The sequence below is a fragment of the Staphylococcus nepalensis genome (assembly GCF_014635045.1).
GTDB lineage: Bacteria > Bacillota > Bacilli > Staphylococcales > Staphylococcaceae > Staphylococcus > Staphylococcus nepalensis.
On record NZ_BMCF01000002.1, the window covers coordinates 230,687 to 288,357 of the forward strand.

59 protein-coding genes (2 of these 59 running past the window's edge) are annotated in these 57,671 nt (G+C 32.8%); 57 read left to right on the forward strand and 2 right to left on the reverse strand.

Features of this window, described 5'->3' with window-relative positions; translation table 11 throughout:
• From mnmA to holA, 31 genes are all read left to right on the forward strand, one after another.
• Nucleotides 1-816 carry the 3' portion of a tRNA 2-thiouridine(34) synthase MnmA gene (mnmA, locus tag IEU88_RS04170; RefSeq protein WP_103372671.1) on the forward strand. The gene continues 297 nt to the left of window position 1, outside the view, so only the last 816 of its 1,113 coding nucleotides appear in the window; the start codon falls outside the window, past its left edge; the stop codon is at nucleotides 814-816.
• A 191-nt stretch (nucleotides 817-1,007) separates the two neighbouring features.
• Nucleotides 1,008-1,673: a tetratricopeptide repeat protein gene (locus IEU88_RS04175; protein WP_103372672.1), complete on the forward strand. Its 666-nt coding sequence runs from the start codon at nucleotides 1,008-1,010 to the stop codon at nucleotides 1,671-1,673.
• A gap of 4 nt (nucleotides 1,674-1,677) precedes the next feature.
• Nucleotides 1,678-4,065, forward strand: coding sequence for an SF1B family DNA helicase RecD2 (gene recD2 / locus IEU88_RS04180; protein ID WP_096809350.1), 2,388 nt, complete (start codon nucleotides 1,678-1,680; stop codon nucleotides 4,063-4,065).
• A gap of 342 nt (nucleotides 4,066-4,407) precedes the next feature.
• Entirely contained in the window at nucleotides 4,408-7,038 is a 2,631-nt protein-coding gene (alaS, locus tag IEU88_RS04185; RefSeq protein ID WP_103372673.1) for an alanine--tRNA ligase, read from the forward strand.
• A 68-nt stretch (nucleotides 7,039-7,106) separates the two neighbouring features.
• On the forward strand, nucleotides 7,107-7,367 hold the full coding sequence (locus tag IEU88_RS04190; RefSeq protein ID WP_096809354.1) for an IreB family regulatory phosphoprotein: 261 nt from the start codon (nucleotides 7,107-7,109) through the stop codon (nucleotides 7,365-7,367).
• A 3-nt stretch (nucleotides 7,368-7,370) separates the two neighbouring features.
• Nucleotides 7,371-7,799: a Holliday junction resolvase RuvX gene (ruvX, locus tag IEU88_RS04195; RefSeq protein ID WP_096809356.1), complete on the forward strand. Its 429-nt coding sequence runs from the start codon at nucleotides 7,371-7,373 to the stop codon at nucleotides 7,797-7,799.
• Nucleotides 7,800-7,815: 16 nt separating this feature from the next.
• A complete protein-coding gene (locus IEU88_RS04200) occupies nucleotides 7,816-8,142 on the forward strand; it encodes a DUF1292 domain-containing protein (protein WP_096809359.1) in 327 nt (108 codons plus the stop codon).
• A 598-nt stretch (nucleotides 8,143-8,740) separates the two neighbouring features.
• Nucleotides 8,741-9,382 (forward strand): O-methyltransferase, encoded by a 642-nt coding sequence (locus IEU88_RS04205; RefSeq protein WP_103373627.1) that lies wholly within the window; start codon nucleotides 8,741-8,743, stop codon nucleotides 9,380-9,382.
• Complete coding sequence (locus tag IEU88_RS04210) at nucleotides 9,379-10,302, forward strand: peptidase U32 family protein (RefSeq protein ID WP_096809364.1); 924 nt, start codon at nucleotides 9,379-9,381, stop codon at nucleotides 10,300-10,302. Before IEU88_RS04205 ends, IEU88_RS04210 begins: the two co-directional genes overlap by 4 nt.
• Before the next feature lie 15 nt (nucleotides 10,303-10,317).
• Entirely contained in the window at nucleotides 10,318-11,586 is a 1,269-nt protein-coding gene (locus IEU88_RS04215) for a peptidase U32 family protein (RefSeq protein WP_096809366.1), read from the forward strand.
• Complete coding sequence (udk, locus tag IEU88_RS04220; RefSeq protein WP_096809368.1) at nucleotides 11,586-12,209, forward strand: uridine kinase; 624 nt, start codon at nucleotides 11,586-11,588, stop codon at nucleotides 12,207-12,209. The genes IEU88_RS04215 and udk overlap by 1 nt, the downstream gene beginning before the upstream one ends.
• 26 nt (nucleotides 12,210-12,235) lie before the next feature.
• Nucleotides 12,236-12,712: a transcription elongation factor GreA gene (greA, locus tag IEU88_RS04225; protein WP_096809370.1), complete on the forward strand. Its 477-nt coding sequence runs from the start codon at nucleotides 12,236-12,238 to the stop codon at nucleotides 12,710-12,712.
• Between the two features lie 302 nt (nucleotides 12,713-13,014).
• Complete coding sequence (pxpB, locus tag IEU88_RS04230; RefSeq protein WP_096809371.1) at nucleotides 13,015-13,746, forward strand: 5-oxoprolinase subunit PxpB; 732 nt, start codon at nucleotides 13,015-13,017, stop codon at nucleotides 13,744-13,746.
• Nucleotides 13,736-14,743: a 5-oxoprolinase subunit C family protein gene (locus IEU88_RS04235; protein WP_096809372.1), complete on the forward strand. Its 1,008-nt coding sequence runs from the start codon at nucleotides 13,736-13,738 to the stop codon at nucleotides 14,741-14,743. Before pxpB ends, IEU88_RS04235 begins: the two co-directional genes overlap by 11 nt.
• Nucleotides 14,743-15,180, forward strand: coding sequence for an acetyl-CoA carboxylase biotin carboxyl carrier protein (locus IEU88_RS04240; RefSeq protein ID WP_103372730.1), 438 nt, complete (start codon nucleotides 14,743-14,745; stop codon nucleotides 15,178-15,180). Before IEU88_RS04235 ends, IEU88_RS04240 begins: the two co-directional genes overlap by 1 nt.
• 22 nt (nucleotides 15,181-15,202) lie before the next feature.
• Complete coding sequence (locus IEU88_RS04245; protein ID WP_103372729.1) at nucleotides 15,203-16,561, forward strand: acetyl-CoA carboxylase biotin carboxylase subunit; 1,359 nt, start codon at nucleotides 15,203-15,205, stop codon at nucleotides 16,559-16,561.
• Nucleotides 16,561-17,319, forward strand: coding sequence for a 5-oxoprolinase subunit PxpA (gene pxpA, locus IEU88_RS04250; RefSeq protein ID WP_103372728.1), 759 nt, complete (start codon nucleotides 16,561-16,563; stop codon nucleotides 17,317-17,319). Before IEU88_RS04245 ends, pxpA begins: the two co-directional genes overlap by 1 nt.
• Before the next feature lie 3 nt (nucleotides 17,320-17,322).
• Nucleotides 17,323-18,555 carry an NRAMP family divalent metal transporter gene (locus tag IEU88_RS04255; protein WP_103372727.1) on the forward strand — a complete coding sequence of 411 codons (1,233 nt, stop codon included), beginning with the start codon at nucleotides 17,323-17,325 and terminating at the stop codon, nucleotides 18,553-18,555.
• Nucleotides 18,556-18,850: 295 nt separating this feature from the next.
• A complete protein-coding gene (gene mtnN, locus IEU88_RS04260) occupies nucleotides 18,851-19,537 on the forward strand; it encodes a 5'-methylthioadenosine/S-adenosylhomocysteine nucleosidase (RefSeq protein WP_103372726.1) in 687 nt (228 codons plus the stop codon).
• 15 nt (nucleotides 19,538-19,552) lie between these two features.
• The gene (locus IEU88_RS04265) at nucleotides 19,553-20,080 is read left to right on the forward strand and encodes a YqeG family HAD IIIA-type phosphatase (protein ID WP_096809382.1); all 528 of its coding nucleotides are present in this window, start codon (nucleotides 19,553-19,555) and stop codon (nucleotides 20,078-20,080) included.
• The gene (gene yqeH / locus IEU88_RS04270; RefSeq protein ID WP_096809383.1) at nucleotides 20,081-21,187 is read left to right on the forward strand and encodes a ribosome biogenesis GTPase YqeH; all 1,107 of its coding nucleotides are present in this window, start codon (nucleotides 20,081-20,083) and stop codon (nucleotides 21,185-21,187) included. It abuts the gene before it with no gap.
• Nucleotides 21,188-21,199: 12 nt separating this feature from the next.
• Nucleotides 21,200-21,997 carry a shikimate dehydrogenase gene (gene aroE / locus IEU88_RS04275; RefSeq protein WP_096809385.1) on the forward strand — a complete coding sequence of 266 codons (798 nt, stop codon included), beginning with the start codon at nucleotides 21,200-21,202 and terminating at the stop codon, nucleotides 21,995-21,997.
• A gap of 11 nt (nucleotides 21,998-22,008) precedes the next feature.
• The gene (gene yhbY, locus IEU88_RS04280; protein ID WP_096809386.1) at nucleotides 22,009-22,299 is read left to right on the forward strand and encodes a ribosome assembly RNA-binding protein YhbY; all 291 of its coding nucleotides are present in this window, start codon (nucleotides 22,009-22,011) and stop codon (nucleotides 22,297-22,299) included.
• The gene (nadD, locus tag IEU88_RS04285; RefSeq protein ID WP_096809388.1) at nucleotides 22,299-22,874 is read left to right on the forward strand and encodes a nicotinate (nicotinamide) nucleotide adenylyltransferase; all 576 of its coding nucleotides are present in this window, start codon (nucleotides 22,299-22,301) and stop codon (nucleotides 22,872-22,874) included. Before yhbY ends, nadD begins: the two co-directional genes overlap by 1 nt.
• Nucleotides 22,861-23,445 (forward strand): bis(5'-nucleosyl)-tetraphosphatase (symmetrical) YqeK, encoded by a 585-nt coding sequence (yqeK, locus tag IEU88_RS04290; protein ID WP_096809390.1) that lies wholly within the window; start codon nucleotides 22,861-22,863, stop codon nucleotides 23,443-23,445. The genes nadD and yqeK overlap by 14 nt, the downstream gene beginning before the upstream one ends.
• Complete coding sequence (rsfS, locus tag IEU88_RS04295; protein ID WP_096809391.1) at nucleotides 23,446-23,799, forward strand: ribosome silencing factor; 354 nt, start codon at nucleotides 23,446-23,448, stop codon at nucleotides 23,797-23,799.
• Between the two features lie 2 nt (nucleotides 23,800-23,801).
• On the forward strand, nucleotides 23,802-24,521 hold the full coding sequence (locus IEU88_RS04300; protein ID WP_103372725.1) for a class I SAM-dependent DNA methyltransferase: 720 nt from the start codon (nucleotides 23,802-23,804) through the stop codon (nucleotides 24,519-24,521).
• Nucleotides 24,522-24,569: 48 nt separating this feature from the next.
• Nucleotides 24,570-25,292, forward strand: coding sequence for a helix-hairpin-helix domain-containing protein (locus tag IEU88_RS04305; protein WP_103372724.1), 723 nt, complete (start codon nucleotides 24,570-24,572; stop codon nucleotides 25,290-25,292).
• A gap of 82 nt (nucleotides 25,293-25,374) precedes the next feature.
• Nucleotides 25,375-25,836: a ComE operon protein 2 gene (locus IEU88_RS04310; RefSeq protein ID WP_096809397.1), complete on the forward strand. Its 462-nt coding sequence runs from the start codon at nucleotides 25,375-25,377 to the stop codon at nucleotides 25,834-25,836.
• Nucleotides 25,837-25,838: 2 nt separating this feature from the next.
• Nucleotides 25,839-28,046 (forward strand): DNA internalization-related competence protein ComEC/Rec2, encoded by a 2,208-nt coding sequence (locus IEU88_RS04315; RefSeq protein WP_229719006.1) that lies wholly within the window; start codon nucleotides 25,839-25,841, stop codon nucleotides 28,044-28,046.
• Nucleotides 28,047-28,113: 67 nt separating this feature from the next.
• A complete protein-coding gene (holA, locus tag IEU88_RS04320; protein WP_096809399.1) occupies nucleotides 28,114-29,088 on the forward strand; it encodes a DNA polymerase III subunit delta in 975 nt (324 codons plus the stop codon).
• Between the two features lie 130 nt (nucleotides 29,089-29,218).
• Here the strand turns inward: holA and rpsT are convergent, their stop codons facing one another.
• Entirely contained in the window at nucleotides 29,219-29,470 is a 252-nt protein-coding gene (rpsT, locus tag IEU88_RS04325) for a 30S ribosomal protein S20 (protein WP_096809402.1), read from the reverse strand.
• A gap of 318 nt (nucleotides 29,471-29,788) precedes the next feature.
• Between rpsT and lepA the strand changes: the two genes are divergently transcribed.
• From lepA to recO, 19 genes are all read left to right on the forward strand, one after another.
• Nucleotides 29,789-31,612 carry a translation elongation factor 4 gene (gene lepA, locus IEU88_RS04330; protein WP_096809406.1) on the forward strand — a complete coding sequence of 608 codons (1,824 nt, stop codon included), beginning with the start codon at nucleotides 29,789-29,791 and terminating at the stop codon, nucleotides 31,610-31,612.
• A gap of 97 nt (nucleotides 31,613-31,709) precedes the next feature.
• Nucleotides 31,710-32,834 carry a radical SAM family heme chaperone HemW gene (gene hemW / locus IEU88_RS04335; protein ID WP_103372992.1) on the forward strand — a complete coding sequence of 375 codons (1,125 nt, stop codon included), beginning with the start codon at nucleotides 31,710-31,712 and terminating at the stop codon, nucleotides 32,832-32,834.
• Between the two features lie 100 nt (nucleotides 32,835-32,934).
• The gene (hrcA, locus tag IEU88_RS04340) at nucleotides 32,935-33,915 is read left to right on the forward strand and encodes a heat-inducible transcriptional repressor HrcA (RefSeq protein ID WP_096809412.1); all 981 of its coding nucleotides are present in this window, start codon (nucleotides 32,935-32,937) and stop codon (nucleotides 33,913-33,915) included.
• A 26-nt stretch (nucleotides 33,916-33,941) separates the two neighbouring features.
• Nucleotides 33,942-34,568, forward strand: coding sequence for a nucleotide exchange factor GrpE (grpE, locus tag IEU88_RS04345; RefSeq protein ID WP_103372993.1), 627 nt, complete (start codon nucleotides 33,942-33,944; stop codon nucleotides 34,566-34,568).
• Nucleotides 34,569-34,619: 51 nt separating this feature from the next.
• The gene (dnaK, locus tag IEU88_RS04350) at nucleotides 34,620-36,464 is read left to right on the forward strand and encodes a molecular chaperone DnaK (RefSeq protein ID WP_096809418.1); all 1,845 of its coding nucleotides are present in this window, start codon (nucleotides 34,620-34,622) and stop codon (nucleotides 36,462-36,464) included.
• A gap of 145 nt (nucleotides 36,465-36,609) precedes the next feature.
• A complete protein-coding gene (dnaJ, locus tag IEU88_RS04355) occupies nucleotides 36,610-37,740 on the forward strand; it encodes a molecular chaperone DnaJ (RefSeq protein WP_096809421.1) in 1,131 nt (376 codons plus the stop codon).
• A gap of 3 nt (nucleotides 37,741-37,743) precedes the next feature.
• Nucleotides 37,744-38,682, forward strand: a complete 939-nt coding sequence (gene prmA, locus IEU88_RS04360; RefSeq protein WP_115359564.1) for a 50S ribosomal protein L11 methyltransferase — start codon at nucleotides 37,744-37,746, stop codon at nucleotides 38,680-38,682.
• Nucleotides 38,683-38,685: 3 nt separating this feature from the next.
• Nucleotides 38,686-39,438, forward strand: coding sequence for a 16S rRNA (uracil(1498)-N(3))-methyltransferase (locus tag IEU88_RS04365; RefSeq protein WP_096809426.1), 753 nt, complete (start codon nucleotides 38,686-38,688; stop codon nucleotides 39,436-39,438).
• A gap of 5 nt (nucleotides 39,439-39,443) precedes the next feature.
• On the forward strand, nucleotides 39,444-40,793 hold the full coding sequence (gene mtaB, locus IEU88_RS04370; RefSeq protein ID WP_096809428.1) for a tRNA (N(6)-L-threonylcarbamoyladenosine(37)-C(2))-methylthiotransferase MtaB: 1,350 nt from the start codon (nucleotides 39,444-39,446) through the stop codon (nucleotides 40,791-40,793).
• Nucleotides 40,794-41,242: 449 nt separating this feature from the next.
• Nucleotides 41,243-41,419 carry a 30S ribosomal protein S21 gene (rpsU, locus tag IEU88_RS04375; RefSeq protein ID WP_002483157.1) on the forward strand — a complete coding sequence of 59 codons (177 nt, stop codon included), beginning with the start codon at nucleotides 41,243-41,245 and terminating at the stop codon, nucleotides 41,417-41,419.
• Between the two features lie 253 nt (nucleotides 41,420-41,672).
• Nucleotides 41,673-42,374 carry an NfeD family protein gene (locus IEU88_RS04380; protein WP_096809432.1) on the forward strand — a complete coding sequence of 234 codons (702 nt, stop codon included), beginning with the start codon at nucleotides 41,673-41,675 and terminating at the stop codon, nucleotides 42,372-42,374.
• Nucleotides 42,375-42,386: 12 nt separating this feature from the next.
• Nucleotides 42,387-43,370 carry a flotillin-like protein FloA gene (gene floA / locus IEU88_RS04385; RefSeq protein WP_170006877.1) on the forward strand — a complete coding sequence of 328 codons (984 nt, stop codon included), beginning with the start codon at nucleotides 42,387-42,389 and terminating at the stop codon, nucleotides 43,368-43,370.
• A 14-nt stretch (nucleotides 43,371-43,384) separates the two neighbouring features.
• Nucleotides 43,385-44,041 carry a hypothetical protein gene (locus IEU88_RS04390; RefSeq protein WP_103372994.1) on the forward strand — a complete coding sequence of 219 codons (657 nt, stop codon included), beginning with the start codon at nucleotides 43,385-43,387 and terminating at the stop codon, nucleotides 44,039-44,041.
• 470 nt (nucleotides 44,042-44,511) lie between these two features.
• Nucleotides 44,512-45,459: a PhoH family protein gene (locus IEU88_RS04395; protein WP_096809439.1), complete on the forward strand. Its 948-nt coding sequence runs from the start codon at nucleotides 44,512-44,514 to the stop codon at nucleotides 45,457-45,459.
• Nucleotides 45,460-45,921 (forward strand): rRNA maturation RNase YbeY, encoded by a 462-nt coding sequence (ybeY, locus tag IEU88_RS04400; RefSeq protein ID WP_096809440.1) that lies wholly within the window; start codon nucleotides 45,460-45,462, stop codon nucleotides 45,919-45,921.
• An 8-nt stretch (nucleotides 45,922-45,929) separates the two neighbouring features.
• On the forward strand, nucleotides 45,930-46,268 hold the full coding sequence (locus IEU88_RS04405) for a diacylglycerol kinase family protein (RefSeq protein ID WP_096809443.1): 339 nt from the start codon (nucleotides 45,930-45,932) through the stop codon (nucleotides 46,266-46,268).
• 101 nt (nucleotides 46,269-46,369) lie between these two features.
• Nucleotides 46,370-46,774 (forward strand): cytidine deaminase, encoded by a 405-nt coding sequence (gene cdd / locus IEU88_RS04410; RefSeq protein ID WP_103372995.1) that lies wholly within the window; start codon nucleotides 46,370-46,372, stop codon nucleotides 46,772-46,774.
• The gene (gene era / locus IEU88_RS04415; protein WP_096809448.1) at nucleotides 46,774-47,673 is read left to right on the forward strand and encodes a GTPase Era; all 900 of its coding nucleotides are present in this window, start codon (nucleotides 46,774-46,776) and stop codon (nucleotides 47,671-47,673) included. Before cdd ends, era begins: the two co-directional genes overlap by 1 nt.
• Nucleotides 47,674-47,694: 21 nt before the next feature.
• Nucleotides 47,695-48,453 carry a DNA repair protein RecO gene (gene recO, locus IEU88_RS04420; RefSeq protein ID WP_096809450.1) on the forward strand — a complete coding sequence of 253 codons (759 nt, stop codon included), beginning with the start codon at nucleotides 47,695-47,697 and terminating at the stop codon, nucleotides 48,451-48,453.
• A 193-nt stretch (nucleotides 48,454-48,646) separates the two neighbouring features.
• Here recO and IEU88_RS04425 read toward each other — a convergent pair whose 3' ends face one another.
• Nucleotides 48,647-50,038, reverse strand: a complete 1,392-nt coding sequence (locus IEU88_RS04425) for a glycine--tRNA ligase (RefSeq protein WP_096809453.1) — start codon at nucleotides 50,036-50,038, stop codon at nucleotides 48,647-48,649.
• A 346-nt stretch (nucleotides 50,039-50,384) separates the two neighbouring features.
• Between IEU88_RS04425 and ccpN the strand changes: the two genes are divergently transcribed.
• The 7 genes from ccpN to IEU88_RS04460 form a co-directional block, all read left to right on the forward strand.
• Complete coding sequence (gene ccpN, locus IEU88_RS04430) at nucleotides 50,385-51,008, forward strand: transcriptional regulator CcpN (RefSeq protein WP_096809455.1); 624 nt, start codon at nucleotides 50,385-50,387, stop codon at nucleotides 51,006-51,008.
• A gap of 14 nt (nucleotides 51,009-51,022) precedes the next feature.
• Nucleotides 51,023-51,844, forward strand: coding sequence for a pyruvate, water dikinase regulatory protein (locus IEU88_RS04435; protein WP_103372996.1), 822 nt, complete (start codon nucleotides 51,023-51,025; stop codon nucleotides 51,842-51,844).
• A gap of 46 nt (nucleotides 51,845-51,890) precedes the next feature.
• A complete protein-coding gene (dnaG, locus tag IEU88_RS04440) occupies nucleotides 51,891-53,675 on the forward strand; it encodes a DNA primase (RefSeq protein WP_103372997.1) in 1,785 nt (594 codons plus the stop codon).
• 136 nt (nucleotides 53,676-53,811) lie between these two features.
• Entirely contained in the window at nucleotides 53,812-54,918 is a 1,107-nt protein-coding gene (gene rpoD / locus IEU88_RS04445) for an RNA polymerase sigma factor RpoD (RefSeq protein WP_096809465.1), read from the forward strand.
• Between the two features lie 66 nt (nucleotides 54,919-54,984).
• Nucleotides 54,985-55,662, forward strand: a complete 678-nt coding sequence (locus IEU88_RS04450; RefSeq protein ID WP_103373676.1) for a tRNA (adenine(22)-N(1))-methyltransferase — start codon at nucleotides 54,985-54,987, stop codon at nucleotides 55,660-55,662.
• On the forward strand, nucleotides 55,663-56,766 hold the full coding sequence (locus IEU88_RS04455; protein ID WP_096809471.1) for a Nif3-like dinuclear metal center hexameric protein: 1,104 nt from the start codon (nucleotides 55,663-55,665) through the stop codon (nucleotides 56,764-56,766). It begins immediately after the preceding gene.
• A gap of 275 nt (nucleotides 56,767-57,041) precedes the next feature.
• Nucleotides 57,042-57,671, forward strand: the 5' portion of a protein-coding gene (locus tag IEU88_RS04460; RefSeq protein WP_096809474.1) for a DEAD/DEAH box helicase. 702 nt of this gene lie beyond the right edge of the window; 630 of the gene's 1,332 nt are visible here — the first part of the coding sequence; the start codon lies at nucleotides 57,042-57,044; its stop codon lies beyond the right edge, outside the window.

Here is a 57,671-nt window from a genome sequence, read left to right on the forward strand (position 1 = left end):
GTAATGTGTAATAAAGAAATTAAATTCAAAGCATTTTTAGAACATGCGCTTAAGCTAGGTGCAGATTACGTCGCAACAGGACATTATGCACGTGTACGTCGTCGTGAAGATGGTCATGTCGAAATGCTACGTGGCGTCGATAATAATAAAGACCAAACGTATTTCCTAAACCAATTGTCGCAATCTCAATTATCACGTGTGATGTTCCCGCTTGGAGATATTGATAAAAAAGAAGTTCGTAAAATTGCTGAAGAACAAGCTTTAGCAACAGCTAAGAAAAAAGATTCAACTGGTATTTGTTTTATTGGAGAACGTAATTTCAAAACGTTTTTATCTCAGTACTTACCTGCACAATCAGGTGAAATGCGTACACTAAATGGTGAAAAAATTGGTACCCATGCAGGTCTAATGTACTATACAATAGGTCAACGCCATGGTCTAGGAATTGGCGGAGATGGCGATCCTTGGTTTGTTGTAGGTAAAAATTTAAACGATAATGTATTATATGTTGAACAAGGATTCCATCACGAAGCACTTTATAGTGATTATTTGATTGCATCAGATGTTTCATTTGTAAATCCTGTTGACTTAGAAAATGGATTTGAATGTACAGCAAAATTTAGATACCGTCAAAAAGATACAAAAGTATTTGTTCAAAGAGAAAATGAAAATGCAATTCGTGTTACCTTTGACGAACCAGTTCGTGCCATTACCCCCGGTCAATCTGTTGTATTATATGATGGGGACGTTTGTTTAGGCGGCGCAACGATAGATGATGTATATAAAATATCAGGCCAACTAAGCTACGTTGTTTGATCATACGATAGATACGTTTGTAATCACGTTAACTAATAATATAAAAACCTAAGATAAGGGTTTTGTTAAGGAGTAAGCATACAAAATCAAATTTAAATTTTTTGATTTGTATCTTGCTCCTTTTTGTTGTTTATTATTCTAAAATGATACACAAATGTTATAATAAGATGCTAAGAGAGCGAGGGAATAAAATGAACCAAGAACAGATTTATAACTTGATTAAACAGGGCAATTTTGAAAAAGCATTGTCATCTTTATTTGAAAATATTGAAGCAAATCCAAAAGAGGTTGAAAATTACATCAATGCAGGTATTTTGATAGCTGAAGCGGGTGAAATAGAAAAAGCAGAGAAATTTTTCCAAAGAGCTTTAACACTTGATCCAAATAATGGTGCAATTTATTATAATTTAGCGAATGTGTATTATAATGAAGGGCGTTATAAAGAAGCCATCAAATTATACCAACAAGCGTTAAAATATCAGGTGGATATCATCGATACGAACTACATGATTGGTATGTCATTTAATCAATTAGAAGCATTTAATGAAGCATTACCATTTTTAATGACTGCTGCGGAAAAGGACAATCGACAAGATGTAGAAGTTCAATTTCAGTATGGGCTTGTTTTGTGTCATTTAGAGATGTTTGAACAAGCTATTAAGCAATTAAAGTATGTTTTAACTATAGAAAGCGACCATACAGACGCTTTATATAATTTAGGTTTAGCAACTTATATGCAAACAGAAGATACTGAGACAGCTATTCAATATTTTGAACATGCAGTTTCTATAAATCCAGAGCATTTGATGAGTCAACACGCTATCAAAACATTTAAATCTATCGCAGAGGAGGAGTAATTCAATGGATAACCCTACACTATTTAACAACTCAATGATTAAAGGTACTGTAGATGCTATCTTATTCCAGAACAAAGACAATTTTTATACTGTTTTAAAGGTAGATACGATTGAATCTAATGAAACATTTGATTCAATGCCTACAGTTGTAGGGTTCTTTCCAGAAATTGCTGAAGGCGACGTCTACACCTTTAAAGGACAAGTTGTTTCACATCCTAAGTACGGAAAACAATTAAAGGCAGAGACCTTCGAAAAAGAATTACCGCAAACCAAAGAAGCAATCGTTAGCTATTTATCGAGTGATTTATTCAAGGGTATAGGTAAAAAAACAGCACAAAATATTGTGAATGCACTTGGAGAAAACACAATTTCAGATATTTTAAATGATCCATCTGTATTAGAAAAAGTACCAAGTTTACCTAAGAAAAAGCAAAAACAAATTGCTGAACAAATTGCCAGTAATCAAGAAACAGAACAAATTATTATTCGTTTACATGACTTAGGGTTTGGTCCTAAACTTGCTATGGCCATTTATCAAGTTTATCTTGGAGATACGTTGAATGTTGTAGAAAATAAACCATATCAATTAGTATATGATGTCAAAGGTATTGGCTTTAATAAAGCTGATACGTTAGCGCGTAATGTGGGTATTCAATTTAATGATAATGAACGTTTGAAAGCTGGATTATTATATGTGTTAGAAGAAGAATGTATTAAACAAGGACATACTTATTTGCCGACTCAGAATGTATTAGAAATGACACACGATATGCTATCACAGCCACCAAGTGAAATGATTGATCGGCAACAATTAGAAGATATGGTGCAATATCTTGTTGAAGAATCGAAATTAGTTAAACAAGAAAATGAACTTGCTGTGCCAAGTTTATATTATTCAGAGTTGAAAAGTGTACAAAACTTATACCGTAATTACACATATACCAACAAATTAAAAGAAATTGAACAATCGGAATTATTGCTTGAAATTGGCGAAATTGAACAACGTAATGAGGTAACTTATGCAAATTCACAAAGAGAGGCGTTACAAACTGCAATCAATTCCAAAGTCATGCTTTTAACAGGGGGCCCTGGTACAGGGAAAACGACTGTTATTAAAGGTATTGTTGAATTATATGCAGAAATTCATGGTTTATCTCTCGATTATGATGACTATCAAAATGATGATTACCCAGTTGTATTAGCAGCACCAACTGGAAGAGCTTCAAAACGCTTGGCTGAGTCCACAGGATTAGAAGCAATGACTATACATCGTTTGATTGGATGGAACCAAGATACACAACCAGAAGATATATTAGATAATGAAATTTCGGCAAAGCTGATTATCATTGATGAAATGTCTATGGTAGATACATGGTTATTCCATCAATTTTTGAGCGCTGTCCCGATTGACGCTCAAGTTATATTAGTAGGCGATGAAGATCAATTGCCTTCAGTTGGTCCAGGGCAAGTGTTTAAAGACTTGATTGATTCTAAAGTGATACCAAGAGTCAATTTAACCGAAGTGTATAGACAACAAGATGGCTCGAGTATTATAGAACTCGCACATAGAATGAAATTAGGTGAGTCTATAGACATTACACAACGATTCCATGATCGTAACTTTATAAACTGTTCAACAGAACAAATTCCAACAGTAGTTGAAAAAGTCGTCTCAAGTGCTGTCAACAAAGGTTATGACATGAGTGATATACAAGTATTAGCTCCCATGTATAAAGGCTCTGCAGGTATTAAAAAATTAAATGCTGTATTACAAACTATTTTAAATCCTAAAGATAAAGACACACGAGAGATTGAATTTGGAGAAGTTGTTTTCAGAAAAGGAGACAAAGTATTACAACTGGTAAATAGACCGAGCGATAATATATTTAATGGTGATATAGGTGTCATTGTTGGCATATTTTGGGCAAAAGAAAACGCGTTAAATAAAGACGTTTTGGTTGTTGATTTCGATGGTAATGAGATTACATTCGTTAGAAAAGATTTATTAGAGTTGACACATGCATACTGTACATCTATTCATAAATCACAAGGTTCTGAATTTCCAATTGTAATCATGCCAATGGTTAAACAATATTATAGAATGTTACAAAAACCCATATTATATACAGGGTTAACAAGAGCAAAGCAATCGCTTGTCTTTTTGGGAGACCCAAAAGCTTTTGAAATAGGTTTGAACACACATGGCCAAGTAAGAATGACACAGTTATGTACATTTTTAAAAACGTATTTTAATAACGAAGATACTGATGAAGCGGTAGACGTTGGTGATACGTTTGATTCAACCATTGTTTTAACAGAAGAAAATATTTATAATATTAACCCGATGATTAATATGGGAGATATTTCTCCCTATGATTTTGTTGAACATTGACAACAGAGGTGAAAGTAAATACAATATAGTTGATTGTGCATAAAGATGAGTAAACTATTCTAGACATATAGAGATACACTGGTTGGTGAAAAGTGTAGATAGTATAGTTGAATGCTACTTTATGTTAATAGAAAATATACTGATTGAGTGATAAGTGATGTGAGTAATGATTTTAAAAATAGTATGCTTTTTGAGTGCAAATGTACTATAGAATCATTATGAATGCTTATAACTAGGGTGGTACCGCGAAACGTTCGTCCCTTTTGATAGGATGGGCGTTTTTTATTTTCATTTTTATCAAATAACTGATATAACTTGAGTTGAGATGGAGGAATTTTAAGTATGAAAAACTTACAAGCAAGCGAAATTAGACAAAACTTTATAGATTATTTTGTAGAGAAAGGACATATGGTTGAACCGTCTGCGCCATTAGTCCCAATTGATGATGATTCTTTATTATGGATTAACTCCGGTGTTGCGACATTAAAAAAATATTTTGACGGTAGAGAAACGCCTAAAAAGCCACGTATTGTTAATTCTCAAAAAGCGATTAGAACAAATGATATTGAGAATGTAGGTTTTACAGCAAGACATCATACATTTTTTGAAATGTTAGGAAATTTCTCAATTGGTGATTACTTTAAAAAAGAAGCGATTGAATTTGCTTGGGAATTTTTAACAAGTGAAAAATGGATGGCGATGGACCCTAAATTATTATATGTAACGATTCATCCTGAAGATACAGAAGCATATAAAATATGGAATGAAATGATAGGTTTAGAAGAAAGTAGAATTATCCGTATCGAAGGGAATTTCTGGGACATTGGAGAAGGCCCTTCAGGCCCTAATACGGAGATTTTTTATGATCGCGGGAATCAATTTGGACAAAATGACCCAGTTGAAGAAATGTATCCAGGTGGAGAAAATGAACGTTTCTTAGAAGTTTGGAATTTAGTTTTTAGTGAGTTTAACCATAATAAAGATCATACTTATACACCATTACCAAATAAAAATATTGATACAGGTATGGGTCTTGAAAGAATGGCTTCCATTGCCCAAAATGTACGTACTAATTATGAAACAGATTTGTTTATGCCTATTATACGTGAAGTTGAGGCAGTTTCGGGTAAAAAATATCTAAAGCATGATGCACATGATGTTGCATTTAAAGTGATTGCTGATCATATACGTACCATTTCATTTGCAATTGCTGATGGTGCGTTGCCTGCAAATGAAGGCAGAGGCTATGTACTACGAAGACTTTTACGTCGCGCAGTAAGATTTAGTCAATCATTAGATATTAACGAACCATTTATGTATAAATTAGTTGATATCGTCGCAGATATTATGAAGCCGTATTACCCGAATGTCCAAGAAAAAGCTGATTTTATAAAACGTGTAATTAAATCAGAAGAAGAACGTTTCCACGAAACATTAGAAGAAGGACTCGCTATATTAAATAATTTAATTGCTAAAGCACAAAATGCAACGAATGAAATAAGTGGTAAAGATGCATTTAAGTTATACGACACATATGGTTTCCCAGTTGAATTAACTGTAGAAATTGCTAATCAAGAAAATTTAACAGTTGATATGGTAACGTTCGGGGAAGAAATGCAAAAACAAAGAGATAGAGCTAGACAAGCACGTCAAAACGCACAATCAATGCAAATACAAAGCGGCGTTTTGAAGAAAATTACGACTGAAAGCAAATTTGTCGGTTATGATGTTATGGATCAAGAAACAAAAATAACTGATATTATTTTTGATGGTGAATTAGTAAATGAGGCTGAAGCTGGTGACACAATCTATTTCATTTTAGAAAAAACACCGTTCTACGCTGTTAGCGGTGGCCAAGTTGCTGATGAAGGTACGATAAGTAATGAACAATTTGAAATATATGTGGAGGAAGTTACAAAAGCGCCTAACGGTCAAAATTTACACAAAGGTGAAATACAATTTGGAACTGTCAAAGTAAATTCTGAAGTTTTGGCCAGTGTAAATCATAAAGAGCGTAGAGACATCAAAAAAAATCACAGCGCAACGCATTTATTACATGCCGCTTTAAAAGAAGTGCTTGGAGATCATGTAAACCAAGCTGGTTCACTTGTTGAGGCTGATCGTTTAAGGTTTGATTTCTCTCATTTTGGTCCTTTAACAGAGGCCGAAATAGAGCAAGTAGAGCGCAGAGTCAATGAAGAAATATGGAATAGCATAGACGTAAACATTCAAGAAATGCCAATAGAAGATGCTAAAAAGTTAGGCGCTATGGCATTATTTGGTGAAAAATATGGAGATGTCGTTCGCGTTGTAAATATGGCGCCTTTCTCTATTGAACTTTGTGGCGGTATCCATGTAAATAACACATCTGAAATAGGGTTGTTTAAAATAGTAACCGAGTCTGGAACGGGCGCAGGAGTTCGACGTATAGAAGCGTTAACTGGTAAATCAGCATTTTTATATTTAGAGACAATACAAGAACAATTTAATGCTGTCAAAGCTCAAGTCAAAGTGAAATCTGATGAACAAGTATTAGAAAAAGTTATGCAAATGCAAACAGACGAAAAAGAGTTGTCTAAACAACTTGAACAAAAAAACAAAGAGATTACTTCATTAAAAATGGGTGATGTAACGAATCAAGTTGAAGAAGTTAATGGATTTAAAGTACTTGCTACCGAAGTAGAAGTAGCAAATGCGAAAGCAATTCGAGAAACAATGGATGATTTTAAATCTAAACTTCAAGACACGATTATTATTCTAATCAGTAATATAGATGGAAAAGTATCGCTAGTTGCAACCGTACCTAAAGATTTAACAGATCGTGTTAAAGCTGGTGACATTATTAAAAATATGGCGCCAATCGTAGGTGGTAAAGGTGGTGGCCGTCCTGATATGGCTCAGGGTGGAGGAACACAACCTGAAAACATAACAGAATCATTACGTTTCATTAAAGATTACATTAAATCTCTATAAGTTCAATGCATTGTAATGTAGAATATACAATAAGAACTTTTTTACTCGAACAAAGGAGTGTTAAAAAAATGGAAAACTTTGATAAAACAATGAAATTTAATTATGATGAAATTCCAAAAGAAGATGTCAAAACAGTACTTCAAAATGTCTATAATACGCTTAATGAACGTGGTTATAATCCGGTTAACCAAATAGTCGGCTATTTACTATCAGGCGACCCAGCTTATATCCCGCGTAATAATGAAGCTAGAAACCAAATACGTCGAATTGATCGTGATGATATTATGGAAGAATTAGTTTCGAATTATTTACAAGAGAATTCCAATTAATATATGTTAAAACATAAAATATTAGGCTTAGATGTAGGAAGTAAAACTGTTGGCATTGCTGTTAGTGATCTCATGGGTTGGACAGCCCAAGGATTAGATACACTCCATATAAACGAAGATAAGAATGAATTAGGTATAGATAGATTAGTAAATATAATAGAGAAAGAGAAAGTTGGGACCGTTGTTATAGGTTTACCAAAAAATATGAACAATTCTATTGGATTTCGAGGCGAGGCTTCGTTACAATACAAGGAGCAACTTCAAGAAGCATTGCCATCTGTAGAGATTATCATGTGGGATGAGCGTTTAAGTACCATGGCCGCAGAACGTTCTTTACTTGAAGCTGATGTTTCTAGACAAAAACGAAAAAAAGTAATAGATAAAATGGCTGCCGTATTTATATTACAAGGCTATTTAGATTCTATACAATAAAAAGGAGCGTTTTATAATGACTGAACACAACCATGAATCTGAATTAGAAATCAATAACCAAGAGGAATTATTAACTTTATATGACGAAGATGGAAATGAAGTACTATATCGCAAAGTTTTAGAATTTTTCCATCCAGAATTCAAAAAAGAGTATGTTATTCTTGCTGAAGAAGGCGCAGAATCAGATGATGATGATCTCATTGAATTAGTACCAATGATTAATGATCCAGATGAAGATGGAGAAGGTGGAAAATTCTTACCTGTGGAAACAGATGAAGAATGGGATATGATTGAAGAAGTAGTTAATACCGAAATGGACGATCACGATCATAATCACGAATAATTTTTATATAGATTAAAATATTTGTATATAACTTTAAAAATACAATGTTTGGGTGTGATACCCACACTTAACATCAATGCACTTTCATTTTTGAATGAAGGTGCATTTTTTATATTCAAAGTTTCACGATTAGAAACATACTACGTGTTTGTTTCAATTATAGTTCGACTTTGTAGTAATTATAAATGTACACGCCAACTTTTATATTTTTCTAGTTATCAACAAACCTTGAGAGTAAAATTTTTCAACTTGCTCTAATTTACTGGTGTAGGTTATCAATAGAAGAATAAGTGTAAATATAATTTTTCTATCTTTTGTATTAATACCCAACTTGTTAGAAATTATAAGTGTAGGACTGTGTTAGTAAACACAATTTACACTTATAATCTATGTAGCTTTGTGGTAAAATATATAAAGCTAAAATTAAATCATAAGAAATGATTTCAAAGCATTTTATAATAAATCTATTTAGTATTTCATAATATAAAAACATAGTATGCGTTTATGAATTAAATATAATCAGTCACAGTAACCTTGACTGATTATATTTAATTTGTAAAAAACGCTTGAATCATTTTACGTTGAAGGAAGTTTTAAAATGAATAATAACCAGTCATATTTATTAGAATTGCATAAACAAAATGCTGAACCGATTGAAATGCTTAGGCAATACGCCGAAGCAAATCAAGTTCCTATTGTTGATAGGCTTACATTAGAAATGATAAAACAGCTTATTCGATTACATAAACCACAGCGCATTTTAGAAATTGGTACTGCTATTGCATATAGCAGTATGCAGTTCGCTTCTGTTTCTAATAAAATTAAAGTTACTACAATTGAGCGTAATAGTGAAATGCAATTAAAAGCTAAAGAAAACATTATAAAATTTGGATATGGAGAACAAATTGAATTGGTGGAAGAAGATGCACTAGAAGCATTTGACAACATTAAACACTTTTCATTTGATATGATTTTTATTGATGCTGCGAAAGCACAATCCAAAAAATTCTTTACGCTTTACGCCCCTTTATTGAAAGAGGGCGGCGTTATTGTCACTGATAATGTGCTGTATCATGGTTTTGTTTCAGACATTTCAGTAGTACGAAGTAGAAATGTAAAGCAGATGGTAAAAAAAGTGCAACAGTATAACGAATGGCTTATGGCTCAACCTGACTTTACTACTAATTTCTTAAATATGGATGATGGGTTAGCTATTTCAATTAAAGGAGAATCAAAATGACAGAACTATTAGTGACACCTAAATCTGTTAAACACATTGAAGTATTAATTGAAAAAGGCGCAGATGCTTTCGTCATTGGGGAACAAAAATTTGGCCTAAGGTTAGCTGGAGAATTTAAAAAAGAAGCTATGAAAGAAGCAGTAGAATTAATACATAGTCACGGAAAAAAGGTCTACGCAGCAGTTAATGGTATCTTTCACAATTACCATTTAAACGCAGTAGAAGCATATATCAACTTTTTGCATGAAATTAGAGTCGATCGTATTATTTTTGGAGATCCTGCAGTGGTTATGTATGTCAAAGAACAAGAAAACCCAATACCACTAAATTGGGATGCAGAAGCATTAGTGACGAATTATTTTCAATGTAATTATTGGGGAAGAAAAGGTGCAAAACGTGCGCAACTAGCCAGAGAACTTAGTTTAGATGAAATTTTAAATATTAAAAAACATGCCGATGTTGAAATTGAAGTTCAAGTACACGGCATGACTTGCATGTTCCAATCTAAACGCATGCTTTTAGGTAATTACTTTACTTTCCAAGAACGTCAAATGAAAATTCAAAGAAACAAAGAAGCGAATGAATTATTATTATATGATGCAGAACGTGATAATAAATATCCAGTTTTTGAAGATTATAATGGGACACATATTATGTCTCCGAATGATATATGTTTGATTGAAGAATTAGAACCCCTTTTAGCAAATGGTATAGATGCATTAAAAATCGATGGTGTATTACAAACGGAAACATATATCAATGTTTGTACAGAGCAATATAGAGAAGCTATTGATTTATACAATGAAGATCCAGAAGCTTATGAGGATGAAAAATTTATGCTTGTCGATCCTATTGAAGCGATACAACCAGAACACCGTCCATTTGATGAAGGTTTCTTATATAAACAAACTGTATATTAAGGGAGGTATATGAGGATGAAAATCTTAGAAGAAGTTGTAGAAAAAAGCAAAAATAAAATGAAAAAACCTGAGCTTCTTGCCCCCGCTGGTAATTTAGAAAAACTAAAAATAGCTGTTCATTATGGTGCTGATGCTGTATTTTTAGGTGGGCAAGCGTACGGTTTGAGATCTAACGCTGACAATTTTACCATGGAAGAAATAGTTGAAGGCGTATCATTCGCAAACCAATATGGAGCCAAAATATATGTAACTACGAATATTATTGCTCATGATGAAAATATAGAGGGATTAGATCAATATTTACAAGATTTAGAGTCAACTGGTGCTACCGGCATCATTGTAGCGGATCCGCTGATCATTGAAACATGTAAACGTGTCGCGCCTAAATTAGAAATACATCTATCTACACAACAATCACTTTCGAATTATAAAGCTGTTGAATTTTGGAAACAGGAAGGCTTGGATCGTGTTGTCTTAGCTCGTGAAACAGGTGCTATGGAAATGAGAGAAATGAAAGAGAAAGTTGATATTGAAATTGAATCTTTTATACATGGTGCAATGTGTATTGCTTATTCTGGAAGATGTACTTTAAGTAATCATATGACAGCACGTGATTCTAACAGAGGCGGGTGTTGTCAAAGTTGTCGCTGGGATTATGATTTATTAGAAGTAGATGAAGATGGCGAGTTAGATTTGTATTACGATGAGAATGAAGCCACACCATTTGCAATGAGTCCAAAAGATTTGAAATTGATTGAGTCCATCCCTAAAATGATGGATATTGGTGTAGATTCGCTTAAAATTGAAGGACGAATGAAGTCAATACATTATATCGCTACAGTAGTCTCAGTATATAGAAAAGTGATAGATGCATACGCTGAAGATCCAGATAACTTTAAAATTCAGCCTGAATGGTTAATTGAGTTAGACAAATGCGCTAATAGAGACACCGCGCCTGCATTTATAGAGGGGACGCCAGGTTATGAAGAGCAAATGTATGGTCAACAAAATAAAAAAAACGCTGCATACGATTTCTGTGGATTAGTTTTGGATTATGACAAGATTTCGAAAATAGCTACTATACAGCAACGAAATAAATTTGAACCTGGGCAAGAAATAGAGTTTTTTGGTCCTGAAATTAATACATTTAGACAAGTTGTTGAGACTATTTATGATGAAGAAGGTAATGAACTTGATGCTGCACGGCACCCATTACAAATCGTGCAAATTAAAGTTGACCATCCAATTTATACCAACAACATGATGAGAAAGGAAATTGGATAATGAAAGGTACGACAATAATTGGAATTGCTGGTGGTTCAGGTTCAGGTAAAACCTCAGTAACTAACGAAATAATGAAAAATTTAGAAGGTCATAGTGTTGCATTATTAGCGCAAGACTATTATTATAAGGACCAATCCCATTTAAGTTTTGAAGAACGTTTAGAAACGAATTATGACCATCCATTTGCTTTTGATAATGATTTATTAATTGAAAATTTAAACGATTTGAGAAACGGTAAGCAGATTGAAGTGCCCACTTATGATTATACAAATCATACTCGAAGCGATGAAACGATTGCATTTAAACCAAAAGATGTTATTATCGTAGAAGGTATATTTGCGCTTGAAAATAAAATGTTAAGAGATTTAATGGATGTTAAGATTTATGTTGATACGGACGCAGATTTACGAATCTTGCGACGCTTGCTTCGTGATACTGAAGAAAGAGGACGTACAATGGATTCGGTAATCAATCAATATCTAAATGTAGTTCGACCAATGCACAACCAATTTATCGAACCTACTAAAAGATATGCGGATATTATTATCCCAGAAGGTGGAAGTAATAAAGTGGCTATCGATATAATGACAACAAAAATCCAAACATTAGTTAGTACACAATAGTATTTTAGTAAAGGAAGATGACAAATATGGAAAACCAAAAACAATACCCAATGACTCAAGAGGGTTTTGAAAAATTAGAAAACGAATTAGAAGAATTAAAAACTGTAAAAAGACCAGAAGTCGTTGAAAAAATAAAAGTAGCACGCTCATTTGGTGATTTATCTGAGAACTCCGAGTATGATGCTGCTAAAGATGAACAAGGATTTATTGAACAAGATATACAGAGAATTGAACACATGTTACGTAATGCGCTAATCATCGAAGACACAGGAGACAATAATCAAGTACAAATTGGTAAAACCGTAACATTTGTTGAATTACCTGGTGACGACGAGGAAGAATATCAAATCGTTGGGTCAGCAGAATCTGATGCATTTAATGGTAAGATTTCAAATGAATCACCTATGGCACAAAGTTTAATTGGTAAAAAATTAAATGAAGAAGTACGTGTGCCACTACCAAATGGTGCTGAAATTAACGTAAAAATTGTAAACATTAAATAATTGTAACTAATCCCCTTAACTTATTGAGTTAGGGGGATTTTACACTTTCAATATAAAAATATATACTTATTGGCGACTATTTGATAAATTAATATCATTCAAAAAAATATCGGAAAATTAAGACTACTTTGTAAGATGACATGTGAATTAATAAGTCATTTATGATTGTAGTTTATTATCAACAATTATAACTATTTTTTATTAAACATAAATTAAGTATAAATGATATAATACTAATATTGCGTGTTTAATAATCTTTGTTTTAAGGTTTAATTGTGCGTAATATAAAAGGGGGCGCAATAGTGGAATATAAATTGATTAATGAAGAAACAATTATGATTTATTTTGAACAACAGATTGATCCTGCAACATTTAAAAAAGTTCAAAAAGTTGAAAAATATATAAAAGAACAACAGCATAAAGCAATTATTGAAATTATCCCTTCTTATTGTTCTATAATGTTACATATTGATATTACAAAGCAAAAATTAATAGATATAGTTAATCAGTTGAATTTAGAACAATTAAATCAAATTGATTTGGATGACCAACCAAAAAACATAAAAACAATCAGTTTGCCAGTTTTATACGATGGTGAATATGGGCCAGATATTCAAGAGGTAGCAACACATAATCAATTATCTGTAGAAGAAGTCATCCATTTACATACAAAAGATGCTTATTTAATTTATATGTTAGGGTTTATGCCAGGTTTCCCTTTTTTGGGTGGGCTAAATTCCCAACTACACACACCTAGACGACAAGAACCTAGAACGCATATTCCTGCTGGTTCTGTTGGTATTGCAAATAATCAAACTGGATTATACCCTAAACAATCGCCAGGAGGATGGCAAATTATAGGCCGCACACCTATTACTGTATTTGATATTTTTAGAACGCCTATGTGTTTATATAAATCTGGAGATTATATAAAGTTTTATTCTATAGATGAAACAACATTTGAACAGATTATTGCTGAACAACAAGGTGAATTTGATATTGAAAAGTGGGTGAAAGTTCAATATGAGCATTAAAATTTTAACTCCAGGTTTATTTAGTACCATTCAAGATTTAGGGAGAATTGGTTATCAAGATCAAGGTTTTTCTTCTGCAGGCGTGTTAGATAACTATGCTTATAGAATGGGTCAAATATTAATTGGGAATAGGGGACCAGCCATTGAATGTACTATTATTGGCCCAACAGTTGAATTTTTGGAAGACAATACATTTGTACTTACAGGCGCTAAATTTAAGGCGACATTAAATGATACATTCATTGATGGATCGACAGTTATAGCGGTGAAAAAAGGCGATGTTTTAAAAGTTGGACAAGTAAACGAAGGTGCACGAGGGTATTTATTATTTGGTAAACCATTAGATATATCTAAAGTTGCAGATAGTTTTTCAACACATACGCGTAGTCAAATTGGTGGCTTTAAAGGACGTGCTTTAAAATCTGGTGATTTAATTGGATGTCTTTATAATACATCATATAAGGAAAGACTAGGTATTAGTTTACCTTTTAATTTAGCAAAAAATAATAATAAACCTATTCAAATTATCGAGGGGCCACAAATTGATCATTTTAGTAAAGAGGCGCAACAAAAATTAGTATCTAAAAATTTCGAAATATCAGAAAAATCAGATCGCATGGGATATCGTTTACAAGGAGAAAACATACCACCTATAGGATCGGCTGATATTATATCGGAACCAGTTGCATTAGGAAGTATCCAAGTCCCAAACGATGGCAATCCAATTATTTTATTAAATGATAAACAAACAGTTGGTGGTTATACAAAAATCGCAACAGTTTGTGCATCAGATTTGCATAGATTAGCTCAAATGCAACCTAATGAGATAATTCGTTTTGAATGGACTACAGTCGAAACAGCAGTAACCAAATTAGAACAACAAGAAAAAGATTTTAACGACAAAATAGAAAATTTACTTAATCAACCCATATTCGATGTTGCTCAAATGAGAAACACATCAGCACGTATTAATAAATTATTGAAAGGGGAATTATGATGAACTTTGATAAACTAGAGCAATTAATTCAATTAGTAAAAGATAATGGAGTAAAGAAATTTAATTATAAAGATTATGAAAACGAAATTACTATAGATTTCACAGATAATACTTTTAATGGCGGGCAAACGCAACAAAATGCAGTCGCAAATCATACTTCAAATTCTGATCAACAAAGTGTTTCAAATGAAGTAAAATCAAATCAAGTTGTTAAATCACCTATGGTTGGTACATTTTATTTACAGGATGAAAAAGAATTATCAGAGCCGTTAATTAAAGAAGGCGACGAAATTAAAGAAGGCGACGTCATTGGCTATATAGAAGCAATGAAAGTGATGAACGAGGTCAAAAGTGATGTGAGTGGTGTAGTAGAATCCATACTTATTAGCCACGGTTCAAGCGTGGAATACGACCAAACAATTATAACAGTAAAATAAGATTGAATAGGGGGTATTTGTATTGTACCGTTGTTTAATTGCAAATAGAGGAGAAATTGCGGTAAGAATCATTCGGGCCTGCAGAGAAATGGATATTGAAACGGTTGCAATTTACGATTTAGGTGATGAATCAAGTCTTCATGTAAGTTTAGCTGATCAAGCGGTTTGCATTGGTGATGCAAATCCATTAGATAGTTACTTAAATCAAGAGAGGATTATTAGCGCAGCCAAAATAACTGGCGCGAATGCGATTCATCCAGGGTACGGGTTTTTATCAGAAAGTGCATCCTTTGCTAAAAACGTAGAACAAAACAATATTCATTTTATAGGGCCAACTGATACGACCATGGAATTAATGGGAGATAAAATTACAGCTCGGCAAACAGTAGACCGGGCTGGCGTGCCAATCATACCAGGTTCAACAGCTGCTGTAGAATCGGTGGAAGCAGTTAAAGAAATCGCAAATGATATTGGTTATCCACTTGTGTTAAAAGCTGCTAGCGGTGGTGGAGGAAAAGGTATAAGAATTGTTAAAACTGAAGAAAATTTGGAAAAAGCTTTTAAAGAAGCAAAGAATGAAGGTAAAAAATATTTTGATGATGATCGTGTGTATGTAGAAACATTTATACCTGTAGCTAAACACGTAGAAGTTCAAGTACTTGGAGATGGCTACGATAATTACATACATTTAGGAGAGCGTGATTGTTCAGTACAACGCAAAAATCAAAAATTAATTGAGGAATCACCTTGTGCTGCATTATCTGAATCAATGAGGGCTTCTATGTGTAATGATGCTGTAAAAGTAGCTAGAGCATCCAATTATAGAAGTGCGGGTACAATCGAATATTTAGTGACAGATGACGCTTATTATTTCATTGAAATGAACGCACGCATCCAAGTAGAACATACTGTTACGGAAATGAGATCAAATCGTGATTTATTACAAGCACAACTTTATTTAATGAAGCATGGTGCATTGCCATTTACGCAAGAAGATATTTTATTTGATGGTCACGTGATTGAAGCGAGAATCAATGCTGAAAACCCTCAGAAACAATTTCAACCTTCTCCAGGAAAAGTAAAAGCACTACATTTGCCACAGGGATTTAATGTTCGTATTGATAGTTTGCTTTATCAAGGTTATACTGTTTCTCCAAACTACGATTCACTAGTGGCAAAAGTGATTGTGAAAGCATCAAATCGAGCATTAGCTATTAAAAAATTGAAAGTTACATTAGATGAAATGGTTATAGATGGATTTACAACCACAGCTGACTTTTTATATGCTGTTTTATCGTATCCACTATACGCAGATGGTGATGCTAATGAAGTCGATATTAAATTCTTAGATAGACATAAGATTATCAAGGAGGAATCATAATGAAAGTCGATTTAAACTGTGATTTAGGTGAAGCTTTTGGAAATTATTCTTTTGGCGGGGATGAGCAAATCATTCCGCTAATTACCTCAGCTAATATTGCTTGTGGGTTTCATGCAGGTGATCAACATGTCATGCATCAAACTGTAAAATTAGCTAAATCAAATGAGATTGGTATAGGAGCACATCCAGGTCTGCCAGATTTACAAGGATTTGGACGCAGAAACATGGATTTATCGCCTGATGAGATTTATGATATTGTAATTTATCAGCTTGGTGCTTTAAGTGGTTTTTGTAACATTCATGAGATTAAGATAAATCACGTAAAACCACATGGAGCACTTTACCAAATGGGGGCACGTAATAAATCAATTGCTCATGCTATTGCGCAAGCGGTATACGATTTTGATCAATCGTTAATTTATGTAGGATTATCCAATACGTTACTTATTTCAGAAGCCCAGGCCATAGGATTAACGACCGCTTCAGAAGTATTTGCTGACAGACGTTATGAAGATGATGGTCAATTAGTGAGCAGAAAGGAAAATGATGCCCTCATTACGGATACAGAAGAAGCGATTGAACAAGTTATTAAAATGGTGAAATCACAAAGCGTCATGACTAAAAATAACAAAGAAATAGATATTCAAGCAGATACGATTTGTGTTCATGGAGATGGTGAACATGCATTAGAATTTGTTACAAAAATAAGAGAGAGACTATCGAAAGAAGGCGTTTCTATAACAAAGCTGGGAGGCTAATACATGGGAGATAAATTAAAAACAGAACCAAAGGATTTTGAGTTTACAAAAAATCATAAAAGATTGTTATTAGGTTCTGTATTTTTAATGGCAACATCAGCAATAGGACCTGCGTTTTTAACGCAAACAGCAGTATTTACTGCTCAGTTTACTTCAAGTTTTGCTTTTGCAATTTTACTATCAATATTAATTGATATAGGGGCGCAAATTAATATTTGGAGAGTATTGGTAGTTACAGGTAAACGTGGTCAAGAAGTAGCGAATGAAATATTTAACGGGCTTGGCACATTTATTTCATTGCTGATTGCCATTGGTGGACTTGCATTTAATATTGGTAATATTGCTGGTGCAGGATTAGGGTTAAATGCCATTTTTGGTTTAGACGTTAAAATAGGAGCAGCTATCACAGCTGTATTAGCCATACTTATTTTTGTAAGTAAAAGTGGTCAAAAAATCATGGATGTTGTCACTATGTTTTTAGGTATACTTATGATTGTAGTAGTTGCATTTGTTATGTTTAAAGCAAATCCACCTTATGCTGAAGCGGCTAAACATCTGGTGATGCCAGAGCAACCATTAGCGCTTGTTTTACCAATTATTACATTGGTTGGTGGAACTGTAGGTGGTTATATTACATTTGCTGGTGCACATAGAATTTTAGATTCAGGCATAAAAGGTAAACATTACTTACCGTTTGTAAACAAAGCAGCTATTTCGGGGATATTAACAACTGGCGTGCTAAGAGCATTATTATTTCTAGCTGTACTTGGAGTAGTTGTAACAGGGGTAACTTTAAATTCTACAAACCCACCAGCATCTGTATTTGAACATGTGCTCGGGCCGATAGGTAAAAACATATTCGGCATTGTATTATTTGCAGCAGCGATGTCTTCTGTGATTGGATCCGCTTATACAAGCGCAACATTTTTAAAGACGATGCATAAATCTATTTACAATAAAACAAATATAATAGTAATTACATTTATCGTTGTATCCACATTGGTGTTCTTATTCTTAGGTAAACCAGTTACACTATTGATTGTTGCTGGTGCTTTAAATGGTTTAATATTACCAATAATATTAACTACCATACTAATTGCTAGTAAACGAAAATCAATCGTTGGAGATTACCATCACCCCGCCTGGATGCTCTGGTTTGGTATTTTAGCTGTTATAGTCACTGTTGTTACAGGCGTTTATTCGTTACAAGGTTTAACACAATTAATGGGCAGTTAAAAATTATAATAGTTACTGTATAAACATTCTCTAGTTCTTAATCTAAACATTAATGGACTTGAGAATGTTTATTTGTTTAATACAAAAATTTACTTTACTAGCTTCACTTAAATAAGTGTCGAGGAAAAAGCATTAAACATACGAAGCGTAATGAGGAGTTAAAATATTAAAATGCCTCTGTATAAATCTGAAAATTGGTTTAATATTTTAGTATAATTATTATTCAATCGTCGAGGTATCGCTTTAAATGTGGTAGAATAACTAAGGTTAGGATTTTAAAATGAGGTGAATTATAATGATAGGTATTATAGGTGCTATGGAAGAGGAAGTAGCAATCCTTAAAGATAAACTCGTAAATTTAGAAGAAATTAATATTGCACATGTTTATTTTTATAAAGGCTATTTAAATGATAAAGAAGTTGTTTTAACTCAAAGTGGAATCGGTAAAGTTAATGTAGCCATTTCAACAACATTATTAATTGAAAAATTCAGACCGCGATTGATTATAAATACGGGGTCAGCAGGTGCTTTAGATAAGTCATTAAATGTAGGTGATGTCATTGTAAGTGATATGGTTGCTTATCATGACGCTGATGCTAGAGCATTTGGATATCAGTTAGGGCAAATTCCTCAAATGCCAGCACAATTTATAGCGGATAAATCATTAGTTCATAAAGCAACACAAGTGATAACTGATCAACAATTGATAGCTAAAACAGGTCTTATCGTAAGTGGTGATAGCTTTATTGGAACGAGTCGTCAACGAATGGAAATTAAGACAAACTTCCCTCAAGCAATGGCTGCCGAGATGGAAGCAACGGCAATCGCACAAACATGCTATCAATTCAATTTACCATTTATTATCACACGTGCCATATCAGATTTAGCAGATGGAGATGCTGGTATTACATTTGATGAATTTTTAGACAAAGCTGCGAAATCATCTAGTAAAACCGTAGAAGCGTTAATTAAAATGATATAAAAAGGTGAATAGATAATGGGTATGATAAAGAAATATTTTATGCCAAATGAATACGTGCAATCTATTTTTCAAATAGACATAGATAAACTTGCAGAATCTGGTGTAAAAGGTATAGTAACTGATTTAGATAATACACTTGTTGGGTGGGACGTTGCTGACCCGACAGAAGCAGTTAAAAACTGGTTTGAAGAAGCGAAACAAAGAGGTATTACCATTACAATTGTTTCTAATAACAGTGAAAAAAGAGTTGGCAGTTTTTCAAAATCTTTAAAAGTCGATTATATATTTAAAGCAAAAAAACCAAGAGGCCGTGCATTTAATCGTGCGATGACCTCTATGGATTTAAAACCATCTGAAGTTGTAGTCATAGGAGACCAAATGTTAACGGATGTGTTTGGTGGCAATCGACGTGGTCTGTTTACAATTATGGTGGTGCCTGTTAAGCAAACAGATGGTTTTATAACTAAATTTAATCGACTAATAGAGCGACGTTTATTACAGCACTTTAGAAAAAAAGGCTATATCAAGTGGGAGGAAAACTGATTGAGTGAGACGGAATTATTAAAATGTATTGGTTGCGGTGCGCCATTACAATCTGAAGATTCAGACGCGCCAGGTTATGTGCCGGAACACAATTTGTTTCGTGAAGATGTAATATGTAAACGGTGTTTTAGGTTGAAAAATTATAACGAAGTTCAAGATGTCGGATTAGATAGTGAAGATTTTTTAAATCTACTGAATGGATTAAGTGAGAAAAAAGGCATAATCGTAAATGTCGTAGATGTTTTTGACTTTGAGGGCTCTTTTATTAATGCTATAAAACGAATCGTTGGAAATAAAAAAATTATTTTAGTAGCTAACAAAATAGATTTATTACCAAAACAAATCAATAAACGTCGTGTAAAAGAATGGTTAAAAAGAACGGCGAAAAAATATGGACTTGAAGCCGAAGACGTAGTGCTCATATCTGCAGAAAAAAATGAAGGCATTGAAAATTTATTAGAGTCTATTGATCGCATTCGAAACCATGAAGATGTATATATTGTAGGCACGACAAATGTAGGGAAATCGACTTTAATTAATAAATTAATAGAACGTAGTGTAGGAGAAAAGGATGTTGTTACGACATCAAGGTTTCCTGGTACAACGTTAGATATGATTGACATACCATTAGATGAAACAACTTTCATGTATGATACACCAGGTGTAATCCAAGATCACCAAATGACGCATTTAGTTTCAGAAGATGAACTTAAAGTTGTCATACCTAAAAAAGAGATTAAGCAACGAATTTACCAACTTAACGAAGGGCAAACTTTATTTTTTGGTGGTCTTGCACGTATTGATTATATAAGTGGAGGGAAACGTCCATTAATTTGTTATTTTTCAAATGAATTAAACATTCACAGAACTAAAACAGAAAACGCTAATGAACTATGGCGCAATCAATTAGGCTCGCTCTTAGCGCCACCTCATAATCCTGAGAACTTTGACTTAAAAGATGTTAAAGCCGTAAGATTAGAAACAGGTAAAGAAAAAAGAGATGTCATGATTTCTGGTTTAGGTTTCATCACAATAGATGCAGGTGCAAAAGTGATTGTTCGAGTGCCTAAAAATGTTGATGTTATTTTAAGAAATTCAATTATGTAAGGTGTGTTAAATATGAAATTTGCAGTAATTGGCAACCCTATTGATCATTCGTTATCGCCTGCAATGCATAACGCTAATTTTAAAGCATTAGATTACCATGCAACGTACGAAGCTATTAATATCTCTGAAAAAGATTTCCATCTTATAAAGGAAATTACTTCAGAAAAAGATTTATCTGGTTTTAATGTTACCATTCCTCATAAAGAGCGTATTATACCTTTCCTAGATGAAATTGACGAACAGTCTGAAACTGTTGGCGCCGTTAATACAGTTAAAATTAGAAATGGTAAATGGATTGGCTATAATACAGATGGCATTGGCTATGTCAAAGGGTTACAGCAAGTTTATCCAGATTTAAACAATGCATATATACTAATCTTGGGAGCAGGCGGAGCAAGTAAAGGTATTGCTAATGAATTAACTAAGTATGTAAAGCCTAAACTTACTATAGCGAATAGATCGATGAATAGATTTGAACAGTGGAATTTAAATGTTAATAAAGTTCATTTATCAGAAGCTGAAGTGGCATTATCAGAATTTGATATTATTATTAATACGACGCCTGCTGGTATGAATACAAATCAAGAAATTCCAATTAGTTTAAAAAATTTAGAACCTGATACATTAATAAGTGACATTGTGTATGTCCCATTTAAGACACCCATTTTACAACAAGCTGAAGCGCAAGGTAATCCGGTCTATAATGGCTTAGACATGTTTATTTATCAAGGAGCCGAAAGCTTTAAAATATGGACGGCCACTGAACCAAATATACAAATTATGAAACAAACAGTTTTAGAATATTTATAAAGGAGTATTTTATGTTAACAGGTAAACAAAAAAGGTTTTTAAGAAGCAAAGCACATAATATAGATCCAACTTTCCAAATCGGAAAAGCTGGTCTTGGAGATAACATGATAGATCAATTAAAAGATATTTTAGAAAATAGAGAATTAATAAAGATACATGTTTTGCAAAATAATTTTGAAGACAAAAATGACTTAGCACAGTCATTAAGCGATGCAACGCATAGTGAAATTGTTCAAGTAATCGGGTCTATGATTGTGTTGTATAAAGAATCACAAGATAACAAACAGATTCAATTACCTTAATGGCTCAATCTATTGTTTTATATGGTGGGCAGTTTAACCCGATTCATACAGCTCACATGGTTGTTGCTAGTGAAGTGAATCATGTTATTCAACCAGATATATTTTATTTTATACCAAGTTATATGTCGCCACTAAAAGCGCATACAGATTATTTAGACGCGAGATATAGGATAGATATGATTCAATGTGCGATTAATGAATTGGGGTTTGGATCAATTTGTTTAGATGAAATAGAACGCAAAGGTCAAAGTTATACGTATCATACGATAAAACATATCCTAGATAAGCATCCGAATGCTAAATTGTATTTTGTCATAGGCACTGATCAGTATAATCAATTAGAAAAGTGGTATAAAATTGAAGCATTGAAATCAATCGTCACGTTTGTAATTGTTAACAGAGAAAAATCAAATCAAGAAGTAACATCGAACATGTTAGCAATCAATATACCACGTGTAGATATTAGTTCCACGCTTATAAGGAATAGAGTGAAACAAAATAATAATATTCAAATGCTTGTTTCTCAAAGTGTAGAAAAATATATCAGAGAGGAAGGATTATATGAAAACGGATGAAGCCGTCTCCTTAGTGAAAGCAAAATTACCTGAGAAAAGATTTAATCACTCACTTAGAGTAGCAGAAACAGCTGTGAAATTAGCTGAAATATATGATGGTGATAAAGATAAAGCAGAACTTGCTGGCATTTTACATGATTACAGTAAGTATGATGATTTAGGCTCAATGTATCAAATGGTTAGACAATATGATTTAGATAGTGATTTACTCAGTTATGGTTCGGAAATTTTACATGGTCCTGTTTGTGCAGTTATAATGGAAAATCAATTTGGCGTGACTGATGAAGAAGTCTTATTGGCTATCAAAAATCATACAACTGGACGTGCTCAAATGTCCAAAACTGAAAAATTAGTTTTTATTGCAGATTATATAGAACCTGGTCGTCAGACCCCAGGCGTTGAAGAAATTAGAGATTTAGCATACAATCAAGGTAGCTTAGATAATACAATTTATGAAATTTCTAAGCGAACTGTTTTATATTTAATCACAAAAGATATTACCGTTTATAATGCCACGATTGCTTGCTTGAATTATTACAATTATAGTGACGAAAGAGTAAAGGATGATTAAATGAATTCAGATCAATTATTAAACATAGCTGTCAAAGCAACTGAAGATAAAAAGGCAGAAGATATTATTTCTTTAAATATGCAAGGTATCAGTGATATGACAGATTATTTTATAGTTTGTCATGGTAACAATGAAAGACAAGTTCAATCCATTGCACGTGCAGTTAAAGACGCTGCAAATGAAGCTGAAATTGAAGTTAAACGAATGGAAGGTTTTAACGAGGCAAGATGGATTTTAATTGACTTAGCTAATGTTGTTGTTCACGTCTTCCATAAAGATGAACGTGATTATTACAATCTTGAAAAATTATATCGAGATGCGCCTTTAGCATCTTATGGACAGGCAGTTTATTAATAATGGTTCAATATGAAGAAATGAGCTTTTACTACGATCAATTGACTTTAGACCAGCCTTACGAATCTTGGCTTAATCTTGTAGATTATTTTGCCAATAACAAAACATCTATCTTAGATATTGGTTGTGGGACAGGCAGTTTCACTTCAAAATTAGACGGATTTGATCATATAACTGGGATGGATTTAAGCGTTGATATGCTTTCTATAGCAATGCAAAAATCCAATAAAGTGAACTGGATAGAAGGAGATATGACTGAATTCGAACTTAATCGACAATTCGATGTGATTACCATTTTTTGCGATTCTTTAAATTATTTACCCGAAAAAGAAGATGTAACGGCGACGTTCCATCAAGTGTATAATCATTTAGAAACGGATAGTGGCGTGTTTATGTTTGATGTTCACACAGAACACAAAATGACAACGCTATTCAATAATGAAAGTTATATTGATGAAACTGAAAATGTATTTTTAGGTTGGGAAGCTGTTCGAGGCGAAGCCCCTTTAAGCGTATGGCATGACATGACTTTTTTTATAAAAAAGGGTGAAAATCAATATATCAGATTTGATGAATCACATTATCAAAGAACGTATACAGAAGAAATTTACACAAGCATGCTTGAAGCTTGTGGTTTTAAAAATATAACAACTTTTGTTGATTTTGAAATAGATAATCATGATAAAGATGGGGAACGTTTGTTTTTCATCGTAAAAAAATAAAGAGTAAAATCACTCCCTTATGCGTGTATAGTATAAAGGAGTGATTTTTTGTTACATCAATGGGAATTAATCAAAGACATTTGCCACAAATATCGAGCTTTAATCATAATGAGTGCGATTTCAGTTTTGCTAATTGTTTCAATATTGTTTCTTATATTTAACGCGCATAGTAACGAAAATGAGTTTAAACAAACTGATGAAAACAAATTAATTGGAACAAACACACATATGCCATCTTTATTAAAGGAGGATAATGGAACTTCATTAAATAATAAGACAAACCAAAGACAAAATAATACAAAGCATGCCACCATTTACGTAGATATTAAAGGTGCAGTGAAACATCCTAATATTTACAAAATGGCAAGCGATGATCGTATGAAACAGTTATTGGATAAAGCAGTTGTCTCAGTTAATGCAGATCTATCAAATATTAATTTATCAGAAAAATTAGTAGATCAAAAAATGGTATACATTCCTGAAAAAGGGGAGGATTTAAATACACAGAATGACAAAAAAAACAGTCATAACGTGAATTATGCAACGCATTTAGTAGAAGCAAGTAAAAATAGCAATGATGCAGCAATCAACATCAATACTGCAACAGAAAGTCAACTTATTTCTATTCCTGGAATAGGGCAAACGAAAGCTAAATCTATTATTGAATATAGGGAGCAAAACGGCGATTTCAAATCTTTAGACCAATTGAAAGAAATTAATGGAATTGGTGCTAAGACAGTTGAAAAATTAAGTTCTTATTTATCAATCTAAAATATTGTTGCATTACTAAGAAAAGCCAATTAATCTAGAATTATTCACAATAAAAATGACATACTATTGGAGGTTTAACATCATGGAACGAATCAAATGGGAAGAATATTTTATGGCTCAAAGTCATTTACTAGCGTTACGTTCTACTTGTGAAAGATTGTCAGTAGGCGCCACTATCGTCAAAGATAACAGAATAATTGCCGGAGGCTATAATGGTTCGGTATCAGGAGAAGTGCATTGTATCGATGAAGGATGTCTGTTAGAAGATGGACATTGTATTCGCACGATACATGCAGAGATGAATGCATTGCTACAATGCGCGAAACAAGGTGTGTCAACCGAGGGTGCTACGATTTATGTAACTCATTTTCCTTGTTTAAACTGTACAAAATCGATCATTCAAGCGGGTATTAAAAATATTTATTATGCAGAAGATTATCATAACCACCACTATGCTTTAGAATTGTTAGATCAGTCAGGTATTGTATATAAAAAAATCCCTTTTAACCCGAAACACGTAGCGCAATACTTAATCAATAAGTAAATTTGATTTACTATGCATTAGCTTTTTTAGCTGGTATCTTGGTTTTGTATACTAAAACTTTATCACTCATTATATTAATAGGATTAATCGTTATAATGATGCGTAAACGTTTTAGTTATTTTCATTATTTTATTATTATTATAATCCCTTTAATTAGCTTTATGGTGTTTCAAAAAGATTTGGATTCGACGATTAAAAATCGTTATTCAATGATAAATAAAAATTTTCAAGTAGAAGCGAAATTTATGAGTCACCCTTTTTTGGAACATCATCGTATTAAAGGAGAAATAATGATAAATAAAACGTTTTATAAATATACTTATCATCCAAAAAATGTTGAAACAAAGGCTATATCAAATTTTTTATGGCAAAAAAGTTGTAATGTGAATGGCCAATTTAAAGCTGTTAACCCTAATTTCAAAAGTAATCTTACCTTTTTTATTCAAAATATAGAGTTTTCAAGTTGTAAAAGCTACTCTAGCACATTAATCGATTTATTACATAGGCATAAAGCATTTATCTATAAAAAGTTACGGCAATGGGATATCAATTCACCTGAGAAAGCAATAGCATTTATAACAGGTAATACGGCACAAATGGAAAAAGATGAAATAGAAAAAATTAAAGATATCGGTATATATCATTTATTAGCTATCAGTGGTACACATATTGCTATCATTATAGGAATTGTATTTTATATGTGTAATTTATTCAAATGCCCGTTATTATTCATCAAAATGATATTATTGTTTTTATTACCTGTTTACTGTTTTTATACAAATATGTCACCAAGTGCTATTAGAGCTGTCTCAATGAGCTTGATTATATTAATATTTCCGAAATATATTATGAAAAATGCTGTGGATGTGCTAGGTGGTCTATTTATCGTTTTAACTTTAATAAACCCTTCGCTAATCTACCATATTGGATTTCAATTTTCTTTTTTAATTACTTTTTTTATACTTTTTTCTAGTCCTTTACTAACAAACGTGTCACCATTTAAATCACTTATTTATATCACCTTGATTGCTCAATTAGGTTCATTTATTATAAGTGCGATTCATTTTCACCAAATTCAATGGATTGGCTTAATATCAAATTTATTTTTTGTGCCTTTTTATTCATTTATATTATTTCCACTAGTCATTATTCTTACTTGTTTTATCCATTTTCCTTTTAAAATAACCATGTTATCCATACTATATAATAATGTCGTATTTATACATGATAAGTTTGTAGAAAATTTCGAAAAAATCAATAGTTTTAAATGGTATATCCCTGTATTGAACGATCTACAAATAACTGGCATATGTATTATTTTATTTGTTAATTTATTGCTATTAGTAAATAAACATTTTAAAATGTTTATCTTTGCCCTGGTTATTTTATACATTTTTTCTACTGTAATACCTCAATCTAAGGACTATCAATTAACTATGCTAAATGTAGGACAGGGTGATGCTTTTTTATTTGAAACACAAAAACACGAGGTATTATTAATTGATACTGGAGGGCAATTCAATTCAAAACAAACAACGCCCAATCATAATATTTCTAAATATCATATACTCCCAACTTTAAAACGCCATAATATCAAAAAGATTGATTACGTGGTAATTACACACCCTCACATAGACCATATGGGTGAGTTAGAATATTTAATTCAAAAACAACCTATTGAAAATATCATTATTAATCAAAAAAGCTTTAAACCAGAGGAATTAAATCATTTGAGAGAAACTTCACAAAAGTATAATGTAAAACTTTTAGATTTTAAAAATAAACCGCGATTTTTAATGGACAAAGCTCATATTAATCTTTTAGATGCTACGATTCTCAATTCAGATAATTTAAATGAGCAATCGATTATTATACTGATACAATACAGAAAATACAAAATATTATTAATGGGCGACGCAACTATGAACAATGAATCTATATTAATGCAAAAATATAATTTATATAATGTGGATGTTTTAAAGGTAGGTCATCATGGTAGTAAAACGAGTACGAGCGAGGCACTTCTTCAAGCTACTAAACCGAAAATAGCTCTGATATCAGTGGGAAACAACAATAGGTATGGCTTACCTAATAAACTGGTTATTAACAAGTTACAATCTTTAGGAGCTAAAATATTACAAACTCATACAGATGGTGAAGTCAGTATTTTGTTTAGAGATAATATTTTATTACAAACTCATACAGATTAAATTAGTTAGAAAATATTAGACATGTTATAATTATGAAATGTGCAATAGTAATGAAAGGGTGCTAAGAATGAGTAATAATATAATAACAATATACGGAGAAGTGCCTGAACTTATTGAAAAAAAAGCTTCCGAAATGATTGATAAATATTTAGATGCGCCAAAAGACGACTTTAATTTCATAAAATATAATTTATATGAAAGTGATTTAGCTCCAATAATTGAAGAATCGCTTACTATGCCTTTCTTTTCTGATAAAAAAGTGGTTCTGGTACAAAATGCGTATGTATTTACTGGCGAGAAAGCACCTAAAGAACTTAATCATAATATCGACCAACTTATGAAATTTATAGAAAAATATGATGGTGAGACCTTAATTATATTTGAAGTGAATCATGCTAAATTAGATGAAAGAAAAAAAGTAGTTAAATCTTTGAAAAAACATGCTCAAATTATAAAGATAGAGCAAATGTCTGAAGAAGAATTGAAAAATTGGATAAAAAGTCAACTACATGAAAATTATAAAGATATTAAACAAGACGCACTTGAGTTAATTCTAGAATTGACCGGTGTAAATTTTAATGTTATTAAACAGGAAATTGAAAAATTAATACTATTTTTAGGTGAGAGAACTACAATTAACAAACAAGATGTGCATCAAATCGTTAATAGAAGTTTAGAACAAAATGTTTTTTTATTAACCGAATATATTCAAAAAAATAAAAAGACCGAAGCGATTCAATTAGTTAAAGACTTAACAGCGATGAAAGAGGAACCTATCAAATTGTTAGCATTAGTGACGAGTAATTACCGTCTGTTTTATCAAAGCAAAATATTAGGACAAAAGGGGTACAGCGGCCAACAAATAGCTAAAACGATAAATGTTCATCCTTATAGAGTCAAATTAGCTTTAAATCAAGCAAGGCATTACCAATTAGAAAGTTTGTTGAACATCATTGATAATTGTGCAGAGACTGATTATAAATTAAAGTCTTCCTATATGGATAAACAATTAATCCTTGAGTTATTTATTTTATCGCTCTAACACCGATAATTGCTGTTTTTGAATCATTTTAAGCATTAACCACTAAAATAAAAGACCATAAAAGATGATTAGGATCATCTTTACGGCCTTTTATTCATAAAAAAGTTCAAGCTAATGCTTGAACTTTTAATTATTTAGCAGCTGTCATTAAAGAAGATTTAATTCTAGCAGCTTTGTTAGAATGTATTAAGTTGCGTTGAGAAGCTTTATCTACTTTTTTCAATGCAAAGCTTACTAATTGAGATTTGTCATCAGCATTTGCTTCGATTGCTGAATGAGCTCTCTTAACAGCTGTACGCATTGCATTTTTTTGTGAAATATTACGTTCCTCAGTTACACGAGTTGAATTAACACGTTTGATTGCAGATTTAATGTTTGGCATGTCTGTCACCTCCTAAAAGTGTGATCTTCGCTATCAAAAATAATTTGATTACAACAAGAAATATTTTATCAAAACAAGCAACTTTCTGCAATCATTTATTTATAATAAGGCGCGTAAACACGCGATAAATGTTACAATAATATTTATAATAGAACAAATTCAACTTTTAAATTTGTTTGGAAGTTGAATTTAAACACTTTAATTTAAATATTACACTTGGTTGTCACAAGTTTGCAATTAGTAAACAAAAACGTTATTATATCAAAGAATGTCATACATATTTACGGGCTAGAATTATGAAAGTGAGAATGATAATACATGGATAAAGAAAATCGTTTAAGTAAGCGTGAAAATATAAGAAATTTTTCTATTATCGCACATATTGACCATGGTAAATCCACGTTAGCTGATAGAATTTTAGAAAACACTAAATCCGTCGAATCACGTGAAATGCAATCACAGTTATTAGATTCCATGGATTTAGAAAGAGAACGAGGTATAACAATTAAGTTAAATGCTGTGCGTTTAAAATATGATGCAAAAGACGGGGAAACATATACATTTCATTTAATTGATACACCTGGACACGTAGATTTTACCTATGAAGTTTCTAGATCGTTAGCAGCCTGTGAAGGTGCAATTTTAATTGTAGATGCTGCTCAAGGTATAGAAGCTCAAACATTAGCTAATGTTTATTTAGCATTAGATAATGATTTGGAATTATTACCAGTTGTAAATAAAATCGATTTACCAGCAGCAGAACCTGAACGTGTGAAACAAGAGGTAGAGGATGTTATAGGTCTCGATCAAGACGATGTTGTCTTAGCAAGTGCAAAATCGAATATTGGTATTGAAGATATATTAGAAAAAATAGTAGAAGTAGTTCCTCCACCAGAAGGCGATCCGGAAGCACCGTTGAGAGCGCTAATTTTTGATTCTGAATATGATCCGTACAGAGGTGTTATATCTTCCATCAGAATTGTTGAAGGCACATTGAAAAACGGAGATCAAATAAAAATGATGGCTACAGGAAAATCTTTTGAAGTAACTGAAGTAGGTTTCAACACACCGAAACAATTACCTGTAGATGCTTTAACAGTTGGTGATGTCGGGTATGTTATCGCCAATATTAAAAATGTGGATGATTCTCGAGTTGGGGACACGATTACACATGTGCAACGTCCGGCCGCAGAACCCTTAAAAGGTTATAAAAAGATGAACCCAATGGTTTTTTGTGGTTTATTCCCAATAGATAATAAAGATTATAATGACTTGCGTGAAGCGTTAGAAAAATTACAATTAAATGATGCTTCATTGGAATTTGAGCCTGAATCATCTCAAGCGCTAGGATTTGGTTACAGAACAGGCTTCTTAGGTATGTTACATATGGAGATTATCCAAGAACGTATTGAACGTGAGTTTGGGATAGAACTTATTGCTACAGCGCCATCAGTGATTTATGAATGTATCATGAAAAATGGCGATGAAATTTCTGTTGATAATCCTGCGCATATGCCTGAAAGAGATCAAATTGATACAATATATGAACCGTTTGTAAGAGCGACTATGATGGTACCAAATGATTACGTAGGTGCTGTTATGGAACTATGTCAACGTAAACGTGGTCAATTCATTAACATGGAATATTTAGATGATATTCGAGTTAATATTATATATGAAATCCCCTTATCAGAAGTCGTATTTGATTTCTTTGACCAACTTAAATCAAATACAAAAGGATATGCTTCATTTGATTATGAATTTATAGATAATAAAGAAAGTGATTTAGTCAAAATGGACATATTGTTAAATGGCGAGAAGGTTGATGCACTTAGCTTCATAGTTCATAAAGAATTTGCTTACGAAAGAGGTAAGGCGTTAGTCGAAAAATTAAAAACCCTAATACCAAGACAGCAATTTGAAGTACCTGTTCAAGCAGCAGTTGGTCAAAAAATCATAGCGCGTACAAACATTAAGTCGATGGGTAAAAATGTATTGTCGAAATGCTATGGTGGCGACATCAGCCGTAAAAGAAAATTATTAGAAAAACAAAAAGCCGGTAAAGCAAAAATGAAAGCGGTAGGGAACGTAGAAATTCCTCAAGATGCTTTCTTAGCAGTGCTTAAAATGGACGAAGATTAATATAAATTTAACATTGGGGCCTTAAATCCATTCGATTTATGCCCCAGTTTTTTGTTATATTCATTAAATTTTATTTATGAAAGAAGGTGATCGCAAAATGGAAGTGAAAAGCGCATATATTCATATCCCTTTCTGTGTGAGAATTTGTACTTATTGCGATTTCAATAAATACTTTATACAAAACCAGCCAGTCGACCAATACTTAGATTGTTTGATTACGGAAATGAACCAAAGTGAAGTTAGAACATTAGATACAGTTTTTGTTGGCGGGGGAACGCCTACTGCATTGTCACATGAGCAGTTAGAAAAACTATTAGTCGCTATCACTGATATATTTGAGATTAAAGGTGAATTTAGTTTTGAAGCTAATCCAGACGAATTGACGCTAGATAAAGTTCAACTTCTGAAAGATTATGGTGTTAATAGACTTTCTATGGGTGTTCAAACATTTAAACCTGAATTACTAGAAATTTTAGGTAGATCACATCAAACTGAAGATATCTATAATGCGGTAACTAATGCTAGAAAAGTTGGTATTCCTTCAATAAGTTTAGATTTAATGTATCACTTACCAAAACAAACTTTAGAAGACTTTAAAGATAGTTTAGAAAAAGCGCTATCTATGGACATTGATCATATTTCTAGTTACGGGTTGATTTTAGAGCCTAAAACACAGTTTTATAATATGTATCGCAAGGGACAGTTAAAAATTCCAAATGAAGATATTGGGGAAGAAATGTATGAGTATTTATTAAATAGAATGAACCAATCTGAATTGCATCAATATGAAATTTCAAACTTTGGTAAAGCAGGACACGAATCTGAACATAATAAAGTTTATTGGAAAAACGAAGGATATTACGGATTTGGCGCAGGAGCGAGCGGTTATGTTAATGGAGAACGTTATAATAATGTAAACCCAGTAAACCATTATATTAAAAAAATACAAAATAATGAAAGACCTATCTTAGATTCAACTTACCCTACAGAAAATGAACAAATGGAAGAAGAAATGTTTCTAGGATTAAGAATGAACCAAGGTGTTAGCCGAGAACGTTTTTATCAAAAATTTAATAAAACGGTGGACGATGTATATAGTGAAGCAATACAAGATTTACTTCAACGTGAACTTATTCTCGATAATGGTGGGTATATCTCATTGACAGAAAGAGGAAAGGTAATAGGGAATCTAGTGTTTGAATCATTTTTATTAAATGTTTAATTTTTTTGAAAAACTGAGCCTTTAACGTTGACTTACTTTGACCAATTTGATAAATTATAATTAGCACTTGAAACAGAAGAGTGCTAATGAGGTGAATAACATGATTAGTGATAGGCAATTGAGCATTTTAAATGCAATTGTTGAAGATTATGTTGATTTAGGTCAACCAATTGGTTCAAAAACACTGATTGAACGACATAAATTAAATGTTAGTCCTGCTACTATTAGAAATGAGATGAAACAACTAGAAGAACTTCGTTTAATAGAGAAAACACATACTTCATCAGGACGTTCTCCATCAGAGTCAGGCATCAGATACTATGTGAATCAATTATTGCAGCAAACATCTCATCATCGACACAAAAAAATGCAACGTTTAAGAGAATTGTTGGTGGAAAACCATTATGATATTTCCTCAGCTTTGAGCGAATTTGCAAATGAACTTTCAATCGCTTCTCAATATACAACGTTGGTAATGCGTCCAAATCACAAAAAAGATATTATTAATAACATTCACTTGATTCGAGCAAATGCTTATTTGGTCATTATGGTTGTTGTTTTTACTTCAGGTCATGTGGAAAATTTGCATTTGGTATCTAAGGTGCCCTTATCGAGTGATGAATTGACGAATATAGCTAACTTTGTGACTGCGACCTATAATGAATTAAACAACCAGCGCTTTGAAAATGAACTTAATGCTTTTGTAAAATCAGACTTTGAAAAAGATTTTATAAAAGATATGCTAGATACTATAGAAGTTCATTTTGATAATCAAAGTAATGGCATTTATATGGGTGGAAAGGTTAAACTAATTGATGCGTTAAATGAATCAAACGTGGCATCTATTCAACCTATATTGCAGTATATCGAATCAAATAAGATTACTCAGTTGCTTGATGAAATGTCAAATTCATCAATAAATGTTAAGATTGGACACGAAATTGAATCAAGTTTAAGTGACATTTCTATCGTCACAACGCAATATCACATTGACGATAGACTTAAAGGTCAAATCGCTGTTATCGGACCAACAGCAATGAATTATCAGAATGTAATACGATTACTAAATACGATTTGGTAATTAAGAATTGTATTGGAGGGCAGACAATGGCAGAAAAAAATGAATCAGTATTCGAAGAAAACGAAAAAACTGAAGATATGCAACAAGAATCTAGCGAAGACCAAATTACTTCAGTTGAAGATACTGAGGAAATGACAGATGAACCACAAGAAAATCTGCAGGAGGAGAATTCTGAAGAAACTGAAACAGAAATCGATCCTAAAGATGAAGAAATTCAACAGTTAAAAAACAATGTTCAAGAACAAGAAGAAAAATATTTGAGATTGTATGCTGAATTTGAAAATTACAAGCGTAGAATCCAAAAAGAAAATCAAACGATGAAAGAATATAAAGCACAAGATGTTTTAAATGATATTTTACCTACTATAGATAATATTGAACGTGCTTTACAAATTGAAGGCGAAGATGAGCAATTTAAATCACTACAAAAAGGTGTAGATATGGTTTATGAAAGCTTATTGAGCGCCCTAAAAAACAACGGTTTAGAAAAAATTGAAGCTGAAGGTCAACAATTTGATCCGAATGTACACCAAGCTGTAGTTCAAGATGATAACCCAGATTTTGAATCAGGAGAAATCACGCAAGAATTACAAACTGGTTACAAGTTGAAGGATCGAGTATTAAGACCTTCAATGGTTAAAGTAAATCAATAATTTTTATTGATGAAAACACCAAATTTTTAAACAAACAGGAGGAAATTATTTATGAGTAAAGTAATAGGTATTGACTTAGGTACAACAAATTCATGTGTAGCAATCTTAGAAGGTGACGAACCTAAAGTAGTTCAAAACCCTGAAGGCGCAAGAACAACACCATCTGTTGTTGCATTTAAAAATGATGAAACACAAGTAGGTGAAGTTGCTAAACGTCAAGCAATCACAAACCCTAATACAATCCAATCTATTAAACGTCATATGGGTACAGATTATAAAGTTGACGTGGAAGGTAAATCATATACACCTCAAGAAATTTCAGCTATGGTTTTACAAAACTTAAAAGGTACAGCTGAAGATTATTTGGGTGAAAAAGTTGAAAAAGCAGTTATTACTGTGCCTGCATACTTTAATGACAGTGAACGTCAAGCAACAAAAGATGCTGGTAAAATTGCTGGTTTAGAAGTTGAACGTATCATTAACGAACCAACAGCAGCAGCTTTAGCTTATGGTTTAGACAAAACTGAACAAGATCAAAAAGTTTTAGTCTTTGACCTTGGTGGGGGTACTTTTGACGTATCTATCCTTGAATTAGGCGACGGTGTGTTTGAAGTACTTTCTACAGCAGGCGATAATAAACTAGGTGGGGATGACTTTGACCAAGTTATTATCGACTATTTAGTTGCAGAATTCAAAAAAGAAAATGGTGTGGATTTATCTCAAGATAAAATGGCATTACAACGTCTAAAAGACGCTGCAGAAAAAGCTAAAAAAGACTTGTCAGGTGTATCTCAAACACAAATTTCCCTACCATTTATTTCTGCTGGCGAAAGTGGCCCGTTACACTTAGAATTAAGCTTAACACGTTCTAAATTTGAAGAATTATCTGATTCATTAATTAGAAGAACAATGGATCCAACTCGTCAAGCTATGAAAGATGCTGGTTTATCAAGTTCTGATATTGACGAAGTTATTTTAGTTGGTGGTTCAACAAGAATTCCAGCAGTTCAAGAAGCTGTAAAAAAAGAAGTAGGCAAAGATCCTCATAAAGGTGTTAACCCAGACGAAGTAGTAGCAATGGGTGCTGCAATTCAAGGTGGCGTTATCACAGGCGATGTTAAAGACGTAGTGCTATTAGATGTGACACCATTATCATTAGGTATTGAAATTATGGGTGGACGTATGAATACGCTTATCGAAAGAAATACAACAATCCCAACATCTAAATCACAAGTTTATTCAACAGCAGCAGACAATCAACCAGCAGTTGATATCCATGTGTTACAAGGTGAACGTCCAATGGCTTCTGACAACAAAACTCTTGGCAGATTCCAATTAACTGATATTCCACCAGCTCCACGTGGCGTACCTCAAATTGAAGTAACTTTCGATATTGATAAAAACGGTATTGTAAATGTTACTGCAAAAGATTTAGGTACAAATAAAGAACAAAACATTACAATTCAATCAAGCTCTTCACTTTCAGATGAAGAAATTGATCGTATGGTTAAAGATGCTGAAGAAAATGAAGAAGCAGACAAAAAACGTCGTGAAGAAAGTGATTTAAGAAACGAAGCAGACAGCTTAGTATTCCAAGTTGAAAAAACAATCACTGACTTAGGTGAAAATATCAGCGAAGAAGATAAAAATAATGCAGAAGAGAAAAAAGAAGCTCTAAAATCTGCTCTTGAAGGCGAAGATATGGACGACATTAAAGCTAAAAAAGAAGAGTTAGAAAAAGTAGTTCAAGATTTATCTGCTAAAGTTTACGAACAAGCTGCTCAAGCGCAACAACAAGCACAAGGAGAACAAGCAAGTGATTCAAATGATAGCAATGTTGAAGACGCTGATTTCACAGAAGTAAACGATGATGATAACCAAGACGACAAAAAATAAGTTTAGTCATTATCTAATTAATTGTTATTGATAGTAAAATATGACACAATTGCTTAGCCAAATTAAGTCAAAGTCAATTGAACATTGGCTTTGACTTTTTCCTTTTTAATAAGTGATTTAATAAAATGTAAAAGGAGAGATAAAAGTGGCCAAAAGAGATTATTATGAAGTCTTAGGTGTTAGTAAAGACGCTTCTAAAGATGAAATAAAAAAGGCTTACCGTAAATTATCAAAAAAATATCATCCAGATATTAATAAAGAAGAAGGCGCAGATGCAAAATTCAAGGAAATATCAGAAGCTTATGAAGTTTTAAGTGATGAAAACAAACGTGCCAATTACGACCAATTTGGTCATGACGGACCACAAGGTGGTTTTGGTGGCCAAGGATTTGGCGGTCAAGATTTTGGTGGTTTCGGCGGCGGCTTCGAAGATATATTCAGCTCATTCTTTGGAGGAGGACGTCAACGTGACCCGAATGCTCCTAGAAAAGGTGATGACCTACAGTACACAATGACGGTAACGTTTGAAGAAGCTGTGTTTGGTACAGATAAAGAGATTTCCATACGTAAAGACGTAACTTGTCACACTTGTGATGGCGAAGGTGCTAAACCAGGAACTAAAAAGAAAACATGTCACTATTGTAATGGTTCGGGCCATGTAGCAGTTGAACAAAATACTATTTTAGGTCGAGTGAGAACTGAAAAAGTTTGTCCAGTATGTAGCGGTTCAGGTCAAGAATTTGAAGAACCTTGTCCAACTTGCCATGGTAAAGGAACTGAAAATAAAACAGTTAAAATTAACGTGACTGTACCTGAAGGTGTAGACAATGAGCAACAAATTAGATTAGCTGGCGAAGGTGCACCAGGAGAAAACGGTGGACCGCAAGGTGATTTATACATTGTATTTAGAGTTAAACCTTCAGAAACTTTTGAAAGAGATGGCGATGATATCTATTTCTTACAAAGTATTAGTATCGCGCAAGCAACGCTTGGTGATGAAGTGAAGGTGCCTACATTAAAAGGACATGTTATGTTAGCAATACCTGCTGGTACGCAGTCTGGAAAACAATTCCGGCTTAAAGAAAAAGGTATCAAAAATGTTCATGGTTATGGTTATGGTGACTTGTTCGTTAATGTGAAAGTAGTTACACCAACTAAAATTAATGAACGCCAAAAAGAATTATTACGAGAATTTGCTGAAATTGATGGTGAATCATTAAGTGAACAACCTTCAAATTTTAAAGATAAAGCAAAAAGATTCTTTAAAGGAGAATAAAATATGAACTGGACCGAAATTTCAATCACTGCAAATCATCAAGCAGTACCAATCATTTCCAATATTTTGGAAGAATTCGGATCAAATGGCGTTGTAATTGAAGATTCTCAAGATCTTCAAAATGGACTGACAGACAAATTTGGTGAGATTTATGAATTAAATCCTGAAGATTATCCAGCTAATGGTGTTAGAGTTAAAGCATATTTTAATGAAATTAAATATACTCAAGATTTTGAACATAAATTAATTCGTAAAATAAAAAGTATTGAAGTATTAGATGCTAAATTGTTTGAATATGAACAACAAACGATTCAAGAACATGATTGGGAAAATGAATGGAAAAATTATTTTCACCCATTTCGAGCTTCTGAAAAATTTACAATTGTCCCAAGTTGGGAAACATACCAAAAAGAAGACGCAAACGAAATGTGTATTGAATTAGACCCTGGAATGGCTTTTGGTACAGGTGATCATCCTACTACAAGTATGTGTCTAAAAGCGATTGAGAAATTTGTTAAATCAGAGGATTCAGTGATTGATGTTGGAACAGGTTCAGGTATATTAAGCATTGCATCTCATTTATTAGGCGTAAAACGTATCAAAGCTTTAGATGTTGATGAAATGGCAATTAAAGTAGCAAAAGAAAATTTTGAAAAAAATCATTGCGAAGCAGCGATTGAGGCTGTGCCGGGAAATTTACTCACAGAAGAAACAGAAAAATTTGATGTCGTTATTGCTAATATTCTAGCTCATATTATTGAAGAAATGATAGAAGATGCTTATAATACGTTAAATAAAGAGGGTTATTTTATAACCTCAGGTATTATTGTTGAGAAACATGAAGCAATTTTAAATCAAATGAAGCGCATAGGTTTTAAAATCAATTCTATTAATCATGACAACGGTTGGGTATGTATCGTTGGACAGAAAGTGAGCGAATAAGCAATGCAGAGATATTTTATTGACCAAAACGCTGATATACATCAGCGTTTTTTTATTACAGATTCAAATGATATTCACCACATCACTAATGTAATGCGATATCAAAAAAACGATAAGATTATAATTACTTTTGCAGATCAAAAAGTTTATAAATGTCAAATTGAAGTGATAGAGCCAAATCGTATTGGAATAAATTTAATTGAAGCAGTTGATATAAATACAGAACTGCCACAACATATAACACTCTGTAGTGGGTTAATTAAGGCTGATAAATATGAATGGATGATCCAAAAATCTACAGAATTAGGAGCAAGTCAATTTATTGCTGTAGGTATGCAAAGGTCAGTTGTAAAACTAAACGATAGTAAAATAACAAAGAAATTAGAACGTTGGCAAAAAATTATAAAAGAGGCTGCTGAACAAAGTTATCGATTAATCATCCCAGAAATAGAGTACAAGTCGAATTTAAAAGAAATCTATGGTATTATTGATGAATATGATTATGTATTGATTGCCTATGAAGAATCTGCTAAGTGTGGGGAATTAAGTAATTTTAAAGCAGTTGTTCAGAGATTTAAACCTGGTGATCGCGTATTAATCATTTTCGGACCAGAAGGCGGTTTTGCTGAAGAAGAAATTAAGTTATTTGAAAATTCAGCATATCAGATTGGTCTTGGTCCTAGAATATTAAGAGCTGAAACAGCACCTTTATATACTTTAAGTGCGGTAAGCTTTCAAAAAGATTTATTGGGGTGATATTTATGTCAACAGTTGCATTTCATACATTAGGTTGTAAAGTGAATCACTATGAGACCGAAGCAATTTGGCAATTATTTAAAGAAGCAGATTACGAACGTGTTGATTTTGAAACAAACGCTGATGTGTTTGTTATTAATACGTGTACTGTAACAAATACGGGTGATAAAAAAAGTAGACAAGTGATTAGACGGGCTATTAGACAAAACCCGGAAGCAGTAGTTTGCGTCACTGGTTGTTACGCACAAACATCTTCTGCAGAAATAATGGAAATTCCTGGTGTAGATGTGGTAGTTGGAACACAAGACCGAACAAAACTGATTGGGTATATTGAAGCATTTAAAAAAGAAAGACAACCGATTAACGGTGTAGGAAACATCATGAAAAATCGTACATATGAAGAGCTAGAAGTACCTTATTTTACGGATAGAACACGAGCATCATTAAAAATACAGGAAGGCTGCAATAACTTCTGTACATTTTGTATTATTCCATGGGCTCGTGGGTTAATGCGTTCAAGAGATCCGGAAAAAGTAATTGAACAAGCAATAAAGCTTGTTGATTCGGGTTACAAAGAAATTGTTTTAACTGGTATTCATACTGGTGGATACGGTCAAGATTTGAAAGATTATAATTTAGCCCAATTATTACGAGACTTAGAAACAGTAAACGGCTTAGAAAGAATTAGAATTTCATCAATTGAAGCTAGTCAGCTAACAGATGAAGTTATCAGTGTGATTGAACGATCAGAAAAGGTTGTTCGTCATCTTCATATACCATTACAATCTGGTTCAGATTCTGTTTTAAAAAGAATGAGAAGAAAGTATACGATGGCGCATTTTTCAGAACGTTTAACGCGTTTACATGAAGCGTTACCTGGATTAGCCGTTACAAGTGATGTTATTGTTGGTTTCCCAGGTGAAACTGAAGAAGAATTCCAAGAAACTTATGATTTTATCGTAGATCATCAATTTTCAGAATTACACGTCTTCCCTTATTCTTCAAGAATCGGCACGCCAGCTGCAAGAATGGATAACCAAGTAGATGAAAATATTAAAAACGAGCGTGTTCATCGTCTAATTAATTTAAGTGATCAGCTTGCTAAGGCTTATGCTTCTAAATTTAACCATGAAGTGCTCGAAGTGATACCAGAAGAAGCTGGTAGCACACCTGGGACGTTGGTAGGCTTTGCAGATAATTATATGAAAGTCGAATTTGAAGGCGACGAATCATTGATTGGCGAACTAGTAAAAGTTAAGATTATTCAACCTGATTATCCAATTAATAAAGGTGAGGTACTTAGAGTAGTGAGCCATGCAACTAATACTACTGAACATGTGGTAACAACATCATAATGGATGAGTGACAGAGAGATATTAAATATTTCTGAATTATTCCTGGATGAGAATGGACTTAAGCCAAGTGTGTGGCTTGTGTTTTGTCTAGTGTGTAAACGCTATTACTCTTTATGAGTAGGACTTTATAAGTTTGATATTAGCGCATATTTCCATGTCAATTAATCATTGCCTATGTCATATTTCTGATGGGACACGATTCTGTTTCACTCTCATTTCTACCCTTGTGGCGTATTCATGTGTCTTACATCTAACATGTAAGTTTAATAGTATTTTGAAGTATAACTACTGCAAAAGCATGGATTTGCAGTAGTAGTGTAAAATGAATCAAGAAATTGGAATTTTAGTAATTGACCACATTAATCAGATATATTATACTAATAAATACATGGTAATTACCGTGTAATGATTATAAAGTTTCGTTGATATTTGGAGGGAGGGAAATACACATGTCTAAAACAGTAGTCAAAAAGAACGAATCACTTGAAGATGCGTTACGTCGTTTCAAACGTACGGTTTCTAAAAGCGGTACAATTCAAGAAGTACGTAAACGTGAATTTTACGAAAAACCTAGCGTTAAACGTAAAAAGAAATCAGAAGCTGCACGTAAACGTAAATTCAAATAATTAATTGTTTCGTTGACTCCCTCAACACCAACATTAATTATAAACCATAATAGCCTTAGTTGTAGTTTTCAGCTAAGGCTATTATTTTTTTATATTGAAGCTATTTAAAAGCAATTTATTCTAAATTACAATAGAAATTAAACTCCAAACAATTTATTTATAATAATTTGAATTTTATTGTGTAAACGCTATAATCATATATTCATTTCATGTATAATTAAATGGAGAGCGAGGTGATAAATTGATTCCTTCGATGAGTAGCATACATACAAACGTTTCATCCAAACTTGTTGAAAATGGAACTTGGGTAGACAGTATTTCTGATTTTATTGTTAGCCCAATAGGTGCTTTGATATTAACTTGTATTATCTTTTTAGGATTCTTGTACCAATTATACTCAAATAGGATAAATATTGTTGGTATTATATCCACATTAGCGTTATTCATTTTCTTTTTAGGATTCTTTATAAAAGGGGATGTCAATTTCTATTCCGTTGTACTATTTGGTATTGGTGTTATATTTGTAATCATAGAATTATTTGTAGTTGGTGCAATTATTGGAATTATAGGAATGGCACTAATTGTTTTTAGTATTATTACTTTAGGCGACAATTTAGTTTATATGATTGCTAGCGTTGTCGTAGCTTTAATATTATCAATCATAGAATGGGTGATACTTGTGAAGTTTTTCAAACGCAAAATTCCGTTTTTAGATAAAGTTGTATTGAAGGATTCTACAAATGCAGAAGCAGGTTATACATCACACGAAGATCGCTCTCATTTAGTTGGAGAAATTGCAACAACATCAACGGATTTAAGACCAGCAGGAATAATTACTTACAACAATGAGCGTATTGATGCAGTTTCAGATGGTTCTTTTATATTGCGAAATAAAAAAGTGACTATTCTTGAAGTAGAAGGTACACGCGTGGTTGTTAGAGAAATCGAATCATAAAGGAGAATTAGTATGATCGGAGTATTAATTATAGCAGTTATCGTCGTAATTGCATTATTATTATTATTTTCATTTGTACCAGTAGGATTGTGGATTTCAGCAATCGCTGCAGGTGTTAAAGTGGGAATTGGTACATTGGTGGGTATGAGACTACGTAGAGTTTCTCCTCGTAAAGTTATCGCCCCGTTAATCAAAGCGCATAAAGCAGGGTTGAACTTAACAACAAATCAACTTGAATCACACTATTTAGCTGGTGGTAATGTTGATCGTGTAGTTGATGCGAATATCGCAGCTCAAAGGGCGGATATCAATTTACCATTCGAACGTGGCGCAGCTATTGACTTAGCGGGCCGTGATGTTTTAGAAGCAGTTCAAATGTCCGTAAATCCAAAAGTGATTGAAACACCATTTATAGCTGGTGTTGCGATGAATGGTATTGAAGTTAAAGCAAAAGCAAGAATTACTGTGCGTGCTAATATTGCTAGATTAGTTGGTGGTGCTGGTGAAGAAACAATCATCGCACGTGTGGGTGAAGGTATTGTATCGACAATCGGTTCAAGCGAACATCATACACAAGTACTTGAAAATCCAGACAACATCTCTAAAACAGTTTTAAGTAAAGGACTAGATTCTGGTACAGCATTTGAAATTTTATCAATTGACATTGCAGACGTAGATATTAGCAAGAACATTGGTGCAGATTTACAAACTGAACAAGCGCTTGCTGATAAAAATATCGCACAAGCTAAAGCAGAAGAACGTAGAGCAATGGCTGTTGCTCAAGAACAAGAAATGAAAGCGAAAGTTCAAGAAATGCGTTCTAAAGTTGTTGAAGCTGAAGCTGAAGTACCATTAGCTATGGCAGAAGCATTACGTTCAGGAAATCTTGGTGTCAAAGATTATTATAACCTTAAAAATGTAGAAGCAGACACTGGTATGAGAAACTCAATTAACCAACGAACTAAACAAGAAGATGATGAATCACCGGAACAATAAATAGGGGTGATTAAATGAATATAGGTATTATTATCTTTGTAGTATCTGTCATTTTTACAATAATTGGTGCTATTAATGATGATAGTCATAAAAAGCGCAAAAACCAAAAGCCACCAATCAATAAGCAACCTAATCAATCTGAAGCTCAACCTAAGAAACGCGGTTTTCTTGAAGAAATCGGTAAAACTTTTTCAGATCTTGAAAAACAATTAAATGAAGGGCCATTTTCAGAAGAAAAACGTTCGCCACAACAAGACAAACCTGTTGAAACCCGTGCTGAGAAGATGGAAAATCAAACCACCCAACAAGATAGTCCATCGACACAGAACCATAGAGAAACTGAAGCAGATAAATTAAAACGTGAGCAAAAACAACAAGATGACAAAATTCAAAAAGAGCTTGAAGATGAGTTAATGGGTAGAATACAAAATGTGCGTAATGAAATCGATCGTGAAACTGAAAATAAGATACAACGAACTGAGAAACAAGCACGTGCTATTATTTCTGATAAATATTTATCAGAAAGAACAAAACGTTACCGCTTAAAACAATTAATGAATGCCCATTCAGTTCAAAGTTCTGGCACGAATGCCCAGTATAGGTTTGCAGAAGATGAAGTGGTTAATGGTATCATTTGGTCTGAAGTATTGGAAAGACCTAAAAAACTATAGTTTTTCGAATAAACATCTTATAAAGTTAGAAATTTTGACTTTATAAGATGTTTTTACTTTTGCTTTGAATTTTGATTTGAAAATGAGTTGGTATCTTTATACTTGGGTCCATATTTTAGGAACCCTTAAAATGTGTAGTTGTTATCTAAATAAGGAATACATTTATATTCATTTAATGTCAAATCTAGTCCATTTCTCTAGGTGTGTTAAAATGAATGTTTATTTGAAAAATAGATTTATTTGTATGATTACAACCAAAATTTAACAATTACGATTAATTTTTAATTCACTTTAAAATAATATATGAATATTTCATGCTATAATAGCAGTGAAGATGCGAAATGGTTTATTTACATGGTTACTTATCAAATATTGTATAACTCATTTCTAGCATAATAATTAATTTTTGTAACTTAAAATCTAATAGGATAAAATAAAAGAAACGAATATATTTGTAAAGGAGTAACTATATGCCTGGAATTATTCAAATAGATGACATCAATGAAGCACAAGCACTCATCGGTAATAACGATGAAAATCTTAAATCAATAGAAGAAGGATTTGATGTCATAGTACATGCTCGAGGACAAGAAATAGCTGTAAGAGGTGAAAAAGTTGAGCATGTAGAACAAGCAGAATCAGTGCTTATCAATTTATTAAAAGTGATACAACAAGGTGTTACTATATCACTTAAAGATGTAGAAGCTGCTGTTAAAATGGCTAAAAACGGCACGGTTCAATACTTATTAGATTTATATGAAGATGAAATTACTAAAGATGCATTCGGCAAAATAATCCGTGCTAAAACAATGGGACAAAGATTATACGTCAATGCCATGTATCATAACGATTTAGTGTTTGGTGTTGGGCCTGCCGGTACAGGTAAAACTTTTTTAGCGGTGGTTTATGCAGCTAAACAATTACGAAAAGGCAATGTTAAACGTATCGTTTTAACGAGACCAGCAGTTGAAGCGGGTGAATCATTAGGCTTCTTACCCGGAGATTTAAAAGAAAAGGTTGATCCTTATTTACGCCCACTTTATGATGGTTTAAATACCGTCTTAGGTCGAGAGCAAACTGCTAGATTTATCGAACGCGGTATTATCGAAATAGCGCCACTAGCTTATATGAGAGGAAGAACACTGGATGATGCGTTTGTCATTTTAGATGAAGCACAAAATACAACGCATGCCCAAATGAAAATGTTCTTAACGAGATTAGGTTTCGGTTCGAAAATGGTAGTTACAGGTGATAAAACACAAATTGATTTACCCAAAGGCGTTAAAAGTGGTCTTAAAGAAGCGATTGCTAAACTTCAAAACGTTAAAGGTTTAAGTATTCATCATTTAGATCAAAGCGATGTTGTCCGTCATCCACTTGTAAGTAAAATAATCGATCGTTATGAGGGAGAAGAGTAAATGTTTACAATAGATTTTAATGACCATACAGGATTAGTTGATAATAGTTGGTTCGAGCAAATTGATAAACTACTCACATTTGCAAAAGAACAAGAAGGCATAGATAGTGAAGCAGAGTTATCTGTAACTTTTGTAGATAAAGAAGAAATTCAACAAATGAATAAAATGTATCGTGATAAAGATAAAGTAACAGATGTGATTTCATTCGCATTAGAAGAAGAAGAACCTGAAATCATCGGCTTAGATATTCCACGTGTGTTGGGTGACATTATCATATGTACAGATGTCGCACGAGAACAAGCAGAGACATTCGGGCATTCTTTTGATAGAGAACTTGGTTTCCTTGCACTTCACGGATTTCTTCATTTATTAGGTTACGATCATATGACTGAAACTGATGAGAAGCAAATGTTCGGTCGTCAAGATGAAATCTTAAATGCATATGGTTTACCAAGAGAATAGAGGCAGTTATGAAACGATTCAATTATGCTTTTCAAGGATTATTTGTACTCTTTAGTAAAGATAGTAAATTTTTAATCCATTCTATATTTGCGATTATTGCAATTATATTAGGACTTATATTAGGTATAACCGCTATTGAATGGCTTTTGATTATTATTGCTATTGGTTTAGTGTTAGCATTTGAAGCAATGAATACTGCAGTCGAATTTGTAGTAGATTTAATTACAAAGGATTATCATGAATTAGCCAAAAAAGCTAAAGATACAGCAGCTTCTAGTGTAGTACTTGCTTCGATTGTAGCGTTAGCAATTGGGGTTATTGTTTTTTTACCATATTTAATAAAATAAGTAGTGCATTTTTTGCAATTTGTATATACTAAGATAGCATTAAATTTAAATGGTTTTAATAACTATTAAAAAAATTAATCTTTGAATAGGAGAGATGAACTATGGCTTACCAACCTCATTATTATACTGAAGTAAGAAAAGCACAAAAGAATGCATATGCCCCATACAGTCAATTTAAAGTTGGCGCATATTTGATTACAAAAGACGGTAAAACATACCGCGGTGGGAATGTAGAGAACGCTGCCTATCCTTTAGGTATTTGTGCAGAAAGATCAAGTCTTGTTGCGGCAATTGCAGATGGATATCGTCCTGGTGATTTTGAATCTATCACGGTAACAGTGGATGCTGATGAACCTTCTTCCCCTTGTGGTGCCTGCAGGCAAGTATTAAAGGAACTTTGTGATGACGATATGCCAGTTTATATGACGAATCATAAAGAGGATATGATTCAATCAACAGTAAGTGATTTACTACCATTAGGATTTTCTGGAAAGGATTTAAATTAATGACAGAACATAAATCAGGATTTGTAACAATAATAGGTAGACCCAATGTAGGAAAGTCTACATTCGTCAATCGTGTTATCGGACATAAAATTGCAATCATGTCTGATAAAGCACAAACGACAAGAAATAAAATACAAGGTGTTATGACTCAAGAAGATGCGCAAATTATTTTCTTAGACACACCTGGCATACACAAACCGAAACATAAATTAGGCGATTATATGATGCGTGTTGCTACCAATACACTATCAGAAATTGATGCCATTATGTTTATGGTCAACGTCAATGAAGATATTGGCCGTGGCGATGAATATATTATGGAAATGTTGAAGACAGTTAAAACCCCTGTGTTTTTAGTATTAAATAAAATTGATTTAGTACACCCAGATGAACTCATGCCTAAAATTGAGAAGTATAAAAAACATATGGATTTCACTGAAGTCGTGCCTATTTCAGCATTAGAAGGTCTCAATGTAGAACATTTTATTGACGTAATTAAATCTTATTTACCTGCTGGGCCTAAATACTATCCAGATGATCAGATATCTGATCATCCTGAACAATTTGTAGTAAGTGAGTTAATACGTGAGAAAATATTACATCTTACAAGTGAAGAAATTCCGCATGCTATCGGAGTAAATGTTGACCGCATGATTAAAGAAGATGAAGATCGAGTAAGAATTGAAGCTACTATTTTTGTTGAACGTGACTCACAAAAAGGTATTGTCATAGGTAAAGGTGGCAAAAAACTTAAAGAAGTAGGTAAACGCGCACGTCAAGATATTGAAAGATTGCTAGGTTCAAAAGTTTATTTAGAACTGTGGGTAAAAGTTCAAAGAGATTGGCGTAATAAAGTTAATTTTATTCGTCAAATGGGTTATTTAGAAGATCAAGATTAATTCGGGAGTCGGTGAGCTAATGTGTTAATCAAACAAAAAGGTATCATTATAAAAACAGTTGATTATGGCGAATCCGATAAAATTATCACAATTTTAAATGAATACGGTGCAAAAGTCCCACTAATGGTACGTCGCGCAAAAAAAAGCAAGAGTGGTTTACAAGCTAATACACAATTATTTGTATTTGGCTTGTTTATTTATTCTAAATGGAAAGGTATGGGGACTTTAAGTTCTGTGGATGTTATTGAACAAAATTATCATCTACGCTTAGATATTTATGAAAGTAGCTATGCTAGTCTATGTGCTGAAACCATAGATCGTTCAATTGAAAATGATGAAATATCTCAATTTAGCTATAAACTACTACATTTTGTACTAGATAAAATTAAAGATGGTGTGTCTGCGCAATTGATGTCAGTTGTCGTACTTATCAAGTGTATGACAACATTTGGATTTAATGCAGTTTTTAATCAATGTGTCATTACTGGAGATCGTGATCAATCTAAGTTGATTGGCTATAGCTTTAAATTTGATGGCGCGATATCAAATCATGCAAAATATCAAGACACGAACGCTTTAATACTTTCTAATAAAACACTTTACTTATTAGATATTTTACAAAAATTACCTATAAGTAAAATGAATGCATTGACAATTCATCACGATATTGTAGATGAGATGTCACAATTGATGATTATGTTATATAGTGAGTATGCTGGTATGTATTTTAAAAGTCAAAAGCTTATTAACCAATTGCGAAGATTAGATAACCCAAATTAAATACAAAAACAGGATAGAAAAAGCATTTTTTAAATGATTTCTATCCTGTACTGACAACGCAAATACTATTAATGACTACGTAAGTTTGATTCATCCAGTCCTATGCCATATTTAAAGCCGAGACATTATGTATGTCTCGGCTTTTTTGCTAATTAAACTAAAATGAGTGAATTAGCGTTTATATTGTAAAGCATTAAAATTTAACTTTTTCAGCTAAGAAACTTTCTAATTCAGCAATTGGCATACGTACTTGTTCCATTGTATCTCTATCACGTACAGTTACTTGTTGGTCTTCTAATGAATCAAAGTCAAAAGTAATACAATACGGTGTACCAATCTCGTCTTGACGACGATAACGTTTACCAATGGATTGTGACTCATCAAAATCAATTGAGAAGTTTGCACTTAATTGTTCAAATATTTTAATTGCATCACCTGATAGTTTTTTGCTTAAAGGTAATACTGCCGCTTTATAAGGTGCTAACGCAGGGTGGAAATGTAATACAGTTCTTGAATCTTTACTGCCTTCAACACCTTCTTCTGCATAAGCATCACAAAGGAATGCTAGAGTTACACGATCAGCGCCAAGCGAAGGTTCGATACAGTATGGTAAATATTTTTCACCAGTCTCTTGATCATGATACTGGAAGTCTTCACCAGAATGCTCACTATGTTGTTTCAAATCATAATCTGTACGGCTTGCAATACCCCAGAGTTCTCCCCAACCAAATGGGAAACGGTATTCAATATCAGTTGTGGCATTTGAATAGTGAGATAATTCGTCTGCATCATGATCACGTAAACGTGTTGCTTCTTCACTTAAGTTTAAATCTTTTAACCATTGACTAGCAAAAGTTTTCCAGTAATTTTGCCATTCGATTTCTTCACCTGGTTTACAGAAAAATTCTAATTCCATCTGCTCAAATTCGCGTGTTCTAAAGATAAAGTTACCTGGCGTAATTTCGTTACGGAAGGATTTACCAACTTGACCAATACCAAATGGTAATTTTTTACGCATCGTACGTTGTACATTTTTGTAATTTACGAAAATACCTTGTGCAGTTTCAGGACGTAAGAAAATTTCATTCGTTGAATCTTCTGTAACGCCTTGGAAAGTTTTAAACATTAAATTAAATTGACGAATATCTGTCCAATTAGCAGTTCCACTTACAGGACACACGATGCCTTCTTCATCGATAATACGTTTCATTTCATCAAAACTTAAACCATCAGCTACAAAATTTTCATCGCCTTTTTCATTAGCCATGTAATCTTCAATGATTTTATCGGCACGGTAACGAATTTTACTGTCTTTGTTATCAATCATTGGATCGTTAAAGTTACCTAAATGGCCAGAAGCTTCCCAAGTTTTAGGATTCATAAGAATTGCGGCGTCAATCCCAACGTTGTACGGTGATTGCGTAATAAATTTTTGCCACCATGCTTTTTTAATATTATTTTTTAATTCAACACCTAATGGGCCGTAATCCCATGTATTTGATAAACCACCATAAATATCACTACCTGGGAATACAAACCCCCTGTGTTTTGCTAACTGTACTATTGTTTCCATATCTTTTGCCATAAAAAATACACTCCTTTTAACATAAAAACGCCCCAAGACAAAGAAAAAGCTTAAAAAACTTAATCAATGTCTTGGGACGAGTTAATCATTTTTAATCACATATGTAATATGTGTTTTTTTAATAAATCATTATTAACCCGCGGTTCCACCCAAATTAGTGTGTGCACTCGCTTTTGAAAGTCATTTAAAATTGTAGCCAATAATTTTGTTAAGCTCTCACCAACCTTAACTCGCTTTAAATACAATTTTAATGTATTGGTTGATTATTAGCAAGTAAATATATGTATTTGTAGCAATTTATGATTCAATGTATAATTATAGGTAATGAGTGAAGGGGTGAAGTCTTATAGAACTGAGTAAAAGACAACAACAAATCGTTGAAATTGTCAAAAATAATGGACCTATTACTGGTGAACATATAGCGGAACAACTAAGTCTTACTAGAGCAACATTGAGACCAGATTTGGCTATACTTACAATGTCTGGCATTTTAGAAGCGCGCCCACGTGTAGGCTACTACTATTCTGGAAAACCCAAGAATAAATTAATCGCTGATCAATTAAAACAATATATTGTTAAAGATTACGCGTCACACCCTGTAGTAGTAAAAAACGAGATGTCAGTTTACGATGCGATTTGCACAATCTTCTTAGAAGATGTTAGTACATTATTTGTCATAAATGATAACGGAGATTTTATGGGGGTATGTTCGCGTAAAGATTTATTACGTGCTTCGATGATAGGTAAAGATATACATACCATGCCTGTAGATATTATCATGACACGCATGCCTAATTTAAGTTTTGTCCTTGAAGACGAGCGAGTGATATTCGCAGCAAACTTGATGATTGAAAAAGAAATTGATTCCTTACCAATTGTTATTAAAAAAGAAAACGGCAAGTATGAAGTGAAAGGACGTATCTCTAAAACAACGATCACAAAAATTTTTGTATCTTTACTAAATGAATAGGTGGTATGAATTAAATGGAAAATATTAAAATTATTGTTGCTTCTGATTCAGTAGGTGAAACTGCTGAACTAGTAGCAAGAGCCTGTATTTCACAATTTAATCCAAATCAATGTGAAAGTGAAATTAACAGATATCCATATATAGAAGCTTTAGAAAATGTCGATGAAGTCATTTCAGTCGCTAAAGATACTGAAGCGATAGTGGTTTATACACTAGTTAAACCAGAAATAAGGAAATATATGGAATCAAAAATTAAAGAATTTCAAATTAAATCGGTTGATATTATGGGACCTTTAATGAATATATTATTAGATAAAATAGATGAACAACCCTATTTTGAACCAGGACTTGTTCATCAATTAGATGAGGCTTATTTTAAAAAAATTGATGCAATTGAATTTGCAGTAAAATATGATGACGGAAAAGATCCTAAAGGTTTGTCTAAAGCCGATATTGTACTATTAGGTATATCTCGAACTTCAAAAACGCCATTATCACAATATCTAGCTCACAAAAGTTATAAAGTGATGAATATTCCAATTGTCCCTGAAGTGACGCCTCCAGATGATTTATTTAATATTGATGCTTCAAAGTGTATCGCTTTAAAAATTAGTGAAGACAAGTTAAACCGCATTCGTAAAGAACGGTTAAAGCAACTCGGGCTAGGCGATAGTGCGAGATACGCAACAGAACAAAGAATTGAAGAAGAATTAAATTATTTTCATGAATTAGTTGAAAAAATTGGTTGTCCAGTCATAGATGTTTCTGATAAAGCTATCGAAGAAACTGCTAACGATATTATAAGCATCATTGAGCAAAATAGTTTCTTAAATTAGCCAAAACTAATATAATGTTATAACTACTGTCTAATAGGTGATAATTTTGCGAATTGAACAAGCAACGATTAATGAAATAAAAGATAAAACGGATATACTTGACTTGGTAAGTGAATATGTCAAATTAGAAAAAAGAGGGCGCAATTATATTGGTTTGTGTCCTTTTCATGATGAAAAAACACCTTCATTTACTGTTTCTGAAGATAAACAAATATGCCATTGTTTTGGCTGTAAAAAAGGTGGGAATGTTTTCCAATTCACGCAAGAAATCAAAGATGTTTCTTTTACTGAAGCGGTAAAGTTACTAGGTGAACGCGTCAATATTGAAATTGAAACGCCACAGCAATCTGCTGGTCAAAATGCAAATCACCAAATTGCTTCAGAAGATTTACAAATGATTGAAATGCATGAATTAATGCAAGAATATTATCACTATGCATTAAAAAAAACAGTTGAGGGTGAAGCGGCTTTAACCTATTTAAAAGAGCGTGGTTTCACTGATGAGCTCATAGATAGACGAAAAATAGGGTATGCCCCAAACAATGCTCACTTTTGTCATGATTTTTTACAGAAAAAAGGATACGATATTCAGTTAGCTTATGAAGCTGGTTTACTTTCAAGAAATGAAGAAAACTTTAGTTATTATGATCGGTTTAGAGATAGAATTATGTTTCCATTAACAAATGCACAAGGACGAACTGTTGGTTATTCTGGTCGGACTTATACAGATCAAGAACCTAAATACCTTAATAGCCCAGAAACACCTATATTTCAAAAAAGAAGATTACTATACAACGTTGATCATGCTAGAAAAGCCATTCGAAAAAATGATGAAATTATTTTACTAGAAGGGTTTATGGACGTTATAAAAGCGGATTACGCAGGTTTAAAACAAGTAGTGGCTAGTATGGGAACACAGATTTCTCAAGAGCATATAGCGTTTATGAAAAAACTAACCTCTAATGTGACGCTGATGTTTGATGGTGATTTTGCTGGTAGTGAAGCTACTTTGAAATCCGGTCAAATTTTGTTACAGCAAGGGTTTAATGTGTTTGTTGTACAATTACCAAAAAACATGGATCCAGATGAATACATTGGTAAACACGGTGCCGATGCTTTTAACTATTACGTCGAACATGAAAAAAAAGCATTTATACTATATAAAGTGCATATGCACCAAGAGGAAATAGAAAATAATGATTTAGCTTACGAGAAATATTTAAAAGAAATTACGCATGACATTTCTTTGATGCAGTCATCTATTTTACGCAAAAAGATATTGCAAGACGTATCAGAATTGTTTAAAGTAAGCATGGATAGTTTAAATATTGAAATAGGACAACGACAAGATTATTACCAACCACAGTCTTACCAAACGCCTAGTGTCCCGCAATTCACTAATTTAAATAAACAAGAAAAAGCAGAGCGCGCTTTATTAAAACATTTTATGAATGATAAAGACACTTTTTTAAATTATCATAAATTACTTCACTCAGAAGACTTTACAAATCATTATTTTAAGCGTATATTTAATGTTTTACATGAGTTTTATTCTGGGAACGATACGTTCAATATTAGTGACGTTTTACAATATATCGATAATAATGAAATTAAAGAAGCATTTATATCATTGGATAATTATATGATAAATGAAGAACCTTACGAACATGAAATCGATGATTATTTAAACATGCTAATAACAAATAGAAACGAAGAAACGATTGAATCGCTTAATCATAAGCTACGGGAGGCTTCTAGATTAGGTGATTTAGAGTTGCAAAAATATTACCTAGAAAAAATTGTAGACTATAATAAAAATAGAATGAATTAACTTAACAATGAATATATCTGTATATTATTGGGTTTAACAACTTGCATAAATTGTATAGATAGTGGGTAGATAATAATAAGTTCATCTATCAAAATATCACGATGCTAAGTTGATATTATATTCGGGAGGCCTTTTCATGTCTGGAAATAAAGTTACACTTAAAAAGCAAACCATTGACCCATCTCTAACTTTAGAAGATGTAAAAAAACGATTAATTGAAAAAGGTAAAAAAGAAGGGCATCTAAGCCACGAAGAAATTGCAGAGAAATTACAAAATTTCGAGATGGATTCTGATCAAATGGATGAACTATTTGACCAATTAACTGATAATGATATCAGTTTAGTAAATGAGAAAGATAGTTCAGATAAAGATTCGAAGTTGAACCCTAATGATTTAAGTGCACCTCCAGGTGTTAAAATTAATGACCCTGTACGTATGTATCTTAAAGAAATTGGACGCGTTGATTTATTAAACGCACAAGAAGAAATTGAATTGGCTAAAAGAATTGAACAAGGTGATGAAGTTGCTAAGTCTAGATTGGCAGAAGCAAACTTACGTCTAGTTGTAAGTATAGCTAAAAGATATGTTGGACGTGGCATGCTTTTCTTAGATTTAATCCAAGAAGGTAATATGGGATTAATTAAAGCGGTAGAAAAATTCGATTTCAATAAAGGATTTAAATTTTCAACTTACGCAACTTGGTGGATACGTCAAGCAATCACACGTGCTATAGCTGACCAAGCTCGTACGATTCGTATTCCAGTGCATATGGTAGAAACGATCAATAAATTAATTCGTGTCCAAAGACAATTATTACAAGATTTAGGACGTGATCCAGCACCAGAAGAAATTGGTGAAGAAATGGATTTACCACCTGAAAAAGTAAGAGAAATATTAAAAATAGCTCAAGAGCCTGTTTCATTAGAAACCCCAATTGGCGAAGAAGACGATAGTCATTTAGGTGATTTTATAGAAGATCAAGAAGCTCAAAGCCCTTCAGATCATGCTGCTTACGAATTATTAAAAGAACAATTGGAAGACGTTTTAGATACATTAACTGATAGAGAAGAAAATGTATTACGTTTACGTTTTGGCCTTGATGATGGTAGAACGCGTACTTTAGAAGAAGTAGGTAAAGTTTTTGGTGTTACAAGAGAACGAATTCGTCAGATAGAAGCCAAAGCATTAAGAAAATTAAGACACCCAAGTAGAAGTAAACGTCTAAAAGACTTTATGGATTAATTTTTCAGCTCTTTTGTACCTTGATGTGCAAAAGAGCTTTTTACATATATATAGAGGAGCGCTTTTATGGTTACATTAAATCAAAGATTAAAAAAAGTGAGTACTTATATAACAGGAGAAACATTAGCAGATATCGGCTCAGACCACGCTTATCTACCTATTTATGCTCTTGAAAATAATTTGGTTAAAAAAGCAATTGCAGGAGAAGTAATAAAGGGGCCATTTGAAGCTTCAGTAAAAAATGTCATAGAGCATAAATTAAGTCCCTACATCGATGTTAGACTTGGTGATGGCTTATCAGTGCTAAACCCTAACGACCAGATTAATTGTGTTACAATTTGTGGCATGGGCGGCCCCTTAATAGCAAAAATCATTAAAAATGGACAAGCAAAATTGACCTCTCACCCGAGACTTATTTTACAAAGTAATATACAGTCAAGTGCGATCAGGCGCTTGCTCATACACATGAATTATGTAATTGTGGAAGAAGCCATTTTAGAAGAAAAAGGTCATATTTATGAAATTATTGTTGCTGATTATTCTGAAACTAAACAGAAACTTTCAGAGTCAGAGATAAAATTCGGCCCAATACTTTTGAAAAATAAGACCGACTTATTCTTCAAAAAATGGGAACATGAATGCGCGTCGCTTAATAAAATTAAAAGCCATCTCGATCATCATAAACATAATAATCGATTAATAGAAATTAACAATGAAATCAACTTAATTAATGAGGTGTTGTAAATGAATGTTAAAAAGTTACTTCAAGTTATAAATCAAAACGCACCCTTGAAAACAGCAGAATCATGGGATAACGTAGGATTACTAATTGGTGATGAATTTTCTGAAATAACTGGAATCTTAACAGCGTTAGATTGTACCGATGAAGTTGTAGATGAGGCAATCAACCATAATTATAATACGATTATCTGCCATCATCCCCTTATTTTTAAAGGAATAAAAAATATTATTGATCAAGATGGTTATGGAGCTATATTACGTAAATTAATAAAAAATGATATTAATTTAATCGCCTTACATACCAATTTAGATGTTTATTCCAAAGGGGTTAACGCAATGTTAGCAGATAAACTTCAACTAAATCATCAACGTGTTTTAAATCCAGAAACTTTAAATTACTATAAAGTACAAGTTTTTATCCCTGAATCAAATCTTAAATCATTTAAAGAAACTTTAAGTGATGCTGGTTTAGCTCAAGAAGGAAATTATGCATATTGTTTCTTCGAAAGCCTAGGCAACGGGCAATTTAAACCCACAGGTGATGCTAAGCCACATATCGGTTCAATAGATAAAATTGAAGAAGTTAATGAATTTAAATTAGAATTTATGATAGAAGCGCATCAAAGAGTACTTGCTGAGCAATTAATTATTGAAAACCATCCTTATGAAACACCTGTCTTTGATTTTATAAAATTAGAAAAGCAAGCAGATTATGGTTTGGGAATGATGGGTAAACTTAACACAGAAATGAACGTCCGTGATTTCGTGAATCATGTGAAAACAAAGTTAGCCATGCCTAGCGTTAGATTTATTGGAAATTTAGAAGATACAATTAAAACAGTTGCAATTATTGGCGGTTCTGGAATTGGATTTGAATACAATGCAGCACAACAAGGCGCAGATATATTTATTACTGGAGATATTAAACACCATGATGCGCTAGACGCAAAAATCGCCGGCATCAATTTATTAGATATTAATCATTATAGTGAATATGTAATGAAAGATGGTTTAAGCCAATTATTGCAAGATTGGCTTAAATTTAGCCACGTTTCATTTGGAATTAAGCCATCTAAATTAAACACTGACCCTTTTGATTATTTCTAGCTTAACATTTATATAAAAATTATTTTTTGTATAAATTGTAGGCGAATTGATTTTCCTTATATTAATATTTTTGTGAAAATAGTTTGGCACAAGCGCTTTACCATTCTAGTTTTCTACTACCAATATGAAATACAAGACCGAAACATTATTTATGTTTCGGTCTCTATTAGATTTATTTGTTTTTACTCACGGTTCAGTCTGCTTAAAATATTTAGTTCAAAATTAAGAAAGAATGCTTTATAATAGAAAAGATGAAGATTTAAGGAGGCCAAAACATGGCAAATCACCCATTTGATAAGTTTAATTTAGAACCGACTTTAATAGAGGCGGTACAAAATTTGAACTTTAATCAACCAACAGAAGTTCAAAACCGCGTTATTCCCAAAATATTAAAGCAAGTCAATTTAATCGGACAATCCCAGACAGGCACAGGCAAATCACATGCCTTTTTATTACCATTGGTACACTTGATTAATATAGATATTAAAGAACCTCAGGCTATTATTGTAGCGCCAACTCGAGAATTAGCACAGCAACTCTTTGATGTTGCAAATCATTTAGCAGAATATAAAAAAGGTGTATCAGTTAAACTTTTTATAGGTGGTACTGATATTGAGAAAGATCGTCAACGTGCTAAAAATCAACCACAGCTTGTTATCGGAACGCCAACACGGATAAATGATTTAGCCAAACATGGCGATTTGCATGTCCATTTGGCATCTTATTTAGTAGTTGATGAAGCTGACTTAATGATTGATTTAGGATTAATAGACGAAGTAGATCACATTGCTACAAGATTAGATGACGGGTCTCATTTAGCAGTATTTAGTGCTACTATCCCTAAGTCACTGCATCCATTTTTAAATAAATATTTAGAAAACCCTGACTATGTAGAAATTGAAAGC

Bases quoted from the DNA above. Each gene is read 5' to 3' on its own strand.
- IEU88_RS04175 (WP_103372672.1), top strand. From the start codon at position 1,008: ATGAACCAAGAACAGATTTATAACTTGATTAAACAGGGCAATTTTGAA.
- recD2 (WP_096809350.1), top strand. From the start codon at position 1,678: ATGGATAACCCTACACTATTTAACAACTCAATGATTAAAGGTACTGTA.
- alaS (WP_103372673.1), top strand. From the start codon at position 4,408: ATGAAAAACTTACAAGCAAGCGAAATTAGACAAAACTTTATAGATTAT.
- IEU88_RS04190 (WP_096809354.1), top strand. From the start codon at position 7,107: ATGGAAAACTTTGATAAAACAATGAAATTTAATTATGATGAAATTCCA.
- ruvX (WP_096809356.1), top strand. From the start codon at position 7,371: ATGTTAAAACATAAAATATTAGGCTTAGATGTAGGAAGTAAAACTGTT.
- IEU88_RS04200 (WP_096809359.1), top strand. From the start codon at position 7,816: ATGACTGAACACAACCATGAATCTGAATTAGAAATCAATAACCAAGAG.
- IEU88_RS04205 (WP_103373627.1), top strand. From the start codon at position 8,741: ATGAATAATAACCAGTCATATTTATTAGAATTGCATAAACAAAATGCT.
- IEU88_RS04210 (WP_096809364.1), top strand. From the start codon at position 9,379: ATGACAGAACTATTAGTGACACCTAAATCTGTTAAACACATTGAAGTA.
- IEU88_RS04215 (WP_096809366.1), top strand. From the start codon at position 10,318: ATGAAAATCTTAGAAGAAGTTGTAGAAAAAAGCAAAAATAAAATGAAA.
- udk (WP_096809368.1), top strand. From the start codon at position 11,586: ATGAAAGGTACGACAATAATTGGAATTGCTGGTGGTTCAGGTTCAGGT.
- greA (WP_096809370.1), top strand. From the start codon at position 12,236: ATGGAAAACCAAAAACAATACCCAATGACTCAAGAGGGTTTTGAAAAA.
- IEU88_RS04235 (WP_096809372.1), top strand. From the start codon at position 13,736: ATGAGCATTAAAATTTTAACTCCAGGTTTATTTAGTACCATTCAAGAT.
- IEU88_RS04240 (WP_103372730.1), top strand. From the start codon at position 14,743: ATGAACTTTGATAAACTAGAGCAATTAATTCAATTAGTAAAAGATAAT.
- pxpA (WP_103372728.1), top strand. From the start codon at position 16,561: ATGAAAGTCGATTTAAACTGTGATTTAGGTGAAGCTTTTGGAAATTAT.
- IEU88_RS04255 (WP_103372727.1), top strand. From the start codon at position 17,323: ATGGGAGATAAATTAAAAACAGAACCAAAGGATTTTGAGTTTACAAAA.
- mtnN (WP_103372726.1), top strand. From the start codon at position 18,851: ATGATAGGTATTATAGGTGCTATGGAAGAGGAAGTAGCAATCCTTAAA.
- IEU88_RS04265 (WP_096809382.1), top strand. From the start codon at position 19,553: ATGGGTATGATAAAGAAATATTTTATGCCAAATGAATACGTGCAATCT.
- aroE (WP_096809385.1), top strand. From the start codon at position 21,200: ATGAAATTTGCAGTAATTGGCAACCCTATTGATCATTCGTTATCGCCT.
- yhbY (WP_096809386.1), top strand. From the start codon at position 22,009: ATGTTAACAGGTAAACAAAAAAGGTTTTTAAGAAGCAAAGCACATAAT.
- nadD (WP_096809388.1), top strand. From the start codon at position 22,299: ATGGCTCAATCTATTGTTTTATATGGTGGGCAGTTTAACCCGATTCAT.
- yqeK (WP_096809390.1), top strand. From the start codon at position 22,861: ATGAAAACGGATGAAGCCGTCTCCTTAGTGAAAGCAAAATTACCTGAG.
- rsfS (WP_096809391.1), top strand. From the start codon at position 23,446: ATGAATTCAGATCAATTATTAAACATAGCTGTCAAAGCAACTGAAGAT.
- IEU88_RS04300 (WP_103372725.1), top strand. From the start codon at position 23,802: ATGGTTCAATATGAAGAAATGAGCTTTTACTACGATCAATTGACTTTA.
- IEU88_RS04310 (WP_096809397.1), top strand. From the start codon at position 25,375: ATGGAACGAATCAAATGGGAAGAATATTTTATGGCTCAAAGTCATTTA.
- holA (WP_096809399.1), top strand. From the start codon at position 28,114: ATGAGTAATAATATAATAACAATATACGGAGAAGTGCCTGAACTTATT.
- rpsT (WP_096809402.1), bottom strand. From the start codon at position 29,470: ATGCCAAACATTAAATCTGCAATCAAACGTGTTAATTCAACTCGTGTA.
- lepA (WP_096809406.1), top strand. From the start codon at position 29,789: ATGGATAAAGAAAATCGTTTAAGTAAGCGTGAAAATATAAGAAATTTT.
- hemW (WP_103372992.1), top strand. From the start codon at position 31,710: ATGGAAGTGAAAAGCGCATATATTCATATCCCTTTCTGTGTGAGAATT.
- hrcA (WP_096809412.1), top strand. From the start codon at position 32,935: ATGATTAGTGATAGGCAATTGAGCATTTTAAATGCAATTGTTGAAGAT.
- grpE (WP_103372993.1), top strand. From the start codon at position 33,942: ATGGCAGAAAAAAATGAATCAGTATTCGAAGAAAACGAAAAAACTGAA.
- dnaK (WP_096809418.1), top strand. From the start codon at position 34,620: ATGAGTAAAGTAATAGGTATTGACTTAGGTACAACAAATTCATGTGTA.
- prmA (WP_115359564.1), top strand. From the start codon at position 37,744: ATGAACTGGACCGAAATTTCAATCACTGCAAATCATCAAGCAGTACCA.
- IEU88_RS04365 (WP_096809426.1), top strand. From the start codon at position 38,686: ATGCAGAGATATTTTATTGACCAAAACGCTGATATACATCAGCGTTTT.
- mtaB (WP_096809428.1), top strand. From the start codon at position 39,444: ATGTCAACAGTTGCATTTCATACATTAGGTTGTAAAGTGAATCACTAT.
- rpsU (WP_002483157.1), top strand. From the start codon at position 41,243: ATGTCTAAAACAGTAGTCAAAAAGAACGAATCACTTGAAGATGCGTTA.
- IEU88_RS04380 (WP_096809432.1), top strand. From the start codon at position 41,673: ATGAGTAGCATACATACAAACGTTTCATCCAAACTTGTTGAAAATGGA.
- floA (WP_170006877.1), top strand. From the start codon at position 42,387: ATGATCGGAGTATTAATTATAGCAGTTATCGTCGTAATTGCATTATTA.
- IEU88_RS04390 (WP_103372994.1), top strand. From the start codon at position 43,385: ATGAATATAGGTATTATTATCTTTGTAGTATCTGTCATTTTTACAATA.
- IEU88_RS04395 (WP_096809439.1), top strand. From the start codon at position 44,512: ATGCCTGGAATTATTCAAATAGATGACATCAATGAAGCACAAGCACTC.
- ybeY (WP_096809440.1), top strand. From the start codon at position 45,460: ATGTTTACAATAGATTTTAATGACCATACAGGATTAGTTGATAATAGT.
- IEU88_RS04405 (WP_096809443.1), top strand. From the start codon at position 45,930: ATGAAACGATTCAATTATGCTTTTCAAGGATTATTTGTACTCTTTAGT.
- cdd (WP_103372995.1), top strand. From the start codon at position 46,370: ATGGCTTACCAACCTCATTATTATACTGAAGTAAGAAAAGCACAAAAG.
- era (WP_096809448.1), top strand. From the start codon at position 46,774: ATGACAGAACATAAATCAGGATTTGTAACAATAATAGGTAGACCCAAT.
- IEU88_RS04425 (WP_096809453.1), bottom strand. From the start codon at position 50,038: ATGGCAAAAGATATGGAAACAATAGTACAGTTAGCAAAACACAGGGGG.
- IEU88_RS04435 (WP_103372996.1), top strand. From the start codon at position 51,023: ATGGAAAATATTAAAATTATTGTTGCTTCTGATTCAGTAGGTGAAACT.
- rpoD (WP_096809465.1), top strand. From the start codon at position 53,812: ATGTCTGGAAATAAAGTTACACTTAAAAAGCAAACCATTGACCCATCT.
- IEU88_RS04450 (WP_103373676.1), top strand. From the start codon at position 54,985: ATGGTTACATTAAATCAAAGATTAAAAAAAGTGAGTACTTATATAACA.
- IEU88_RS04455 (WP_096809471.1), top strand. From the start codon at position 55,663: ATGAATGTTAAAAAGTTACTTCAAGTTATAAATCAAAACGCACCCTTG.